The organism is Amycolatopsis sp. ATCC 39116 (assembly GCF_000231075.2).
Lineage (GTDB): Bacteria > Actinomycetota > Actinomycetes > Mycobacteriales > Pseudonocardiaceae > Amycolatopsis_E > Amycolatopsis_E tucumanensis.
Genome location: NZ_AFWY03000012.1, coordinates 56,549 through 114,219, shown reverse-complemented (window position 1 = coordinate 114,219; position 57,671 = coordinate 56,549). Strand labels below are relative to the sequence as shown.

Genomic DNA, 57,671 nt, shown 5'->3' with positions numbered 1-57,671 from the left:
ACACCGTCGGCGTTTGGGGCGGGCTTGCCGACGCCGACCGTCGAAAGGTGCACCGCTTCTGGCAGTGGCGACGTCACCCGCAGGGAGGCGCCCGATGAACGTCAACCTCACGACTTCCCAGATGGTCGTCGGTGCGGGTGGCATTCTGCTCCTCCTGATGGTCTGGCGCTCCGGCGCGCGCCGCGCCCGCAAGGCCGCCGAACGGGCACGGGACGGCGCCCGCGTTGTGTCACTGGCCGGTCGAGTGTTGTTGATGACCGCCGGCCTGGTCGGCATCCAGTGGCTGGTGTTCACGCACTCCACCGACACCACGCTGCGGCTGGTCGCGCTGGCGCTGCCGGACCTCATCGCCGCCTACGTCCTCACCCGCGCGTTGACCGTCACCGACCTCGGCACCAGGCGCTCGCGAGGTGATGGGCGATGAACCAGACGGACCATCAGAACCGGGTGGCCGCCCCGCGGCGGCCACCCGCCGACCTCACCCGCGCCCGGCGCCTCGCCCGAGACGCAGCGGAGGCTGCGGAGGTTCGCGCCTATCAGACGCACCCGGACGTCATCGCTCTGCAGGTCGAGCGGGTCCGCAAGCAGGTCGACCGGCTGTGCTGGACAGGCATCGCGCTGGGCCTCGCGTTCACGATGGCCAACGTTCAGCACTTCGCGGCCGCCGGGTCGGCCCCGTGGTCCACGCCGTGGCTGATCGCCTGGCTGCTCGACCCCACCGTGTCCCTGGTGCTGCTGGCGATCCTGCGCGCCGAGCAGGTCACCTCGCGATATCAGGTCCGGACCGGCCGCTGGGTCCGGTGCGCGAAGTGGCTCACGCTCGCCGCGACCTACGTCATGAACACCTGGTCGTCGTACGCGGCAGGATCGGTGTCCGCGGTGGTCCTGCATTCGGTGCCACCGCTGGTGGTGTTCGCCGCCGCCGAAGCAGTCACCGACCTACGCGACAAGCTCACTGAAGCCGCGTCAGTGGCGTTCACGGAGGCAAGCGAGCGGCGCCCCCGCACCGTTCACAAGCCGTCCTCCGCGCCGCGTCCGAAACGGACTTCGAGCAAGCACCGGAAGTCCTTTGACGACTATCTCGAGCAGGCCCGAGCAGCGTGGACACCGGACGTGACGATCAGTCCGGCATGGATCCGGGAGGTGACGGGCTGTTCGCGCGGCCTGTCGCCCCGGCTCGCCAACGCTCTGGCTCGTGAGGTGCGGCCATGAACGATCAGCAGCGTTCACAAGCGGTCGAGAAGGCCGAGCCCGTGTACGACGCCGAACTGGTCGACGACACGCTGCCCCAACCGCGGCCGCGTTCACGGTGGCATCGGCTCAGGCGCTGGTGGCTGATCTCGCGACGGGTCCCCGCGACACTCAAGTCCAAGGCGCAGGCCCGTCAAGCGCTGAAAGATCTGATCGTCGCACTGCTGAAGTCCCCTTGGCGCTACGTGGGCGCCGTCGTTCGAGGTGCCATCGCTGGCCTGCGGTGGTGGCGGCGGTGGGTCACGGTGCGCGAGTACCGGGATGCCGCTGAGCACCAGGAGAAGCTGGCGGACAAGTTCATCGAGATCCGCGCGCTGACTCTCTTCCGCTGGCGCGTGACCGGGGCGGTGATCGCCACCGCGATGCTGGCCGGCTTGGCGATCGCGCTGATCTGGGGTTCGCGTCCGCTCTGGCTCACGATGGCTGCCGGCTCTGTGGGGCTCGCGGTCCTCGGCCGGAGGAAGGAGGGCAGCCCTGGTCGCAAACCAGCGCTTGCCGGTCCGCGGACCCTGACCTGGACGATGGATCCGCAGGTTCTGGTCGACGCCTTCCGCGACGCCAAGCTGATCGGCAAGGATGAGATGCTGCGATTGGTCGAGCGGGTCACCCGGGTCGGCGACGGCTGGGCCGTCACGGTCGACCTTCCCGCCACTCGCAAGGCCGCCGACGTGATCAAGAATCGAGAGGCCCTGGCGTCGGCGCTGGCGGTGGACGAGGTCCAGCTGATCGTCGAACGTGTCCGCGGCAACGGCGGGCACGCGGGCCGGGTAGCGCTGTGGGTCGCCGACACGGACCCCTACGCCTCCCCTCCCCTGCGAACACCGCTGCTGCAAGCGGAGCGATGGGACGCCTGGCAGCCAGTCCCGTTCGGACGCGACGCCCGCAACCGGCGGATCGACCTGCCGCTGGTGTGGACCTCGCTGCTGGTCGGAGCCATCCCTCGCCAGGGCAAGACGTTCGCCGCCCGCCTCGCCGCCGCCGGTCTGATCCTCGACCCGTGGACGCGCCTGTACATCGCGGACTTCAAGGCCGGCAAGGACTGGGACGCCGCCGCGCAGGTCGCCCACCGCTTCATGTCCGGCGACGAACCCGAGCACGTCCTCGCGCTCAAGGACTGGCTGGTCGAACTGGTCGGCGAGGTCCAGGGTCGGTACCGGCGGATGCGGCAGCTCGACGACGAGATCTGCCCCGAATCCAAGATCACCCCGGCGATCTCCCGCGACCCCTCGCTCGACATGCCGGTCACCGCGATCTTCATCGACGAGGTTCAGGTCCCGCTGGAGGATCGCACCCCGGTTGACGTGCAGGGCAAGAAGCTCACCGCCGGCGAGTACGTCGGCGAACTGCTGACGTGGCTGGCGAAGAAGGGACCTGCCGCAGGCATCGTGCTAGTCCTGGCGACCCAACGGCCGGACTCGAAAACTATCCCGTCCGGGCTGCGTGCCGTCCTCGGCTCTCGCTTCGCGCTGCGGGTCATGGACTGGCGGGACAGCAACATCGTGCTCGGCGAACAAATGAACACCCGAGGCTACGACAGCAGCAGACTGCTCCCCTCGCACAAAGGTGTCGGGATCCTGCGACCCGACGGCGAAACGCAGTCCTCTGGCGACACCCTGGCCATGACAGTTCGCACCTACTACATGCCGAACGAGGACTGGCAGGCCATCTGCCGCCGGGGCAGGACGCTGCGCGAACAGGCCGGCACGTTGACCGGTCACGCTGCGGGACAGGACGCAATCCCGGACCTCGACCACGCGAGCGTAGCCCGCGCGATCGGAGGCGCGAAGCCCCGGCCGCAAGCCGAGTTGCCCGAGCCCCTCGCCGCCGTCGTCGAGTACCTCGGTCGCGATCTGGACGAGCGCGACTTCGTCCCGACGGCCGAACTGGTCGAGGCACTGGACGTGGAACCGACTGCGTTCGGGCGCCAGATGGGCGAGCTCGGGTGCCCGCCGGAACGAGGACGGGTCACGGATGACAGCGGGACCGTCCGGCAGGTCCGCGGCTACACCACTCGCGCGATCCGCGAGGCGATCGAGTCGTGGAACGAGGACACCTGACCCGTCTCACCCGTCCCGGCAACCCGTCACGGCGTCACACCGCTCGTGACGGGTTGCCATCTCCATTGACCTGCTCGAACTCTCCATGTGACGGCTGTGACGGCGCCTGCCCAACCTCGTCACCACGAACAGAATCCTGCCGACCCTCGCGGAGAACAGCCTCGCCCCGAGAACCCGTCACGAACGTCCCCTTCGACGGGACGGTCACGACCAGACCACGCTCGCGAAGCAGCTCGGTGGCATGCCGGGCGGTGCCCAGCGACACGCCGTACATCAGAGCGAACCGCCGCTCCGAGGGCAGCGGAGCCTCCGGAGGGAGCCGCCCGGCCTCGATCAACCGGGCGACGTAGTCCGCCAACTGCTGATACAGGTACCCGGGCGGACAAGCTGATGGGTCGAACGGCTCGAGCTCAGCCATCTCGGTTGTCCTCGTGGTCAGCCTTGCGATCCGGTGCGGCAACCAGCTCGAGGACGGAAGCGAGCTGGGTGGAGAACGACTCCAGTCGCGACTCGATCGCCGCCAGCCTCGCCAAGATCCCCGGGCCGAGCTGGTCCAACCCCGGGCTCTCGGCTCCTGGAGCCTTCACCAGGCACTCCTCGCAGGGCATGCCGGCGATCTGATCCAGCAACTCCAGCTCGCCCGGCCCGAAACGTGCTCCACAGCAGGCGCGCAAGTAGGCAGGACTCCCGGGTTCCTGCGGCATCGGAATCAAGTGCGCCACCCGCTCGCGTTCTCCCACGGAACCTGCGACCGGCCTCGCCAAGAACAACTCAGTGGGCATGTCCACCTCCCCTCCAGCAACTCCCTTTGAGCTGATCGGTTCGTCGAATCGGTATCGGCTCGATCAGGAGAAACAGCTGTGTCAAACTCGATATCAGCTTGCCATCAGCTGATCGGCGGCGAGGTGTCATCAGGAGGCCACTAGCGGGCCATATCGCGCCAAGGCGCGGCAAGGAGGACGAGATGAGAGCCAATCGAGAACCGGCTCGGACGGTGCTCGAACTGAAGATCCGAGAACGCGGCGAGACGCTGACAGAGTTCCTCGACTACGCGAGCCGGTTCGCGCGTCGAACAGGCGAGAGCGGCACCCTCAGCGAGCGCAATCTCAAGCGCCTGATCAGCGGTCGCAAAAGCGATGGATCGCCGATCGGCCTCCCCCGGCCGGCGACCGCCCGGCTGCTCGAACGGATCTTCGACCTGCCCATCGAACAGCTGCTGTCACCACCCGACGAGACCCAGCTTTCCCGCGCCGGCACCGAAGACGAACTTCGGCAACGCCTCCGATCGTCCAGCCGGGTCGACCCCCAGGTAATCGCCATCCTGAAACGGCAGCTCGACGAGATCCGCCGGCTCGACCGCCAACTCGGCGCGATCGTGGTCCGCGACGAGGTGAGTATCAAGGTCGGCCAGGTCTCTCAGCTGCTCTCCCACAGCCTGTCACCAAGCACACGACAGCAACTCGCCGGCCTGTTGGCAGAGCTCTGCACCCTGCTCGGCTGGCAGACGCTCGACGCCGGGAACCCCGACCAGGCCTGGCGACACTACGAACAGGCGAAAACAGCAGCCCTGGAATCGAACGATCCCCAGCGGCTCGCACACGCGTCTGCCGAGCAAGCCTTCGCGCTGCTGGACATCGGCGAGACCGACGCTGCCGTCGAAGCCCTCGCCGCTGCGCGACGCACAGCCGAGCAGACCGCGAGCCGCCACCTCCGCGCCTGGCTCGCAGCCGCACATGGCGAGGCCTTGGCTCACGGTTCCGATCGATCACGGACGCTTCGAGCGTTCGACCATGCCGCGGCACTTCTGCCGGCAGGAGACGCCGAACCCGCTGAGCCGTACCTCGCCCTCGATGACGTCCATCTCTCCCGGTGGCGCGGTCACGCTCTCGCGCAGGTCGGGGAACCCGAAGCAATCCAGGTGCTCACCTCGGCGCTCGACAGACTGGACCCAACGTTCACCCGAGCCGAAATCGGCCTGCGCGTCGACCTCGGCATCGCTCTGCTGAAGCACGATGAACGCGAAGAGGCCGCCAAGCACCTCGGAAGGGCCGCTTCCATGGCGACGAGCATTGGCTCACAACGTCAAATCAACCGAATCCTCATCATTCGAAGCATGGCTGAAATAACGGCAGCGTACGATTAGGCTGATCCCGCCCGAGAAAGAGTGACTTTTCGGGGTCAGCATAAGCGACTAAAAAGGCACTGAAGGAAAGTTCAGGAAGGTAGTCGACGCTACGAAAGCGTGGACTTACCAAGACTACTCCCCAGGTATCGGGATGCCCCACCGGCGCCCACCCGCAAGTCCACCCATCCGAAGTTTCCCCCCAGGCGATCAGGCCACCCTTCTCGGGATAAACTGGAGGTCTTCCACCCTTGCGGCGCCACTTTCTCGCGTCCTCCGATTTTTTAGCGAGGAAGGCCGCCAGATCCCCCGACGAAATGTCAGGAGCCATTATCTTAAGGTCGATAAAATTCCCTGGTCCGAACGTTTCCATAAACTCACGATAGTCGGCCGGGAACCATATGCCGATATTCTCTTGGGCTCGCGTCCAATTCACAGGAGACTGTGCGCGAAGCACCTCCGAGGGCAACAGCGATTCTAACGCCGGAATATTGGATTCGGGAGCCCCCCCAGGTCCGCGCATCCTTTCCCAGAAATCCATACCTGAAGACTGCGAGGTCGCCGGCAACGGCTTCTCATAAACGAATGTCGGACGACCACCTGCCACACCTAAGTCATGAACGTCGACGGCCTCTACTCTCCCCGTGACGAGCTCGATTAGAAAGTCACAAAGACCCTGATCTAGCTCTACCCATTTCTCAAAGGTCGGGTCAGCTACCACAACCGTCCATTTGTCCCAACTTCCAGTAGTTCTCCAGAATAACAACGCGGATCTCGAAGTCCACCCCCACGGCAACAGACCCCCCTCTTCCGGATAGATCGGAAACGGAAACCTGCCCGGATCGTCGTTGCGCCACTCGCGCATATCTTGCAGACGGTGAGCAAAATACCCAAGGTAGTCATCTTCGTCCCCGTCAACATCACCCGGCCGGATCAGCTTCACGGCACCTTGGAACTCACCGCGGGGGAACGTTTCAGCAATTTCCTTGTACTCCGCAGGGAGCTCGAGGCCCAATGAGCGCTCGATCGCGGGCCAGTTGAACCCGTGCCACGCCTGACGCTCCACGCCAAGCAGGCTGGCCAGATCATCTATACGGTTCACGCCAACTCGTTCCTTCTGCAACACACTCCCCTGGCGGGAGCCAAGCGGTGGACATGGCACCCGAGGCACCGCATCTAGGTTGTGCACCCGGGCGCACCTCGCAAGTCTAGGGCCTGTTCACGACGTACCGCGAACTGCTCCCACTTCCGCTACTGAGATACAATTGGACGCCGTCCGGCACATAATTGGCAGTTCCGCCGTAATCCGGAATTACTGTATAGAATACTCGCTCCCCGTTATTGAGTCGTCGGGCGACCTCATTTTCAAAGGCTCTCATGTCGATCTGGTTTGGGTCGGGATACAAGGGAACAAAGTTCTGGGGAAGCGTATTGCTTCCTCCGAACTGGTTACCAATGAGGTGCCCGCGATCCATCCCCTTTTTCCACCCCGGCGGCGTGAACCGTGGCTCATCATCACGGTCGGTAACGCGACCCTTGAAACAGCCCTGCGCTCCGGTCGCTCGACCCAGGCTGTCAGTGTTGTAATAGACGATCTCAGCCACGACTGAATTGGGGGAGCTGAAGCAATTTTGCTCCCTTACACCTCTAGCGACTTTCGTGATCGGTCCAGGGCTGGAGACATCGCCGATGACCCCCGGTTCGAAGCGCTCGTTTCCGCCATTAATTTCACTTGGGTCGAGAGTGCCAAGGTCGACATCTGTGACGGCGTTCAGAATGTCCAGAATGCTCTGCGCGATCGTTGTGGTGGCCCAACCATGAGGATGCGGATTCTTGGCGTCGTCGTCGACGCGCTGGTGAACGAGATCACGCATGATCTGGGCAAGAACACCGGCCGGTGTGGTAGCGCCGTTGGATTTCTTTTTCTTTCCGTAGACCGGCCACGGAACTGGAATCTTCGAGCAGCTTCTGCCCATGCAGGTAGTAGGAGGAGCGGGCGGACCTGGGGGCTTTGGACGACCTCTCAGACGGGCAACTTCGTTATAGGGGTGCTCGATAGTCGGGTACGGGATGTAAGGAATTGGCGCCGGCCGCGGCGCGGGCGCCGAGTCTCCTGCGAGGCCGGCGAGAGCCCCTACGAGAAGCCCTCCGAGGATCCAAAGTGTGGTTCCTGCCACGCAAGCTCCGCCGACGGCTGGCGCGGCAGGACCGGTGAGCACCGCGGCCGTACATTGGGCGTAGTTTCCGGTGCTGTCGGTCCTTGTGAGCGGGTTGCTAGCGCCGTACGCGTAGCGGTTCGCGTTGGTGAAATCACGTGGTTCGAGCGCGGCGGTGTCCCGGCTGGTGAAGCTCCCTGTGGTTGGGTCGTACCAGCGGGCTCCCATGTTTACGTTGCCCGTGCTGGGGTCGGTGTATTGGTGCTGGTAGCCGAGCGCGCTTTGCGTCCCGCTGCTGGCGGTGATCTCGCCGAAGGGGCTGTAATTGCGCGACCCTTCGACGCTGCCTGAGATCGGGTCGATCAGGGTGGTCAGGTCAGTGTGCAGGTCGGTAAGCGCCGCGGATGTTGTGCTGCCTTGCTGGACGCCGAGGAGCGCGCCCGTCGGGGTGTAGGTGTAGTCGTTTTCTCCTTCGCCGATGATATTTCGGCTCGTACCTGCGTAGGTGAGCGCTGTGCTGCCGGTGGTGGTGAGTCGGTTGAGGGCGTCGTAGGTGTTGGTGGTGGTGCCGTCGGTGGTGAGTTCGTCGTAGGCGTCGAAGGTCAGTTGGGTGGTGACGCCGTTGGTGGTGCGGGTGTTGAGGGTGCCGCGGGGGGTGTAGGTGTAGCTGGTGTTGCCCTTGGTTTGGAGTTGGTTGCGTTCGTTGTAGGTGGCGGTGTCGGGGCCGTCGCGGGTGAGGTTGCCGGCGCCGTCCCAGCCGTACTGGGTGGTGGTGTTTCCGACGGTCCAGGAGGTGAGGCGGCCGGCGTCGTCGTAGCCGTAGGTGTTGGTGGCCGCGCCGGCGGTGCCGGTGGTGGTTTTGGTGGTGAGGTGGTCTTCGAGGTCGTAGCCGTAGCTGACTGAGGCGGTCACGGCGCCGCCGGGGGCGGTGATGGTGTCGCTAGTGAGGCGGCCGAGCGGGTCGTAGCTGAATCCGCGGGTGGCGTTGCCGGTGCCGTAGCCGATGCTGGTGAGCTGGTCGGCGTTGTCGTAGCCGTAGCTGGCGACCGTGCCGGTGAGCGGGTCGGCGGCGGTGGCCAGGCGCCCGGCGGTGTCGTAGCCGTAGCTGGTGACCCCGGCGGTGCTGGTGGCGGTGGCGAGCCGGTTGTCGCCGTCGTAGGTGGCGCTGGAGTCGCCGGACGGGCCGGTGGCGGAGATGAGGTTGCCGCGGTCGTCGTAGGTGTAGGTGTTGGTGCCGCCCGGGGCGGAGACTGTGCGCAGGTCACCGCGGGCGGTGTAGGTGAAGGTGCGGTCCGGGGTGGCGACGGTGGCGCCGGTGCCGGTCTGCTTGGTGATGTTGCCGAGCGCGTCGTAGCTGTTGGTGATCACCACGCCGCCGGGCTTGGCCAGGCTGGCGAGCTGTCCGTTGCGGTCGTAGCTGGCGGTGTAGGTGCGGTCGACAGCATTCGGGTGCTGGGTGGTGGCCGGTTCGATGGTCGATTCGGCCAGGTTCCACGGGGTGACGGTGAAGACCGTGGTGTGGTTGTTGCCGTCGGTGGAGCGGGTGATGTTGCCGGCGGCGTCGTAGCCGTAACTGGTGGTGATCGACTCGGTGGCCGAGACCGGGCGGGTGACCGAGGTGAGCCGGTTGCCCGCGTCGAAGGTCTGGGTGGTGGTTTTGCCCAGGGCGTCGGTGGTGCTGGTCTGGTTGCCGGCGTTGTCGTAGCCGAAGCCGCGGGTGCGCAGCACCGTCCCCGCGCTGTCGAGGTCGGCGGTGCTAGTGAGGCGGCCGGCCCAGTCGTAGCTGGTGGTGGTCTTCTCCCCCAGCGGGTTGGTGACCGAGGTGATGCGCCCGGCGCCGTTGTAGGTGCTGGTGGTGGTCTTCCCGGCACCCGACACGGCGGTGAGCTGGTTACCCAGGTCGTCCCAGGTGGCCTTGGTGGTCACACCACTGGGTGTGGTGACCGAGGTCGGGTTGCCGAGGGTGTCGTAGGTGTAGCGGGTGGTCAGGTTCCGAGTGGGGGCGGGTTCGCGTTCGACGACGGTGCTGGTGATCTTGTTGCCGAGCTCGTCGTAGGTGGCGAAGGTCTGCGCCCCGGTGGGGTCGCTGGCGGAGAGTTGTTCGCCGAGCGGGTCGTAGGTGGCGATCCAGGTGCCGCCGGCCTGGCCGTAAAGGGCGGGTGGGTCGGTTTTGCGGCGCTGGTTGCCCAGTTCGTCGTAGCCGTAGGTGGTGGTGTTGCCGCGGCCGTCGGTGGTCGAGGTGACCTGGCCGGCGAGGTCGTAGCCGATGGAGCGGGTGGCGATGATCGGCTCGGTCGCACCCGGTGGCGTGTAGGGCGGCAGCGTGGTGGCCGTGGGGCGCCCGGCGAGGTCGTAGTCGGTGTGGGTGACGTTGCCGTTGGGGTCCCGGACGTCGACGACTTCGCCGAAGGTGTTGTAGCCGGTGGTGGTGACCGGGGCGACGGTGGTGGCCGGTTGCCCGCCGGTTTCGACCGGCACCGGGGGTGCGGTGGTGGTGACGGGGCGGTCGTATTCGTCGTAGGTGGTGCTGGTGGTGTAGGCGGCGGGGTCGCCGCCGGGCACCGTGCCGCGCGGGTCGACGGTGGAGGTGATGTTGCCGCGCGGGTCGAGGGTGATCCAGGTGGTCAGGGATTCGGTGGGGCTGGTGGCCACGGCGCGGCCGGTTTCGCGGCCGAAGGTGTCGTAGCCGTGGGTGATGTCGGCGACGGTGCTGCCGTCGGCGTTGCGGTGGATCTCCCGGGTCGGGTTCCCCAGCGCGTCCAGCGCGAGCGCGGTGGAGCGCAGCACGGTGGTGCCGTCGCGGTCGGTGGTGCCCACCACGAGCCCGGCGCGGTCGTAGTCGGTGGTGGTGGAGTAGCGGCCCTCGGCCTTGCTCGCGACGGCGACCTGTCCGGTGCCGGTGTAGGTGTAGCGGGCGAGCTGGACGTCGCGGGTCTGGTTGGTGGCCGGGTCGGTGTAGCCCAGCAGGGTTTCGGTCGCGAGGGTGTTGTCGTTGTAGTAGGTGTAGGCGGTGGTGCGGCCCATCGCGTCCGTCACGCTGGCCAGGCGGCCGGCGGGGTCGTAGGCGCGGGACTCGAGCACCACGTCGCGGGCGGCGCCGCCGTCGCCGGTGAAGCCCTTTACCGTGCGGGTGGCGAGCTGGTGGCGGGCGTCGGTGTAGGTCGCGGTGAACTCCACCCCCACCGGGTTCACTGTGCGTACGACGGCGCCGAAGGCGTCGTAGTTGGTAGTCGTGACGCCGCCAGCGGGGTCGGTGACGGTTTCGACGCGGGCGTGGGCGTCGTAGGTGTAGCTGGTGGTGCGGGCCGGGTCGTGGCCCGCCATGTCGTCGACCGTGGTCGAATCGAGGGTGCCGTCGGGGTTGTAGACCCAGGTGGTGCGGCGCTGGTGCGTGGTGCCGGTGACGGCGTTGGTGGTTTCCGGGTCGATCTGCCCGACCAGGCGGTTGAGGTCGTCGTAGCCGTAGATGGTGACGTCTTCGGTGGTCCCGCCGGCGACGCTGACCTTCTTCACGGTCTGGCGGCCGAGGTCGTCGTAGCCGTAGTTGGTGACCGCGCCGGCCGAGTCGACGACCTGGGCGACGTCGCCGCCGGAGGTGTAGCCGTACCAGGTGATCCCGCCCGCCGGGTTGGTGGTCGAGGCGAGCAGACCGGGCGGGGTGATGCCGCCGCCGATGGCGTCTTCGGTGCCGTCGGTGTAGGTGTTGCTGGTGATCCGGGTGGCGCCGTCGTTCGTGGGCGGCTGCGTGACCGTGGCGACCTCACCGGTCGGGGTGTAGGTGTAGCTGGTGAGGAAGCGGGTGTCGGCCGCGGAGTCGGAGCGTGCGTCGCGGTCCTCGGTCACCTTGTCGTTGCGCGGATCCAGCGGATCGGCGGTGTTGAGGTAGTAGGAGCGGTAGGAGCTGTAGCAGTCGCTCGGCCCGGCCGCCCGGCACACCGTCCGTGACAACACATTGCCACGCGCGTCGTTGGCAAACGTGGTGGCGTGGCCGTTCTCGTCGATGACGCGGTTGAGGTAGCCGCCGGTGTCGTAGCCCAGGACCTTGGTGCCGCCGGTGGGTGTGGTGGTGGTGACCAGCCGGCCGCTGCGAGTCGGGTCGTAGGTGTAGGTGGTGACCTTGGCGGCGGGGTCGGTGGCCTGGATGGTGTAGGCGGCGACCTTGGCCGAGTAGTGCGTGCTGACGCTGGCCGAGTCCAGCGGCCGGTGGTAGAAGGCCACCTCGCCGATGGAGCCGGTGAAGTAGCTCCACGTCCCGGCGGGTTTGGCGGGCCAGTTCTGGTCGTTGACCGCGCCGGCGCCGATCAGGTCGTAGCGGTCGATGTTGTCGATGTCCCCGACCGCGGTGCCGGCCACATTGCCGTCCAGGTAGAGGCGCTGGATGTCGCCGTCGCCGGAGAGCACGACGTGGTGCCACTTGCCGTCGTTGACAACCCCCGGGGTGACGATCCCGGCCACGTTGCCGTTCCAGAAGTGCCCGTACAGCTTGCCGTCCGTGCCCACGTACAGCACCGGCATCGCCCCGGACGGGTTCGCCGCGCCCGGCAGATTCGCCGCGCTGGTGGAGTACAGCACGCCCGGGCTGGTGGTCTGGAACCACATCTCGATCGCCAGGCGGGTGCGGCCCTGGGCCTGCCGGTCGGGGAGCCGGATGTAGGAGCTGGTGCCGTTGAAGGCGTAGCCGCTGGAGCCGCGCATCACCGGGCTCGCCGTCGGCGCGGTGCTCGTCGAGGTGCCGGTGACGGTGGCCGGGTCGTTGACCGCGGTGGGGCTGTTGTTGGCGTCCTCCAGGCCCCACCACCCCACCGGGCCGGTGCCGCGCACCGCGTTGAGGTAGCTGGTTTTGGAGGTGGTGGCGGTCCAGTGGGCCTGGACCTCGGCGGCGGGCAGGCTGCGCGAGTAGAGCGCGACCTGGGCCACGGCGCCGGGCAGATAGCCCCAGTCATTGGTCGGGCGGGCGGGCCAGGTCATGGTGTTGACCGCGCCGGCGCCGACGAAGGCGTAGGGGTCGATGTTGGAGATCTCGCCGGCCAGCGTGCCGACCGGTTGCCCGTCGAGGTAGAGGGTCTGGGTGTTGTGGTCGCCGGTGAGGGTGACGTGGTGCCAGGCGCCATTGTTCACCGGGTTCGGGGTGACGATGCCCGTGGTGGAGCCGTTCCAGAAGTGCCCGTACAGCTTGCCGTCCGTGCCGATGTACAGCACCGGCATGGCGCCGCCCGGATTGGCGGTGCCCGGGGTGTCGTTGCCCGTGGAGAACAGCACGCCACCCGAGGTTGTGGTGGTGCGGAACAGCAGCTCGACCGAGATCTGGTTGGTGCCGTTCACCGCGTCGTCCGGGAGCCGGATGTAGCTGCTGGTGCCATCCAGCCACTGGCTCTGGCTGCCGGTGAACGGCCCCGGGGTGGTGCCGCCCCCGCTGCCCCGCACATACGTCGCACGCGACAGCGTGGGGTCGCCGCCGACGGTGGTGCCGCTGGTCTCGCCCAGGCGCCAGTTCGCGTGCGGGTCCGAATCGACGACGCTGGTGGCGTAGCGGAACCCGTCACCGTCCACAGTGGGCTTGGTGTAGCTGGTGGTGCCGCCGTTGGCATCGCCGAACTCGGCCACGCGGTCGTTGGCGGCGTTGTAGGTCAGGTGAGCGGCGACGCTGCCGCCGGGGCGGGTGATCGTGGTCAGCTGGTTGCTCGCCGCCCGCGCCGCGTAGTGCTCGGCCACCGTCGTCGCCCCGAGAGGCTGGTGGTACAGCGCGACCTCGGCAACGCTGCCGTTGAAGTAGCTCCACGTCCCAGCCGGTTTCGCCGGCCAATCGCGGGTGGACACCGCGCCCACACCCACGAAGTTGTAGGGGTCGATGTTGGCCAGCTGCCCGGCCATCGAGCCGACCGCGGCCCCGTCCAAGTACAGGGTCTGAGTGTTCTGGGCACCGGAGAGCACGACGTGGTGCCACGCGCCATCAGTCACCGTGTTCGGGGTGACGATGCCGTTGACGCTGCCGTTCCACAGATGCCCGTACAGCTTGCCGTCCGTGCCCACGTACAGCACCGGCATCGACCCGCCCGGGTTGGCGGCGCCAGGCTGGTCGTTGCCGGTGGAGAACAGGACTCCGCCGGCGGTGGTGGTCTTGAACCACAGCTCGATGCCGATGTAGTGCGAGTTGCGCACCAGATCATCCGGCAGGCGTGCGAAGCTCGAGGTGCCGTTGAACCCGGCCGCGGTGGTGGGGCTGCCCGCCAGCGGGCCAGCCTGTCCCCAGGCCAGGTCGGTCGCGGTGGCGTCGGCGGTGCCCCAGAAACCGGGCTGGTCGCTGACCGCCGTCGTGCCGGTCGTTTCGGCCAGGCGCCAGTACCCGCGCGGATTGGCATCCATAGTGACCGTGCGGTAGTGCGAGCCGGTCGTGTAGTCGTAGGTGGTGCAGGCCTGCAGCGGGTCGCACACCTGCGTCAACCGGTCACCGTCATAGGTGTAGGACCAGGTCAGCTGCGGATCCGGATGCGTGGTCACCGACGTGACGTGTGCCCCGGTCCACACGAACGACAGGGACCGGCCGGAGGCGGCGTCGGTCGCCGTCGCCAGCTTCCCGGCCCCGTCATAGGTCAGCGTCTGGGCGCGGCCGGCCGCGTCCTTCATAGAGGTCAGTTTGCCGCTGGCGTCGAAGGTGTACTGGCTGCCGTCCTTCGTCCGCAGCGTCCACCCCCCACCCGTAACCGCGAGCAGGGTGGCGAACTGGCCCGGCGGCGCCGCGAAACTCCCGTCCGGGTTCTTCCCGAACCGTGACTGCTGACCGTTCATCCACGTCAGCACCACGTTGCCGCTGCCATCCGTATCCGGATCCAACCGGGTGTCCCAGCGGGAGGACCAGCCCTCACCGAACGCGCCGTCCTTGCGTGGGTCGAGACTGTTGTAGGTGCGCACCACCGACAGTGCGGGTCCCACCGCGGCCACCGTCGCATCCGTCACCGGCGTCGTGTAGTTCGCCACTCCCGGATCGACTCCGCCCTCGTCCAGAGAGGACAGGTGGCTGGTGATCGCGGGCTGCGGCACCCGGGTCGACAGGTAGGACCCGGCGCTCCACAAGCTTTCGGTCTGGTGGTCACCGACCTGGCCCTGCCAGATGTAGGTCTTCGACCATTTCATCCAGCCCGTCGGCACCGACCACACCGGAGAGTCGATCCACCCGCTGTCCTGGCAGTTGGTGGCGTTGTCCGCTTCGCAGATCTTGAAGTGGTAGTTCACACCCTGCCCGGGATAGACATCCCGGTCATGCCCACTCATCGCCAGCGTCGGCGTCAGCGTGGTCGAGTTGTAGTTACTCGGCGGCGCCATCGAATCGATGACCGGCGTCTGGTTCGGAACAGTGAACGTGACCCTGTCGGACATCGGCACGTTCTCCCAGGAGAACCGGCCGTACCCGACGTTGTCCATGTCCCAGCGCAGCTGGTAGGTGCCCGGCGGCAGCGACTTGATCTTCGCGTTGAGGGTGACGGTCTGCCCAGGCGCGACGTCGTAGGGCATCTTCGTCCACGCCGTCATCTCCGCCGGGAGCTCGTTGCCGTTGGCGTCCCACAACCGGTAGCCCAGGGCGTAATTGTTGTTCGGGCTCCACACATCCCGGCCACCGTTGGTGACGGTGACCGCCATCGCGCCATCGGTGGAGGTGGTGACGACCGGGTCCATCGCACCGAGGCTGTAGGTGGCCCAGTAGGCGGTGAAGGTGACATCCAAGTACGGCGCGTTAGGCGTAGCGGCGGAGGCGAACTTCTTCCACCCGTAGGTGTCCGTTTCCGAGGCCCGGACGGTCAGTCCGTTGTTGGGGGCGCCGTGGGTCCAACCGTGAAGCAGGTCGCGGCCGGCGTTACCGAGGTCGATGGAGACCCACGACGAGCCACAGGTGCCGGGATCATAGCCGTGCGCGAAGGAGGCTTCGGCGATTGCGGCGCCAAAGGCGGGACCGGGGTAGGTCTTGGCTCCTCCCACCGACCAACCTGCGGTCACTGGGTGGATCGTGACCGGACGGGCTTGGCACGAGTAGGCGTAGGTCTCGAACATCCACAGCTTGGCGCCGAGTATGTACATGCCGGCCAGATCCGAAGACACCGAGTCGAACTTCAGGTAGGCCGCGGCCTTGCTCGCCCCGCCGTTGTAGGTACCGACACTGAGATTCGGGTCACCCGAGTAGTCGGAGTTGTAGGGCGACTGCACGTAGGTGGTGCCGTTGCTGTACTTGAGGACGCTCGGGTCCACCTTGACCGGAAAGACCCGGCCGGGATCGGCCAGCCACGCCTGGTCCAAGGTGACTCGCAGCACCGGATGCGCGGGATCACCGACGAGCGCGTACGTGACGCCGGTCGAGCGAGCACCCTCGCCCGAGAGCGGGTTGATCGCGGAGTCCTCCATGAACCCGGGCGGGATGACGGCCTGAACAGTGCCGGCAGCGTCGGTGAGCTGAACCGCACCCGCAGTGTCCAGAGCGGCGGTCAGACCGTTGAGCTGAAGCGGGAACTCCCACACGGCCGGCGCGGTCGGGTCCTTGAGGACGATCGTTTCCTTGGCACCGGCGGGAACTGCTTGCAACTCCAGGTCAGCTCCCGGCCGGACCTCACGGTAGTTGACTACGTCACCGGTCACCTGCGCCTCCGCGGGCGCGGCATCCGCAACGCCGTACGCGAGTGAGGTGCCGCCATCGAGCTGAACGGACACCACCTGCGACTCGTCTGCCTGGTCGGCAAAGCGCTTGGTGCTGGAGTCCGCGCGCGTACGCCACACACCACGGTCGTCCACCAGGGTGGAGTCGATCCTGTCCCACGAACCGTCCGGCTTCTGGTAGAACTCCCGGCTCTGGTACTTGCGCAGGGTCATCGTGCCGTCGGCATTGCGGAAAAGCTGGCGGTCGGCCGACCGCTTGCTCACGTCCTCGCGACTCGTCGCCGCGTTGAACCCCTCAGCCGGTTCCTCCGCCTCGGGGGCTCCGACCTGCACGGTGGTGCGGCCGACCTCCGCATCGCTCAGCCCCGGAGAGGGGAACCGCTCGTCTGGCGCGAGACCAGGGGCCGGTTTCGCGTTGTGCCCGCCAGCGCCCGTGATCGCGCTGGTTGCCTCAGGCGGTGCGTCGTGGCTGCGGCCTTCTGCCGTGCCCCATTCCTGCTGGGGGACGCTGCCGCTCGCCGCCAAGGCCGCCGGGGTGCCCGGCAACACGGAGACCAAGCCTGCGGTGAGGACCACAACCATGATCCAGATCAGGCACCGATGACCCCACAGCACCGCAGCGCGCACCATCTCGTACACCCCTCACGCAGCCCAGAGCCACGGCAAACTGATTGCCAGGGGATAGGCGGAAACACCAACATTGCCGTTTCGAACAACGGTCGCCACGTAACTCTCGCGACGTCCGCCTCAAGCAGGCCCACGGACGATATATGGCGCACCCTTGCAAACGTTTCACCCGAGACCGAACCGTGATCAACGCACGGGCAGGCGGCATCGAACCGCCCTGGACTGTCGCTTACCGACAGTGCCACCTCAGTGTGATCTACTCCACCGGATCACCCCTGTAAGTACGACATTCGAGTGAGACCGCGAACACGACCACTCACAACCAGCGCCGTGCCGCCCGGAACAACCCGAACGACTGGGCCAACTTCGCGATTCCATCGCAGCGCGGCGCCCTACGGTCTGAAACTTTCCACCTTGCTACGACAAGAGGGGATGAGCCACCACCGTGTGCGACGTCACCTTTCGCACACGGAAGTAGCTTACTCGTCGTTATTGCTCCGTTCGGCGTAGTGTCAATTTCCACAACCGAGGAGTAACGGAACGCATCCCGACGCGATATAGGCAGCGCTTTTCGTTACGTCATAGGTGAGGGGTTGCGTCGTGTCCGTGTCTCTGCTCAATCGTGTTTCCCGCAAGGCCGCGGCCGCGTTGCCCGCCGGACTGGTGCAGCTGGCGGTGCGGGTACGCGAGGTGGTCGCGCCGCAGCCCTGGCCCTGGGATGAGGCCGCCGTGCGACTGCACCGCATGGAAAAACGCGGACGCGGCCCGCTGCCCTACCCGCATTACCTCTACGGCCTGATCGCCGCCGCCCGCACCGCCCGCGCCCTCCGCACCGAGGCGTTCACCGCGCTGGAGTTCGGCGTCGCCGGCGGCAACGGCCTGCGCGCCCTCGAGGACCACGCCGACCTCATCCAACATTGGTACGGCATCCGCGTCCGCGTGGTGGGCCTCGACTCCGGCGCCGGGCTCCTGCCCGCCACCGACCCGCGCGACTGCGGCTTCGCCCTGCACTCCGGCGCCTTCGCCATGGACGAAACCGCCCTGCGTGCCCGCCTACGCCACGCCGAGCTCGTCCTCGGCGACGTCACCCACACCACCGCACCGCTGATGCAGCGCATCGACAGCGGAGACCTTCCTCCGCTGGGATTCGTCGCCCATGACCTCGACGTCTACACGGGAACCCACGCCGCCCTCGACGCGATGACACTCCTCGCCCCGGACCGCACCCTCCCCCGCGTGCCCATGTACTTCGACGACCTCACCGGCTACCCCTACACCACCGAAACCGGCGAACGCGCCGCCATCTCCGCCTTCAACGCCAAGAACGACACTCGCCGCATCGGCCAGGTTGAAAACCTCGAGAAGACCCTCGGCGGCAGCTCCCGCTTCGCCACGTGGCCCCGTCACATCTTCGTCTTGCACACCTTCGACCACCCCCACTACAACGCGCCCGAACCCATCACCGGCCTCCCCGACCTCTCCCTGCGGGACAACCCCCGCGACTGGAGCTGATCACGCAACGGGCACCTGCAGAAGAGTGGGTCGACCTCAGTGGAACGGATCCTTCGAACGGTGTGGCAGATCCGTTCGGAAATCCTGCGTGACTACCCGCCGCGCCGTACACACCCTCGCCCGCATCGTCCCCGCATCGCCCACCTCGCAACCAAGTCACGGAAAGTACAGACTGCGTAGGAGAACTTCGACACCACGTACGATCATGGAGTGGCGGACTCAACACACGACTGGCTTCCTCAGCGCCATCTCGGCGTCGCCGCGACGCTGGCACATGCTGACGAGCTGATCGGAGAGATCAGCGACCTGCTTTTCGATTACCAGACACAGGCGGAAGGCGTGTTCGGTCTGCGCGAAGTTCCGGCGGGCTCAGTCAGCCGAACCGTCGTCGACCGCGTGGCTCCGATCCCACGCAGGGTGCCGTTGCTCGTGGCTGACGCCTTGGTGACGTTGCGGGCGGCCCTCGAACACGCGCTGTTCGCCGAGGTCGAGTTTCTGGACGGTGCGCCACTCGACGAAAAGGCCGCCAGACTCGTCGAAATGCCGGCGTCGGACACCTACGAGAAGTTCGAGGAGTGGAAGAGGAAACGAGCCCGCAACGCCCCTGTGTCTCTCCGAGAGGGCAGCGAACTACTTCGACGAATCGCCGGCCTGCAGCCCTTCCACCGGCAGGTAGAACCGCAGATGCACCCGCTGGCCCGACTGGTGCTCCATACGAACCATGCGAAGCACCGGACGCCTGCGATTACCGCGGTCCGCTTGGCTGCGATGTACAAGGACGATCAGAGACCTCGTTCGGCTCGCGACATGCAGCCACAGCCCGAGAAACCGCTGCGTATCGGTGACGTCATCGCAGAGACCCCGATCAGCACGAGGGTCCCCGTCACCCTGTTTCCGACAGTGGGGATCAACCGGCCTGGCACGGACCGGTGGCCTGTTCTGATGCGGGAGCTTGATGAGATCTCCCGGTGGGTTCGCCTCCAAGCGGTGCCGCGCCTGCTCACAGGTACGGAGCCGCCCGAGCCAACGCTTCCGGCACGCTACGAGATCGGAGTTGGTCACGAGGACGAACGCCGTGCGATAGCAGCAGGATCAGTTGTGTCAGCCGCCGATCGCCATGTACAGCGCCTGGGTGCTGCGTCCGCTAGGACCGATCTGATTGGTCTTCTCGGCCAGGCCGATGGATCCCCCAGCAACCAACAGGTGTCGGCGTGGCTGGCTCAACTGGCCGACGAGGAGGTGCTGAGCAAAGTCTCGATGCTCAAGATGACACACGACTACGACCCGCTTGTTATGCGTCACAATGCCGAAGTTCTGGCACGCATGCGCGAGGCAGTCTTGAACTTCGCCCGCGGCGACTAGCCTCCCGAAGAACGAAGGATGAGGTGTTCGCCGCCAGCGTCGACAGGTCATGGATCGCGGGTCCGGTGCTTACCCCCAGGAAAGATCGATCGCCAGGGCGCGTGATCGAGGATCACACCGGGGATCACTTGTCCGAGAGCGAGTGCGCTCGGACTCTCGTCCTGTCCATGAACTTGTCCATGAACCCAAGCCCACTCCTGCCACGGACGCGACCAAACGCGCACCTGGCGCCTGGCCTGCCTGCAGGTTCTCCTCCTGCCGGGTGATTTCGGACTCTCATAATCCCTTGGCCGCGGGTTCGAGCCCCGCCCGGCCCACCGGTTCTGACCAGCGAAAACAACTTCAGACGATCAACCGAAGTTGATCATGGGTGCGAGTATCCGAGGGTGATGGCTCGAACACGCCTTGAAGCCCGCCAGCGCGGCCGCATCGAGCAGCGCGGCGACAGCCTCCGAGTGGTGCTCTACGCCGGCATCGACCCAGTCACCGGCCGTCGTTCTTACCTGCGCGAGACGATCAAGGGCTCCGACGACGCCGCATGGCGCAAGGCCGCCGAGACGCACTTCAGGCCAGAGGTGCGACCACTACGGCACCATCGTCCCACGGCTCGACACCGAAGCGCGTGGCCCCACCGAACCGAACCCGAGGCAGACCTTCTTCAGACAGTTCCCTCGCACCCCGCCGACGGAGGATGCACCGACACCGTGCGCCGACCAAGTGATTGCCGCGAGCTCCATCGAACCGCGATCGGAGTCGGACGTGTGGGCTTCGCCATGGGGCAAGTGAGAACCAAGAGTGCACCCAGGCCCGGCAGCTACCACGCGGTCGCCGAGTGCACGAGCGCCAGGTACGCCTACGGAAGCTGGGAACGGCCGGAAGCTCCGGGCAGTCCACCATCAATTGCGGCAACGTGCGTCCGATCTCGGCAGCGTCGGCCTGGGCCAGTCACAGGCACGCAGCCCGGGTACCACTGGAATCCACCACTGCGGGATCAGGCCCGTGGTCGGCCTGTCAGCTCCACAGGAGATGGCCGCCGGCGAGCATTCCGGTCACGCTGGTGATCGCTGTGGCGATGAGCAGGGTCCGGGGCGCCACGGCGCGACGCGGGAACAGCCCGGCCCACCCCGCGATCGCCACCACCACCAGCGCACCCAATCCGGCCAGGAGCCCCAGCACGGACCGTTCGATCAGCCCGGCCCGCAGCAGCACGACGGCGGCCACCGCGGCGGACAGCGCCGTCCGCCGCCACGCCAGCGCCGTCCGCTCCGGCTGCAGCCCCGGGTCCCGCTCGCTCACGGCCGGTGCGTCAGCACGACGACCACGACGACGAGTCCGGTCAGGGCCGTGATCGTGCCCATCGCGGCGGGCAGCCAGTCCACCGGCAGCGGCCGCTGGTGCCGCATCGCCCGCTGCACGCGCGCCCACCGCCGATAGGCGAAGGCCGCCAGCACCGTGCCCGCCACCGCCAGCAAAACCGCCAGCCCGGTACGCAACCAGGCCACCGAAAACGACGGCACCAACTGCGCCAACGCGACCGCACCGGCGATCAACGCCAACGCCGTGCGCAGCCACGCCAGGAACGTTCGCTCGTTGGCGAGGGTGAACCGGTAGTCCGGCTCCTCCCCCTCCTCGTACCAGCGGGGCGTCACGATTCGGCCAGGAACGCCCGGTAGGTACCGAGCAACGGATCGCCGGTGGCGTCCAGCCAGGCGAGCAGCTCCCGCCGCGCCGCGGCCAGGTCCTCCCCGTACGCGGGGTCCGCGGCGAGGTTGGCCAGCGAATGCGGGTCGGCCCGCAGGTCGTAGAGCTCCTCCGGGGCGCGGTGCAGGTAGAAGCCGACCCGGTCACCACCCGCTTCGACCATCGCAGGCCAGGTCAGGCCCAGCATGTTCTCGGCGCGGTACTCGCGAACGCCGTCGGACCAGGCGTTCCAGATGTAGCCGAGCCGGGCGTCCTGGCGGCAGCGCATCTCGAACCGGCCTTTCGCGGCCGTCTCGTGGAACACCGTGTGCACCGCGTCGCGGCCTTCCTGCGGTTCACCGCGCAGCAGCGGAAGCAGGCTCTGTCCGTCCACTCCGGACGGTACGGGCACCTCGGCGGCCGCGCAGAAGGTCGGGAAGAGGTCCAGCGCCGACACGAACGCCGTGTCCTCGCTCGTGCCGGGCCGGGTGACGCCCGGCCAGCGCACGATCAACGGCGTCCGGCTGCTCTGCAGGTAGCAGTTGGCCTTGGCGAACGGGACCGCGATCCCGTTGTCGGAAAGGAAGACGACGAGCGTGTCCGTCGCGTCCACGGCCCCGAGGACGGCGGCCACCACGTCGTCGCAGCGCCGGGACGAGCTGAGGTACTCGCGGTACTCCTGCCGCACGGCGGGCAGGTCCGGCAGGAAACCGGGCACCCCGACGTCGTCCTCGGGCCCGAACACCCGCGACGGCGCCGGGTACGTCGCGCGGGCTTCGGCGGGAAACCGCTCCTGCTCGGCCTGGCTGCCGGAGTAGGGCCGGTGTGGATCGTGCGCGTTCGCCATCAGGAACCACGGCCTGCCCTGCTCGGCCGCCTCGGCGACGAAGGCCGCCGAAGCCTCGCCGTAGGCCGCGGGGCTGCGGCCCATGCCCAGCTCGCGCATGCCCCGCGTGAAGTCCCAGCCGAACCGCTCGACCGGTTGCAGGTGGTCGACCTTGCCGAGGACCCCGCAGAAGTAGCCGGCTTCGCGCAGCACCTCGGTCAGCACCGGGACGCCGTCGGCGATCGGTTCGAAGCCCTGCGCGCCGTTGCGGTGCGGCCAGCGGCCGGTCATGATCGCCGACCGGCTGGGCTGGCACACCGCGACAGCGACGTGCGCCCGCCCGAACGTCATGCCTTCGGAGGCGAGCCGATCGAGGGTGGGGGTGACGTCAGCCGGGCCGCCGAAGCAGCCCGGGGTGTCGCCGCCCATGTCGTCGGCGGTGATCAGCAGGATGTTCGGCGGCATCACGCACTCCCGATCCGCAGGGTGGCGCGGACGTCCCCGAGGCCGCGGGCGAGCAGCAGCTCCCCGTCCGGTGGCAGCTCCACCCAGTTCCCGCTCTCCCAGCGGCGCCGCAGCCGCGGATCCCCGGTCACTTCGACCCGCGCGCTCTGCCCGGGTTCGAGGGTCGCGGCGCCCCACCCGACGAGCCGCACGGGTTGCCGTTCGTCCGCCGGGCGGAAGTACACCTGGACGACCTCGCGGCTGGTGCGGCTGCCCGTGTTGGTGACGGTGACCGCGACCTGGTGGCCGTTGTCGTCCAGCACGGCGGCGTCCGAGTAGTCCCAGGTCGAGTAGCCGAGGCCGTGGCCGAACCAGAACGTCGGCGCAGGCGCTCGGCCTGCCTCGTGGCCGCGGTAGCCGATGAACGGGCCTTCGGCGTACTCGAGCCGGCCGTCCACCGGCGTCACCGACCACGCGGGAGACGCGCCGTCCGCCGCGGGGAAGGTCGTCACCAGGCGCCCGGCGGGTTCGAGGTCGCCGAGCAACGCGGCCGCGACGGCGTGGCCACCCTCCTGTCCCGGCAGACCGGCCCAGAGCACGGCGTCCACCTGCTCCAGCCACGGCATCAGCACCGGGGTGGCGGCGTTCACGACGACCACGGTCCGGCGGGCGGCGGCCGCGACCGCACGCACGAGGTCGTCCTGCGCGCCGGGCAGCCGCAACGTCGTCTTGTCCACCGCCTCGGTTTCCTGCTCCTCGGTCAGCCCGACGACGACCACGGCCACGTCGGCGGCGCGCGCGGCGGCCACCGCCCGGCCGACCGCCTCGGTCACGTCCTCCGGGGCCGGGCGCGCGACCAGCCCGTACCGGCCCCGGCCGCCGGACTCGAGGGTGACCTCGGCTTCGAGCAGCGCGCCCGGCTCGACATCGACGAGCAGGGTGTCACCCGGTGGCCGCAAGACCGCTTCGCCGACGTCGCCACTGGTGAGCCCCAGCTCGAACCGGCCGGTCCGGCCGCCGGCGCGCACTTCCCACCTACCGACGCCGATACCGCCGACCAGCATTCGCCCGCCTCGCGGCAGTCGCGCGGACAACCGGACGGCTCGCGGCGCCTCGGGCAGGTCGTCGTCGATCCCGATCATCGTGCTCGTCGCCGCGAGATCGCGTTCGCCGAGCAGCGAGCCGTCGGCCGCGTGCAGCGTCACGCGCATGCCGGGCTCGCCGGTCGACGGGTGGACGGCGAACTCCGGCCCGGCCGGGACCGGACGCTCCCGGACCTCCACGCCGTCGACGACGGTGACCGCATCGCCGAGCAGCTCGGTCAGCCCCTCGGCGACGCTCACCTGGTACGGCGGGTTCACCTGCGCCGAGCCGCCGCCCATGTCGACGGTGTCGACGGCGTGCCGGCCGACCAGCGCGACCGTCGTTTCGCGTCGTAGCGGCAGGACGCCGTCGTTCGTCAGCACCGTCATGCCTTCGGCCGCCAGCCGGGTCAGCTGCGCCCGCCGGGCCGGGCTGTCCGGCGCGGGAACTTCGCGGGCAGGCCGCGGGGTGCTGACGCGTTCGGCGAGCAGCAGCAGGCGGCCGAGGTGGTCGTCGATCACGGCCTCGTCGACTTCACCGGCCTTCACGGCGTCGACGAGCCGGTCTCCCCACGGCCCGACCGGACCGGGCATCACCAGGTCCAGTCCGGCGTTGGCCGACGGGGCCGTGCTCGTGGTGGCCCACCAGTCGGACACGACCAGCCCGCGGTAGCCCCACTCCCCCTTCACGATCTCGGTGAGCACGTGCCGCTGCTCCGTGGCGGGGGTGCCGTTGACCCGGTTGTAGGCCGCCATGATCGACCACGCGTCCGCGTCGGCGACCGCGATCTCGAACGGCAGCAGGTACACCTCGCGCAAGGTCGCTTCGTCGACGACGCTGTCGACGGTGTGCCGCTCGGTCTCGGACTCGTTGGCCACCAGGTGCTTCAGGCACGCACCGACCCCGTGGTCCTGCAGGCCCCGGACGTACGCGGCGGCGAGCGCCCCGGACAGCAGCGGGTCCTCGGAGTACGCCTCGAACAGGCGGCCGCCGAGCGGGCTGCGGTGCAGGTTGATCGTCGGCCCGAGCACGACGTGGACGCCCTGCGCCGAGGCCTCTTCGGCCAGCATACGCCCGACTTCGTAAGCAGTGCCGGTGTTCCACGCCGACGCCAGGAGCGTCGCGTTGGGGAACAACGTGACCGCCGGGCCGCCGGAGAACGTCAGGCCGCGGACCCCGGTGGGCCCGTCCGACAGGCGCAGCTCGGGCAGCCCGATCGCGGGCTCCGGGCGCAGGGTGAACATGCTCGCGCCGGTCAGGAGCGCGACCTTGGCCGGCAGGTCCAGCGCACTGTCCACAGTGGAAGTCATCGGAAACCTCTCGGTCAGGCGGGGTCGGCGGCCGCGATCATCTTGTCCCAGGCCGCGTGCCGCTCGGGCGTCCACGCGACGTCCGAAGCGTGCCAGGACACCGGAGTCGCTCCGGTCGCGGTCGAGAGCCGTTCGGCGAGGTCGTCGGCAAGGTGGCCACGCCCGGTTGCGCGCAGATGTTCCTGGTACCGCACAGGGTCGTTGTAGTAGACCGGCCCGACCTGCAGCGTCGTCTGCATCGGATCGGGCAGCGCGCCTGGACGCCCCGCGTAGGTGTGCAGCCACTCCGCCAGGTACGTCCGCATCCGCGCGGCCAGCTCCGGCTCCTTGTCGAGCAGGTCGGTGGTGAGGTGCGGATCGGCGGTGACGTCGAACAGCTGCTCCCACTCCGCGCGGAACGCCCCGGGGTGGTAGGTGCGGATGTAGAGGTGGTCGCGGGTGCGGACCGACCGCTGGTAGGTGTGGGCGCCGTGGCCCAGCACGAGATACGGCCGCGACGGGATCTCGGCGCCGCGGACGGCGTCGGCGAACGAGGTTCCCTGCCAGCCACGGGGAATCGGAACGCCGAGCAGGTCACAGATCGTGGGTGCGAAGTCGATGTTGTAGAGCAACGCGTCGCAGTGGCGCGCGTCGTCGGGCAGCTGATCGGTGACGCCGGGCCAGTAGACGACCAGGGGCAACCGGTGGACCGGCTCGTTGGCCAGCCCGTGCTCGGCGTAGGAACCGTTCTCACCGAAGGATTCGCCGTGGTCGGCGCTGACGATGATCGCCGTCTCCCCGGCGATGCCGAGTTCGTCCAAGGTGGCCAGAAGCTCGCCGAAGAGGCTGTCCCAGTACATGATCGTGCCGTCGAATCCGTTGATCAGGTGCTCGAAGTCGGCGCGGGTGCGGATCGCCTCGGGCATGGTGTCCGGGTACGGCGACTTGCGCGGGCCCACCGAATAGTGCAGGTCCAGCGCGCTGCGGGGCCCATAGACCTCGGCGTGCCCGTCGATCGCCTCCTGATCCGGCCAGGCCGGCGCCGGACCGGACGCGGCGGCCCGCTCGGTCCACTCCTTTCCGGTGAGGTACGGGGTGTGCGGCTCCCAGTAGGTCAGGTGCAGGTACCAGTCGTCCTCGTGCGCGTGCCGGCGGATCCAGTCCAGCCCCACGCGGTTGATCTCCCGGCCGTCCTCGTCGTTGATCTCGTCGGTGGCCCGGATCGACTCGCGGAAGTTGCCCAGGAAGTGGTAGGCGCGGTGCCGTTCGGCGAACATCGAGACGGCGGCGGTGTAGTGGCCGTGCTGCCCGAGGCGCTGGCCGAGCAGCGGCCGGTCCGGGTGCGGGGCGTGGCCGGAGTCGAGCCGGAACCGGGCGGCTTCGCCGAAGTGGCCGATGACGCCGTTCGTGATGCCGAACTGCCCGCTGGTCATGGCGGTGCGGGAGGGCAGGCATGGCGAGTCGGAGCAGTAGTAGCGGTCGAACACCACTCCCTTGTCGGCCAGTGCCTGCAGGTTCGGCGTGGTGGGCCGGTGGTAGCCGTACGGCTGCGTGTGGTCGGCGCGGAGCGTGTCGACGTCGACGTAGATGACGCGCATGGGAACCCTTCTCGTGGCGGCGGTCAGCCGGGATCGCGGGCGCAGCGGAACCCGGTGTTGCCACCGGAGCTGTCGGGGGTGTTGTGCGAGCGGGCGGCGACGCGGTAGCGGTTGCAGTAGGAGACGTGGCAGAGGTAGGAACCACCGCGCGTCACGCGGTCGGTCCCCGTCGACGGCCCGATCGGGTCTCGCGCCCGGGGCGGGTGGTCGGTGCCCCAGCGGTCGGCGCACCACTCCCAGACGTTGCCGGCCATGTTGTGCAGGCCGAAGTCGTTGGGCGGGAACGCGTCCACCGGCGCGGTGCCGGCGTAGCCGTCTTCGGCCGTGTCGGTGATCGGGAAGCGGCCCTGCCAGATGTTGGCCAGGTGGCGGCCGCCCGGGTTCAGTTCGTCGCCCCAGGGGTAGCGGCGCTGGTCGTGCCCGCCGCGGGCGGCGTACTCCCACTCCGCCTCGGTCGGCAGCCGCTTGCCGGCCCACGCGGCGTACGCGCCGGCGTCGTGCCACGACACGTGGACCACCGGGTGGTCGCCGCGACCGCTCAGGTCGCTGCCGGGGCCTTCGGGCCGCCGCCAGTCGGCGCCGGTCACCGCGGCCCACCACGGCGTGACATCCGGGCGGGGTGAGATCCGGCGCAGCTCCCGGTCCAGGAACCGGACGAACACGTAGGACCAGCCGATGCGCTCGGCCTCCGTGACGTATCCCGTGTCCGCGACGAAGGCGGCGAAGTCGTCGTTCGACACCGCGTACCGGTCGATCAGGAACGGGGACAGCTCGACGGTCCGGACCGGGCCCTCGCCGTCGGCTGGGAAGCCTTCGGCGTCGTCGGTGCCCATGCGGAACTCCCCGCCCGGCAAGGCCACCATCCCGTCGGTGGACCCCGGCCGAGTCGGCAGCGGCGCCACCGGGGTCTCGTGCGAGCCGGGCGACCGGCCCGGGGTGCAGCAGCTCATGCGACCGCTCCGGTGCGGGCGAGTTCCCCGGCGAAGTGGCAGGCGGCCAGCTGCCCGCCTTCGGTCGGGGTGAGTTCGGGGTCCTTCTCGGCGCAGACCGTCCGGTCCGGACGGTGCAGCGGGCCGATCGGGCAGCGGGTGCGGAACCGGCACCCGCTCGGCGGGTCCTTGGGGCTGGGCAGGTCACCGCCGAGGACGATCCGCTCGCGGGTCCGCCCGCCCGTGTCCGGCACGGGCGATGACGCCAGCAATGCGGCGGTGTACGGGTGCTGCGGCGACGAGTAGACGGCTTCGGCGTCTCCGATTTCGACGAACCGGCCGAGGTACATGACCGCGACCCGGTCCGACAGGTGCCGCACCACCGACAGGTCGTGGGCGATGAACAGGTAGCCGAGGTCGAACTCGTCGCGCAGCGATTCCAGCAGGTTGATGATCTGGGCCTGGATCGAGACGTCCAACGCGGACACCGGTTCGTCGAGGACCAGCAGCTTCGGCCGGGCCGCCAGGGCCCGGGCGATCCCGACGCGCTGGCGCTGCCCGCCGGAGAACGCGTGCGGGTACCGGTCGAGGTGCCGTTCGTCGAGCCCGACCCGCTCGACCAGCCGCACCACTTCCGCCGCCCGCTCCGCCGCCGGCATGCCGCGGACGGCGAGGGCCTCGTCGAGCGACTGGCGGATCGTGCGACGGGGGTTCAGCGACGCGTAGGGGTCCTGGAACACGTACTGGACGGTGTCGCGCAGGTGCGGCGAACCCGCGGGTTCCTTGGGGCCGAGGGTGTGTTCTCCGACCCGGATGGTGCCGGCCGCGGCGGTGTTGATGCCGACGATCGTCCGCGCCAGCGTCGACTTCCCGCACCCGGACTCGCCGACCAGTCCGACCGTCTCGCCGCTGGACACGGTCAGCCCGACACCATCGACCGCGTACACCGGGCGGTGCCGGCGGAACAGGCCGGTGCGCTCGCCGTTGACGTCCACCTTCAGGTCGGTGATGTCCAGCAGTGGCACCGGAATCCGCTCGCGGCGGACGGCGGCCGCGGCGGGCGGGCGCATCGGCGGGATCGCCGAACCTGCCTGCGTGACGTGGCAGGCGGCCAGGTGCCCGTCGCCCCGCGACACGAGCGCGGGCACCTCGCGGGTGCAGACGTCTTCCTTCAGGCGGCAGCGCGGGTGGAAGGCGCAGCCGCTCGGCAGGCGCGCGGGGTCGGGCGGGGCGCCCGGGATCGACGGCAGCCGGCGGCCGGTGGACACCTCGTCGACCCGGGGCATCGCCGCGAGCAGGTCCGCGGTGTAGGGCAGCTCGGGCCGCTCGAAGATCGCCGCGACCGGGCCGCGTTCCATCACCCGGCCGCCGTACATGACGACGACCTCGTCACACATCTCGGCGACCACACCCATGTCGTGGGTGATCATCAGGACGGCGATGCCCAGTTCGTCGCGCAGCTTGCCCAGCAGCCGCAGGATCTGCGCCTGGACGGTGACGTCGAGCGCCGTGGTCGGCTCGTCCGCGATCAGCAGCGACGGCGAGCTCGCCAGTGCCACCGCGATCACGACGCGCTGGCGCATGCCGCCGGAGAACTGGTGCGGGTAGTCGTCGATCCGCCGGTCGGCGTCCGGGATGCCGACCTGGTGCAGCAGCTCGCGGGCACGTTCCCGCGCGGGCCGCTTGGCGGTGCCGTGCACGATCAGTGCTTCGGCGATCTGGTCGCCGACGGTCATCGCCGGGTTCAGCGCCGACTGCGGGTCCTGGAACACCATCGCGATCTCGCGGCCGCGCAGCTCGCGCATCCGCTTCTCCGGCAGGGCGAGCAGATCCGCGCCCCGGTACCGGACTTCGCCGCCGGCGATCCGCCCGGGCGGGCGGACCATCCGCAGGATCGAGCGAGCCGTGACGGACTTGCCGGACCCGGATTCGCCGACGATGCCGACGACCTGGCCGGGCCGGACCGAGAACGTCACGTCGTTGACGGCGTGCACGACCCCGGCCGGGGTGTCGAAGTGGGTGCGCAGGCCGCGCACGTCCAGCAGGGTCTCAGTGGTCATCGCCGGGTCGCCGCCTCGTTGAGCGCGTCGGACAGGAGGGTGAAGGCGAGCGCGAGCAGCAGGAGCACGAGCCCCGGCCCGAGCACGTAGGTCGGCAGCGTGCTGACGTACCGCGCGCCGACGTTGAGCATCGCGCCGAGCGACGGGTTCGGCGGGTTGATCCCGAGCCCGACGATGCTCAGCCCGGCCTCGATGAAGATGGCCACCACCATGAACACCGTGGCCTGCACGAGGATCGGGTCGGTCACGTTCGGCAGGATGTGGCGCACCAGCACCTTCGGCCGAGACACGCCGAGCACCCGGGCCGCGAGCACGTATTCCCGCTGCTGCTGGGCGAGCAGGCCCGCCCGGGCGAGCCTGCCGAAGCCGGGCAGCCCGGCGATCACGATGGCGACGAACAGCGACGTCCAACCTGCCCCGATCATCAACACGATCATGATGCCGAGGATCAGACCGGGGAAACCGAGGATGAGGTCGAGCAGCCGCTGTGTCGCCGAGCCGAGCAGTTTCGACAGGTAGCCGGAGAGGCCGAGCAGCGTGCCGAGCACCATGCTCACCGGCACCGCGGTGAGGATCAGGCTCAGGTCCGTGCGCAGCCCGTAGATCGTCCGGACCAGGATGTCCCGGCCGAACTCGTCGGTGCCCAGCAGGTGGGCCGCGGACGGGCCGGTGAGGGCGTCGCGGGCCTGCTGGTCGTAGCCGCCGGGCGCGAGGACCGGGGCGAGCACGGCGACGGCGACGAGCAGCGCGAGCAGCACCGCGGCCGCGATCCCCTTCGGAGTGCGGAACGCCTTCGCGTACCGGACGAACGTACCGCCCCGCTCGGGTTTGCGCGCGGTCTTTGGTGCGGCGACGGCGGCCGCCGCGACGGGCCCGGTGAGTGTCCTTTTCGGAATGTCCATGGTCACTGCCCCAATCGGATGCGGGGGTCGAGCGCCGCGAGGGCGATTTCGGTGAGCAGCTGGGCCAGGACCGCGATGAACACCGTGCCGACGATGAGCACCTGGACGACCGCGTAGTCGGCGTTCTGCGCGCCGGACACGGCCAGCTGGCCCAGCCCGTTGCGGGCGAAGATCGCCTCGATGACCACGGCGCCGGCGAGCAGGTCACCGAACCGGATGCCGATCGCCACCACGGCCGGGCCGAGGCTGTTGCGCAGGACGTGCCGGACGCTGATCCGCCGCGACGGCACGCCCTTCGCGACCGCCAGGTCGACGAAGTCCTCCTGGCGCACGCCGACCATCGACGTCTGGACCAGCCGCGCCACGCCGGCCGACATGGGCAACGCGAGCGCCAGCGCGGGCAGCAGCAGGTACTGCAACCCGATGGACGGATTGTCCAGCACCGGCGTCTCGCCGCTGATCGGCAGCAGCCGCACGGCCACCCCGAAGACGAGGATCAGCAGCAGGCCGACCAGGAACGGCGGGGCGGCCAGCAGACCGGTGTTCGCGCCGCCGATGAGGGTGCGCGCCCAGCGGCTGCGGGCCGAACCGGCGAGGACGCCAAGGCCGATGCCGAACACGACGAGGAACACCCCGGCCAGCACGGCCAGCTCGACCGTGCTTTCGAGCCGGTCGCCGATCAGCTCGGCGACCGGCCTGCCGTACTGGAAGGACTGCCCGAGGTCGCCGGTGAACAGGCCGCCGAGCCAGTGCAGGTACTGCGTCACCCACGGCTGGTCGAGGCCGAGCTGGGCGCGGATCGCGGCGATCGTCTGCGCGGACGCGTCCGGGCCCGCGATCACCGCGGCGGGGTCGCCCGGTGCCAGGCGCGGCAGCAGGAAGGCGATCACGCTCGTGGCCAGCAGCACCAGCACGATCGACGGGAGGCGGCGGAGGAGGAAGCGGCTCATCGGACCAGGCACGTTTCCCGGGACAGCAGCCCGCCGGAGGTGAAGGTGGTACCGCCGACCGCCGTGGAGCGGACCATGATGCCCGGCGTCGTGACGACCACGTGCTGGACGGCCTGGTCGAGCATGTAGGCGGTCAGCTCGTGCACGGCCTTGGCCGCGTCCGGGCCGCTGCCGGCCTCGACGAGACCCTGCACCAGTGCGGTGTACTCGGGGCTGCCGAACTGCCGGTGGGCGCCCTGCAGCCGCACGTCCGGGTTGGTCTGCGCGATCAGCGACGGGGTGTCGGCGACCCCGCGGAAGGACAGGTAGTTCCCGCCCTTCTGCGCCGCCAGCCGCGCCTGGTAGTCCGGCGCCGCCAGCGCGACGAGGTTCGGTTTGAGGCCGACATCGGTCAGGTTGTTCGCGATGATCTGGTATTCGGCCTGCAGCTGCGGGTTGTTGATGATGGTGATCGGCACCGCGGCGCCGGTCGCCCCGGCCTGCTGGATCAGCTGGCGGGCCTTGGCCGGGTCGTACCGGTAGGTGTTCTCGAGGTCCTTCGGGTAGGTGTCGCCCGGCGGCCAGATGAGGCCCGCGGTGGTGCCCAGCCCGCCGAAGACCTGCTGCTTGATCCGGTCCCGGTCGATCGCGTAGCCCACGGCCTGCCGGACGGTCTTGTCCGCGAAGACGCCGCTGGTCGTGTCGAGGACGAGCGAGTACGCCGCCTGCAGGGTGTTCTGAAGCTGGAACTGGTCGCCTTGGCGGGTCACGGTCTGCGCGTCCTGCGTGGTGAGGCCCCCGGCGAGCTGGGCCCGCGAGGAGCGCAGTGCGGCCAGCTGCGCGGTCGAGTCCGGGATGACGACGTTCTCGATCCGGTCCAGGTGCGGCAGGCCCTGCTGCCAGTACTTGTCGTTGCGCACCAGCACGATCTGGGAGCCCGGCTGGTACTCCTCGACCTTGAACGGGCCGGTCCCGATGATCTTGCTGCCGTCGGCGAGGCCCGCGTAGGTCTCCGAATCGACGATCGGGGTGTCGTCGAGGACGCTCGCGAGCACCGGCGACAAGGCCGTCTTCGAGCGGATCGTCACCTCGTGGTCACCGGTAGCCTCGATCTGCCAGCCACCGATGATCTGCTTGTCGATCGAGGGGCTGGCCGGGGTGAGGGCCTGCTCGAAGGTGTACAGCACGTCCGCCGCGGTGAAGGGACGTCCACTGTGGAAGGTGACGCCCTGGCGCAGCGTCAGCACGGCGCTGCGGTCGTCGGCTCCCAGCTTCCACGCGGAGGCCAGCAGTGGTTCCGGGTTCTTGACGTCGCCGTTCTTCACCGCGAGCAGCGTTTCGAAGACACCACGGACCCAGAACAGGTTCGCCGCGCCCTGGGCGAGGATGCGGCCGGGGATCGGGGGTTGGGCGTTCGCCACGACGAGGGTGCCGCCGGGGCGGCAGGCGGCCGTCGACGAACCGGACGCCGCCTGCTGCTGCAGGTCCACAGCGGACTGGCAGCCGGCCACCAGGACGGCCGACAAGGTCAGCAGGAGGGCACCACGGATTCTGGATACGCCTGAGCGCATGGAAGGACTCCTCGTTGAGTCAGGATTCGCCGGCGCGTGTTTCGCACACGCGGCGACCGGACCGTCAGCGGCCGGTGCGGGGTCGGGAAAGCCGGGCTGCCGCCGGGGCGGCGGCGCTTCGCGGGAGCGTGGTCAGTGCTTTTCGAGGCGGCGCATGCTCGTCTCGAAGATGCCGCACATGTCGACCGACGGGTCGCGAAGCCATTGCAACTGCAGGCCGTTCATCAGCGAGACCAGTTCGGCGGCGGTGTCCGCCGGGTCGAGCGAGGCGGGCAGCCTGCCCGTCTCCTGGTCGCGTTCGATCAGCCGGACGATGTGGCCGCGGACGCGGCGGTTGCGTTCGCGGAAGAACTCGTGGGCCGGGTGTGCAGGGTCGAGGCTTTCGGCCGATTGAACGGTGAACAGCCGCACGAGACCGGGTTGCGTCTCGTTGCGGCGGCAGTGCGCCACCAGCCACTCGCGCGTGGAGGCGTCGACACCGGCGAACTCGGCCGCCAGGGCCTGCTCGTCCTGGAGGTCACGCTGCTGCAGCAAGGCGAGGATGAGCGCGTCCTTGCTCGGGAAGTGGTGCAGCAGCCCGGGTTGCGAAACCCCGACCTTCGCCGCCACCTCGGCGATGCTGGTGCCGTGGAAGCCGGCGACGGCGAACGCGTCCGCGGCGACGGCGAGGATCTGCTCCCGCCGCTCGGCGGCCGGGAAGCGGACCCGGCCGGACTCTGCTCGTGTCATGCGGCTCCTTCCATTCGATACGCCTAACTTACCGAGTACTCGGTAAGTTAGGAAGGTGTACTGCCGAGTAACTTCTGGTCGTCGCTGATCAGGGCGTCGCTGATGGCCTGGAGCTTCGCCCGGGGCAGCAGACCGACGGCCATCGCGGCGATCTCGACCAGGCTCAATCCCCCGGCCACGGCGGCGAGCGGACCGGTGAGCAGTCCCGGCACCCGCTCCTGGAGCACCGCACGGGCCCCGGGATCGGCGAGCAGCTCGCGCAGCGGGGTGTGCGCGCTCAGCGGACCCCGCGGGTAGTCCTCGCGGCGGATCGGTTCCCGGGCCGCTTCGACCTGAGCCCAGTGGCGCCGCACCTGCAGGTGCTCGCGGCCGGGATCGCCGTGCTCCGGCAGGCCGAGCCGCGCGTACTGTTCGGGTGGCGCGTCGGTGTCGCGCATGCTCCGGGTCAGCAGCCCGATCATCCGCAGCTCCAGCTCGTCGTCGACCAGCGGCCGTTCCTGGCCCGGATCCTCGTGGAGGTCGTACAGGAGCGTGCCGAACGCGTACGGGTTGGACATCGCCTGGCCCCGCGTCCGCAGGACCGGGACGCCCTTGGTGAACGCGAACGGGGGCACGAGTTCGGCGTCGCGCAGCTCCTCGGGCGCGAAGCGGGCCATCATGTGCGTCGGCATGAGCGTGTACTCCGCCAGGGGCGCGTTCGCTTCGGTCGCGGGGGCTCGCATGTAGACGTACCGGCCGTCGGTCACGCTCACGTGCCCGCCGAACCCGCCGAACAACGCCGCTTCCCGGACCGGTTCGTCGGCGGCGACGACGTCCCGCAGCGGCCGGCCCTGCATGTCCGGCGGCCGGGGCACGCCGAACCACTCGAGCAGCGTCGGCCCGAAGTCGATTGTCTGTACCAGAGCCGATCTCCGCTCGCCGGCGGCACCCGCCCGCGGGTCCCAGACGAACAGGGGCGTGTGGATCGTTTCGTCGTACCACGGCGGCACGTTCTTGCCCCACCAGCCGTGCTCCCCCAGCAGGTACCCGTGGTCGGTCACGACCATCAGCAGAGTGTCCCGCCAGAGGTCGAACTCGTCCATGCGGTCGAGCACCCGGCCCAGCGAGTGGTCGCACATCGACAGCAGCGCGGCGTACCGGTTGCGCACGTGGGCGGCCTGCTCCGGGGTTTCGAGCACCTGGGCGTAGTCGGGCCAGTCGAGTTCCGGGCCGTCGTAGTCCTCGGGGTAGAGGTCGTGGTAGCGCGGGTAGCTGAAGAACGGCTCGTGCGGGTCGAACGTCTCGATCTGCAGGAACCAGCCGTCCTCGGCGTGGTTGACGTCCAGGAAGCGCAGGCCCGCGTCGAAGGTCCGCGTCTGCGGGTGGTCGGCCTCGTCGGCGAGGTGCTGCCGGTTCACCCGGTCCTGGCGGTAGGCGGGGCGCCGGAGCCGTTTGAGGTCCGGGGCCGGCTCTGGATCGGCGACCTGCCCGTGCCAGAAGTCGCCTTCCTGGCCGCGGAAGAACTCGTAGGTGCGGAACCGGTTGTGGTAGGTGGCGCCGCCGTCTTCCCAGTAGTGCGCGTGGTCGGTGGCCAGGTGGGTGTGCACGCCGGCGTCGGTGAGCAGTTGCGGGGCCGAGTCGTCGAACGGCTCCAGTGGACCCCAGCCGCGGTGGAGGAAGTTGTAGCGGCCGGTGTGCATCTCCCGGCGGGCCGGCATGCACGGCATGCTGCCCGCGTAGCAGTTGTCGAACACGGTGGTCCGCCTGGCGAGCCGCGCGAAGTTGGGCGCGTGCACGTCCTGGCCGCCGTAGACGGGCAGGTGGCGGCGGTTGAGGCTGTCGAACATCACGACGATCGCCTTCACGGGACCTCCTTTACTTACCGAGTACTCGGTAGGTAGCGTGACCACATCCAACCCCGGACCCCGGCACCCAGGCAACCCCGGAGGCATCGTGGCCCCACCCGACTTCGTCGTGATCGTCGCCGACCAGCTGCGCGCCGACGCGCTCGGCGCATTCGGCGCCGAGCACGCCCGCACCCCGAACCTGGACGCGCTCGCCGCCGCGGGGATGACGTTCACCAACGCCTTCGTTCAGCACCCGGTGTGTTCGCCGAGCCGGGCGTCGTTCCTCACCGGCTGGTACCCGCACACCGCGGGGCACCGCACCCTGGACGGACTGCTGCGGCCGGACGAGCCGAACTTCTTGCGGACCTTCCGCGACCACGGCTACCACGTCGTGTGGGCGGGCGACCGCGGCGACACGTTCGCCCCCGGAGCGACCGAGCTCAGCGTGCACGAGCACGGATTCACCGAGGTCCCGGCCGGGGCGCGCTGGGGCGGTGCGCCCGCCGAGCGGCGGCGCCGCCGTCCCGCTCTTTCCGGCATTGAAGACTCCTTGTGGGACAGGCTTTTCTACGGCGGCGAAGTCTTGGACGACGCCCTCGACTTCGACGAGGCCGCGGTCCGCACCGCTGAATCGTGGCTCGCCGATCCGCCGGACCGGCCTTGGGTGCTCTTCGTGCCCTTGATCGCACCGCACTGCCCGTTCGAGGCCGCCGAGCCGTGGTTTTCCCTGCACGACCGCAACGCCCAGCCCGCGCCCGTTCCCCCGGGGACCGGTCCCGCCTACCTCGCCGCCATCCGCGAGAAGTATGGCCTCGACCGCGCGACACTGCCGGTGTGGCAAGAAGTCGCCGCCGTCTACCACGGCATGGTGTCCCGGTTGGACGCCCACGTCGGCCGGATCGTCGCCGCGCTCGGCCCGGACACCGTCGTCGCCTTCTTCGCCGACCACGGCGAATACCTCGGCGACTTCGGCGTGATCGAGAAGTGGCCGTCGGCGATGCACGCGTGCGTCACCCGCGACCCGCTCATCCTCAGCGGCGGCCCGGTGCCCGCCGGGACGACCGACGCGCTCGTCGAACTCATCGACGTCTTCCCCACGTTGCTCGACCTCGCGGGCATCGAGTCCGACCACGTCCACTATGGACGAAGTCTGCGGCACCTGTTCGACGACGCGGACGGCGAGCACCGGGCGTACGCGTTCAGCGAGGGCGGCTTCCTGGCCGAAGAGGAGCCCCGGCTCGAGCGCGGTGCGTTCCCCTACGACCTCAAGGGTGAACTCCAGCACGAAGACCCCCGGCTCGTCGGCAAGGCGTTCGCGGCCCGCGATCGCGACTGGACCTACGTCTGGCGGCTCTACGAACCACCCGAGCTGTACGACCGCCGGACCGACCCGGCCGAGACGCGCAACCTCGCCGGACGAGCGGAATTCGCGGCCGCCGAGGAGCGGATGCGCGAGGCCGTCCTCACGTGGCTGGCCACCACGGCCGACGTCCTCCCGGCCGGCCGCGACCCCCGGCGGCCCGCGGTCGACCTGCCCGCACCGAGGTGCACTCCCTAGGTGCGGGCGCGCAGTTCGCGCAGCAGGGCGTCCCGGATTTCCTCGTGCGCCGTGCTTTCCGCGAGGTTCCGGAGCTCGCGGGGGTCGGCGAGCGAGTCCGCCAGGAACACGTCTTCCTCGCCGGGTGCGGCGGGGCGTCCGTCGATGCGGACGGTGGCGTCCAGCCGGTGGCGCCGGGTCCGGATGCAGCTGCGCCGTGGCCAGCCCCTCCCGTCGTCCCAGGTGCCCTCGTCGCGGTTGGGGAACGCGCGGCTCGCCGGGTCACCGTAGCCGATGGTCGCCAGGACGTGGTCCGGCTCCGGCTCGCCGAACAGATCACGCCCCGCCATCGGCGCGGCGGCCGGGATGCCCGCTGCCCCGAGGAGCGTCCGGGCGAGGTCGAGCGACTGGACCAGATCGTCGCGGCGCTCCCCACCTGACCGGCCCGGCCGCCGGACGATCAGCGGAACCCGGTGGCTCTGCGGGGCGAAGGTGTGCTTGCCGAAGGCGCCCCCTTCGCCGAGGTGCACGCCGTGGTCGGAGGTGAGCACGACGATCGTGTTCCCAGCCAGGCCGCGGTTCTCCAGTTCCCGGAGGATGAGCCCGATCTGCTCGTCCACCCAGGCGACCAGCGCCAGGTAGTCGGCCTGGGCTTGCCGCAGCTCGGCTTCGGGCATCTCGCGCCCGCCGTTGAGCTCGGCGAAGCGGCGGTCGAAGCGGCTGCCGTCCGGATCGCCGTCGAGGGCGTGTCCGGGCTGGGCGTCCGGCGGGAACAGCCGGGCCCAGCGTTCGGGCGCCACGACCGGCGTGTGCGGCTGCAGGAACGACGCGCGCAGCAGGAACGGGCCGTCCACCGCGCGCAGCCAGGCGATCGCCCGCCGCGCCACCTCCTCGGGGACGAACTCCTCCCCGGAATGCCGTCCGCCGACGACGAAACGCATGCCCGGCGTCCGCACCAGTGAGCCTTCGTCGGCCCCGGAGAGCGGATCGCGCATCCCGGCCCCGGTGTGGTCGTCCACCTGCCACGGCTTCAGTTCGGGCGGGAGGTGCTCCTTGCCGAAGCTGGCGGTCGCGTACCCGGCGTCGGCGAACAACTCGGGGAAGGTGACCAGCCCGGCGGGGAGCGGCCAGCCACCGGCGGCGGCCTCGTTGTGGAAGACACCGGTCCGCTCCGGCGGCAGCCCGGTCAGCGTCGAGGTGCGGCTCGGCACGCACACCGGTGAGTTGGTGTAGCAGCGGTCGAACACCACGGCGTCCGCGGCCAGCGCGTCGATGTGGGGGGTGCGTGGCGAGAGTCCCCCGGCTTCCGCGTAGCAGCCGAGCGCGTCCGCACGCAGCTCGTCGCAGTACAGCCACAGGATGTTGGGACGATCGTGCACGTGGAAACCTCCGGACTCTTACCTACCGAGTACTCGGTAGGTAACGTGGCACACGGTAACCCTGGCGGACCCGCGAGGGCAACCACGGCCGGGTGCTCAGATGTCGGTGACGGTCCGGAAGCCCAGGTTCCCGCTCGAGCCGTCCGGCATGTTCGCGGTGCGGGCGGCGACGCGGTAGCGATTGCAATAGGAGTCGTGGCACAGGTAAGACCCGCCGCGCATCGCGCGGTTCGCGTGGGCGTCGTCGAACCAGTCGGCGCACCACTCCCACACGTTGCCCGACACGTTGTACAGCCCGAAACCGTTGGGCGGGAACGCGTCCACCGGCGCTGTTCCGACCTGACCGTCCTCTTCGGTGTTGTGCACCGGGAAGCGGCCCTGCCAGATGTTGCAGCGGTGTTCCCCACCCGGCGTCAGCTCGTCACCCCACGGGTAGCGGGCCTGGTCGAGACCGCGCCGCGCCGCGTACTCCCATTCCGCTTCGGCCGCAGGCGCCGGCCCTCCCACTCGCAGTAGGCCACCGCGTCGTGCCAGGACACGTGCCCCCAGTGCGGCGGACACAAGACACTGACCTGCGGAAACCGAGAATCACCTGGCCAGGATCGGGAAGTTGGAGCGCGTTGAGGGCCGTTCAAGGCAACAGTGGAATGAACCCCGCTCCAGATTCGCTCCTGCTTCGCCTGTACCTCCGCTTGCCCTCGAGCGGGGCCGCGACCACGACAGTCCGGTTCTCTGCGGCGACGTCCCCCAACTCGAGACGCTGCTGTTCGAAATGAACGTCGGTCAGGTCGGGATGACTCTTCCGGCCTCGCCGCGTGCATCCATCGGTGGAATGTTCGTCGCGCTGCCGGTGGCCACGTGGTGTGCGAGGTCCGCCCGCACTGAACGGAGTGCTTCGGACAGCCGGACCCGTTCCTCGCGGGGTGCGTGGACGCGGCGGCGCCGGATGGACGTACGGGAATTCCTGCGTTCAGCGAGCTTTGACGGCAGGTCTCCAAGTGTGCCATTGCACGACCATCCTGGCGCGTACCGCCTGCGCAATCTCCAGAGAACAGGCGCCCTCCCAAACCCCTGCTCAGCTGTTCACGTCGACGACGATCCGGCCTCTGATCCGGCCGTCGAGCAGTTTCGATGCTGTCGGGATCGCCTCGCTCAACCCGATCTCCTGGCTGATGTCCTCCAAGTGCGCCAGGTGAAGCTCGCGGCTCAGCCGCTCCCACGCGGTCTTGCGGCGGGTGTAGGGCTGAGTGACGCTGTTGACGCCCAGCAGGCGCACTCCCCGCAGGATGAAGGGCGCGACCGACGCGGGGAAATCCAAACCCTGCGCCATTCCGCAAGCCGCAACTAGGCCCTCCGAGCGGGTCGCGGCACAGACGTTGGCGAGGGTGTGGCTGCCTACCGAATCGATCGCCGCGGCCCATCGCTCCTTGGCGAGCGGGCGTCCTGGCTCGGACAGCTCGGTCCGGTCGATGATCGTGCCGGCTCCCAACCGCTGCAGGTAACCCGCCTCGGATGGCCGTCCGGTCGCGGCGACCACCGAATAGCCGCGTCGAGCCAGCAATGAGACCGCGAAGCTACCGACTCCACCGCTGGCGCCGGTGACGAGAACCTCCCCATCTTCCGGCGTCAGGCCATTGCTCTCCAGCACCATGAGGCACAGCATCGCCGTGTATCCCGCGGTCCCGACGGCCATGGCTTGCCGTTCGTCGAGTCCAGCAGGCAGCGGGATGAGCCACTCTCCTCGCACACGGGCGCGCTGAGCGAGCCCACCCCAGTGGGTCTCTCCGATGCCCCAGCCGTTGAGCAGGACGTGGTCGCCTGGCGCATAGGCCGGGTCGCCGCTGGACTCGACGACGCCGGCCAGATCGATGCCAGGCACCATCGGAAAGCTGCGAACGACGGGCCCCTTACCGGTGATGGCGAGTGCGTCCTTGTAGTTGAGGCTGCTGTGGACGATCCGCACGGTCACATCGCCGTCGGGCAACTCCTCTTCCTCGAGGTTCCGCACCTCGGCCTGGTAGTCGGTGTTGCTTCGGTCGATGAGGATCGCTTTGAACATGATTCTCCTCCGGTGACGATCGCTTCCAGATCGATCAGAGCAGGCTGCTCCCCGCGTCGATGGCGAGCGCCGCGCCAGTGATGTACCGGGCCTCGTCACTTGCCAGGAAGAGAAGTGCGTTGGAAATGTCGACCGGCTCCACCCACGGGACAGGCAACATCTGCAGCCGGCTCGACGCCGCCGCGAACTCCTCCTTCGTGGCGCCCTGCTTACCCGCGAACAGGTCGTAGATGGGCTGGTTGTGGATCATGTCGGTGTTGACTTGCGTGGGATGCAGGCTGTTGACCCGGATACTGTCGGGTGCCAATTCCATCGCGAGTGTGCGGGTCAATCCGACAACCCCGTGTTTGGCCGACACGTAGTGCGCCATGTTGGCGTCTGAAGCGCGGAAGCGCCGCCGCATCGAGCAGCGCGGTCGCCGTCGGACTAAGGGCCGGCCAGTACACGACGCGCTGTAATCCGCGGCGTTATTCTGCTGAACGGCGTGGCGAGGTCGTCCACTGACGTCCTGCCTTCAGCAACCATTGCCACGTGGCGGCGTCGTAAGTCTCACGACGCGATCAACAATCCACCAGTGAGCCGGCAACCCTCTGATGCCGATTCACGGAAGTACCGGCTCAGTACCACCTCGGCATCATGCCATCCTTCACGGTCACCAGATTCAACTCGAGCACTTCGCGGGGAGACGAGCCCGACAATGCCCGGCGAGGTAGTCATAGTCGTTGGCGGAGCCGCCCTCGACACCACATCATCGTCACTTCGACGGCACGCGACGTCCCGCTGCGCCGCGCGAACCAGGCTTCCGGTGGTGGCCACACCAACGGGTCAGCCGAGCACGCGTAGCGCCTGGTCGACCGCCGCGCGCAGCCGTTGCGGGTCGTGGCCCGCGCGGTGGCGTACCCGCAGCCCGGCGAGGGTGGTGAACAGCAGGTCGGCGGTGGCCTCGGCGTCGAGGTCGGCCGCCAGTTCACCGGCGGCGATCCCGCGCCGCAACAACGCGGCGATCGCGACGAACGTGCCTTCGAATGCCGCATCCACCCGCCGGCTGGTTTCCGGGTCGTCCGTGCCCAGCTCGGTGGCGGTGTGGATGACCAGGCAGCCCGGCACGTCGGCGGGCTCGACCATCGAGTAGAGCCAGTCGCGCAACACGAGGCGGACTGGCCGGTCGTCCTCCAGTGCGGCGGTGCAGCGCGCGGACTCCGACGCCTGGTAATGATCCAGAGCGCGCAGGAACAGCGCGTGCTTGTCCCCGAAGGTCCGGTAGAGACTGCTCGGGTTGAGGGCGAGCGCCTCCCCGAGGTCGCGGGTGGACGTGGCGTGGTAGCCGCGCCGATGGAACAGCTCCGTCGCGCGCGCGAGCACTTCCCCCTCGTCGAACTGCCGAGACCGTGCCACGCACCCAGACTACCCCAGGTTGTGGAGCGACTGCTCCCGTTGTACTGTCCAGACCATACGGGAGCGATCGCTCCCAAAAAGGAGGCAGTGATGGACAACAAAGTGGCCGTCGTCAGCGGTGGCACGAAGGGCATCGGCGCCGCGGTCGTCGAGCGCCTGCGCAAGGACGGCTACTGGGTCGTCACGGGTTCGCGCTCGGCTACACCGGAGCAGGGTGACGACCTGACCGTCGTCCGCGCGGATCTCGCGACCGCCGAGGGGGTCGAGGCGCTCGCTGCTGCCGCACTGCGGCTCGGCCGGGTCGACGCGCTGGTCAACAACGTCGGGCAGTTCGAGGCCCGGAGTTCGTTCCTCGACGTCACCGACGCGCAGTGGCAGCAGGGCTTCAACGCGAACGTCCTGTCGGCCGTGCGCCTCACGCGCGCACTGCTGCCGGCGCTGCTGGAGCGCGGCGGAGCGATCGTCAACGTGTCGTCGATCAACGCACGGTTGCCGTTCCCGATGGTGGTGGACTACTCCGCGCACAAAGCGGCGCTGACCAACCTCACCACGGCGCTGTCGGAGGAGTTCGCACCGCGAGGGGTCCGGGTGAACACCGTGTCGCCCGGGCCTGTCCGCACGCCGGGCTGGACCGATGACGGCCGTCTCGGCGACAGCATGGCCAGCGCGTCCGGCACCACCCGCGATCAGGTACTGGACGAGGGCGTGCCCGCGAGCATGGGCATCGCACTCGGCCGGATGGGCGAAGCCGGTGAAATCGCCGACGCGGTCGCGTTCCTCCTCGGGCCCCAGGCCCGGTGGATCACCGGCACCGACCTCGTGATCGACGGCGGGACCATCAAGGCGGCGTGACACTCCCCGGGGCTTCGGGCCTCGGGGTGCGCCCCGAAGCCCGAAACCCGCGGAAAGCCTGCTCTCGCCGAACCTTCGGCGTGATGGACAAGCCCGCGCCCGGCCGCCGTCAGCTCGCCTGGGCAGCCGGCATCCCGTCCCCGGTCCCCGTCATGGCGTCGAGCGCGGCGTCGTCGGTCCTCCGGGCCGTCAGCCGCGCGGGCGGCACACACTGACCGTCCGGCGTGACGAACGCCAGTTGCGCGGCCGTGCCCGTGTCTTCCAGGGTGAACCGTGGCGAGGTGCCGCCGGGACGCGGCCGGTGAGCGCGGCCCCAGCTCGCCAGCGCCGCCATGACCACGTTCAAGCTGCGGCCGGCTTCGGTGAGTACGTACTCCTCCCTGGCCCGCAGCCCCGGCTCCCGGTAGGTCCGCCGCTCCATGAGGCCTTCGTCCACCAGCTGCGCGAGCCGTTTGGCCAAGATGTTCGGCGCGATCCCCAGCTCCTCCCGGAACTCCTGGAACCGTGTCGAGCCCGCCAGCATCGCCTCCCGGACGATCAGCAGCGTCCAGCTGTCGCCGAGCACCTGCAGCGTCCGGGCGATGGAGCAAGTCGAGTCCTTGCCGAGCGTCTTGGGCACGCCACGATCGTACCCACTTGAGTAGCCCCCAGCTAGCCAGCCCGGCCGCCCGGCTGGGTTGCACGAAGAAATCCAGCGATGCTAGCTTGCTGAAAGCAAGTCAGCAGCCTTGCAGCACCCCAGCGCGCCACGGGCGCGCGAACCGTCCGCACTTCGCATCAAGGAGGCCCATCGTGCCGTCGACCCCAGCCCAGCGCCGTGCGGCGTTCGCCGAGCTCGTCCGGTCCCCCGCGCCACTCATACTCCCGGGCGCCTATGACGCCTTCACCGCGAAGCTCGTCGAACGCGCCGGTTTCCCCGCGACCTACCTCGGCAGTTTCGCCGCCGCCGCGAGCACGTTCGGCGAGCCGGACGTCGGACTGATCACGATGACCGAAATGGTGGACGCGGCGCGCCGGATCGTCGAGGCGACCGAGCTGCCCGTGCTCGTGGACGGCGAGAACGGCTTCTACGAGCCCGAGAACATCTGGCGGACGGTACGGGCCTTCGAGTCCGCCGGCGTGGTGGGCATCCACATCGAGGACAACCTCGGCGGCAAGCACACGTCGCGACCGGCGGGACTGATGTCTCCCGAGCGGATGGCGAAGCGCATCCGGGCGGCGCTGGACGCCCGCACGGATCCGACCTTCCAGATCATCGCGCGGTCGGACGCGGCCTGGGTACACCGGGACATCGACGACGCCGTCAACCGCCTGCAGAGCTATGTCGCCGCCGGGGCCGACGCGGTTTTCGCTCCCGCGATTCCCGCGGCCAAGCTGAAGGAGGTCCGCTCGCGCATCGACGCCCCCGTCATGGTGGCCGCGGACCTGTTCGACGCTCCGGGCGGCGACCGCCCGGGCAGCACGCTCGCGGAGTACGCCGACGCGGGAGCGGACATCCTCCTGCTGTGGTACAGCCTCATCGGCGCGGCGGCCAAGAGCGTCACAGCGGTTCTCGACGCGCTCGAGGAGGGCCGGGAGGTCGCCGACATCCGCGGCCTGATGCTCGGGCAGCACACGTTCGAGTCCCTTATGGACTACGCCGCCTACGAGCGACGCGCCGCCCGGTACCAGTGACGCCCCCAGCTCCGCAATCCCGGTCCGTTCTGACGAAAGACGGTAACCCCATGAACAACGACAATCCCACCGGCACTACCGCGTTCACCGACGCGCGGGTGATCGTAGGCGACGGCACCACGGTTCTCGACGACGCCGTGATCACAGTCCAGGATGGACGCATCACCGGCCTCAGCCAGGCCCCGGCCGGGGACCTCACCGGCGCGAGCGTGGTCTCGTTGCGGGGCAAAACGGTCATGCCCGCGCTGGTCAACCCGCACGGGCACATCGGCTACATGCGAGGTGCCGCCTGCGATCCGGGCTTCTATTCGCGCGAGAACATCCTCGACCACCTCCGCCGGTTCGTCTACTACGGAATCAGCACGTTCCAGTGCCTCGGGACCGACCGGAACGGCATCGAGATCGCCATCCGCGACGAGCAACGCTCGGGAATCCTTGACGACCCGGACCTGGCGACCTTCTTCACCGCGGGCTCCGGCCTGGTCGCGGCGCCCGGCCCCGGGCAGGCCAGCGGCGCGCCGTTCTTCGCCGTCGACGCGGTGCACCAGGTGACCGACCCGGCGGACGGGCGGGCCTTCGTGCGCGAGCTCGCGGGGCGGAAGGTCGACGCGGTCAAGTTCTGGATCGACGACCGGGGCGGCACCGCGGCCAAGCTGTCGCCGGAGGCGTGCCGGGAGATCGTCGACGAAGCCCACGAGCACGGCATCCCGGCCGCGGCGCACATCTACACCGTCGAGGACGCGAAGGTCGCGCTCGACGCCGGTGCCGACATCCTCGCCCACATGCCCCGCAGCCCGGGTCCCGACCAGGAGCTGATCGAACGGCTCGTCGAGCGCGACACCGCGGTCTTCACCTCGATGAGCGTGCAGGGCCCGACGCGCACCGAATGGCTGGACGATCCGGCGGTGCGGGAGACGCTGCCGGCCACCGCCATCGAGGAGCTGCGCGGCCGGATGCGGGCGCGAGGCGGGGAACCACTGTTCGACACCGGCGAGACCTACCGCCGCCTGCAGGAGAACTTCGCCACCCTGCACCAAGCCGGCGTCCGGCTCGTCTACTCGGCCGACACGGGCCTGCTCGCGCAGCTCCCCGGGCTCGCCGAGCACCGGGAGCTCGAAGCGCTGGTCGAAGCGGGCCTGTCCCCGATCGAGGCGATCGAGTTCGCCACCCGGCGCTCGTCCCACCTGCTGGGGCTGACCGACCGGGGGACCATCGAGGTCGGCAAGCGGGCCGACCTGCTGGTCCTCGACGCCGACCCGCGCGCGGACATCACCAACACCCGCCGCATCGCCGATGTCGTGCTCGAGGGGCGGGTCGTGGACCGCGAACGCCTGCGGCGGCAGTGGCGAACCGACGGCGAGTGACCCGTTGCCCGATCGGCGCCCCTGCGCGGTAACCCGCGGTGCCAGCCGCTCGTAAGTGCGACCAGCCGAGTACGGCTCCCTGCCGGGCCATCACACCACTCGGACCCCGCCGTGACGCCGGGACCGCCTCGTCGCGGACATCAGGCCGCCACCGTCACACCGCGGCCGAAATGCACGGGCAACCTTTCCTCCAGCGTCTTGTACCGACCGGTCAATATGCATATAGTTCAGGCAACGTCGCGCACCACTGCTCCCCTGGATCGTGGGCGCGTCGTCCGCCTCCTGCCCCAGCTCTTGTGCGGGGCAGGCGGCATCCACCCGGCCGACCCCACCGCTAGGAACGGGTCAGATCGACCGGTACAAAGCGCCGCGTGGTGAAGCGAATCTCCCCCGAAGTCGTTGGAGGTAATGATGGTGGTCGAGCAACAACAGGCGGCGCGGGTCAATCCCGCGCGCGTGGCCTTCGCCAGCTTCGTCGGCACGGCGATCGAGTGGTACGACTTCTTCCTGTTCGGTTCGGCGGCGACCCTGGTGTTCAACACCCAGTTCTTCCCCACCCTGAGCCCGTTGGCCGGGACTCTCGCGGCCTTCGCGACGTTCGGCGTCGCCTTCGTCGCGCGCCCGCTGGGCGGTATCGTGTTCGGGCACTTCGGCGACCGGCTCGGCCGGAAGCGGATGCTGATCCTGTCCCTGCTGTTGATGGGCGGCGGGACGGTCGCCATCGGCGTGTTGCCCACCTACGCCCAGATCGGCCTCGCCGCGCCTCTCCTGCTGGTTCTCGTCCGGCTGGTCCAGGGCTTCGCGGTGGGCGGCGAATGGGGTGGCGCCGTGCTGATGGCGGTGGAGCACGCCCCGCCGCGGCGGCGGGCCTTCTACGGCAGCTGGCCGCAGGCCGGCGTCCCGGCCGGGCTCGTGCTGTCGGCCGCGGCGTTCCTCGCGGTGCAGCAGCTGCCGAAGGACCAACTGTTGTCGTGGGGCTGGCGCCTGCCGTTCCTGGCCAGCGCGGTGCTCATCGCGGTCGGCTTCTACGTGCGTTCCCGCCTCAGCGAGTCGCCCGAGTTCGAGCAGGTGTCGCAGGCCCGGGAGGTGTCGAAGTTCCCGCTGAAGGACACCCTGCGACGTTCCCCCCGCTCCGTTCTCGTCGGTCTGTTCGCCCAAGCCGCGTCCAACATCCCCTTCTACGTGGTGACCGTGTTCGTGCTGTCGTACGGCCCCGGCGAGGTCGGCATCTCCCGCAGCACGGTGCTGACCTGCTTGATCGTCGCCTCGTTGCTGGACATCGCCGCGGTGCCGCTGGTGGCCGTCCTCGCCGACCGCATCGGCAGGCGGAACGTCCTGCTGGCCGGGGCGGTCTACTCGGCCCTCGCCGCGTTCCCGTTCTTCTGGCTGATCGACAGCGGCGCCCCCGCCGCGGTGCTCATCGCGATGTTCCTGTTCGCCTGCCTCGGCCACGCGCTGAGCTACAGCGCCATGGCCGGCTTCCTGGCCGAGCTGTTCGACGCCGAGCACCGCTACACCGGCGTCTCGGTCGCGTACCAGGTGGGCGGGCTGATCACCAGCGGTCCGGCGCCGTTCATCGCCGCGGCCCTGTTCGCCGGCTTCGGTGGCTCCTGGGTGATCTCCCTGTACATCGTCCTGGCGTGCGCGATCACGTTCACCGCGCTCCTGTTCACGCCGCGCCGGCACTGAGCGGCGGGAAAACCGGGACACCGCGCTGATCCAGAGCCGGGCCCCGCGGCCGGAACCGCGGGGCTACCGGCCCACGAGCGTGGTGACCAGTGTTTCGGCGATGGCGCGGAGCTCGTCAGGCGTGTGGTCCACCCGTTCCAGCACGGCGATGCCGCGGGTGGTGGTGACGACCAGGCGCGCGACCGCCCTGATGTCGACGGCCAGTTCCACGCCGTCGTCGATGGCGACGAGCGCGTCGTGGACGAGGTCTTCCAGCTTGTCCAGCATCGCGCGGACCGCGGTTTCCACCCGGGGAGAGTCCGTCGCGGCCTCGACGGCCGTGCGGGTGGACAGGCAGCCGCGGGACGGGGAGCCGGCCGAGAACATGGCGATGCAGTAGTCGAAGAAGGACAGCAGGGCGGTCCGCTTGTCGGGGCCGTTCAGCGCGTCACGGGCGCCTGCGAGGAAGCGATCGGTGTATTCGCCGAAGGCACGAAGGAAGATCTCCTCCTTGCCCCCGTAGGCGTGGTACAGCGAGCCACGCTGGACTCCGGTGCCCGCGGCGAGGTCGAGCATCGACGTCGCGCGGAACCCCCGCTCGGCGAAGACGTCGAGCGCGCGCTCGAGCGCCACTCGCTCGTCGAACTGCCGAACCCCGGCCATGAAACTCCTTCCTGTCCCGCGCCCGACGACTCTACCGGGATCGAAGATGCTGCCTCCGGACAGCGGCAGTGCCACGGCCCAGCCGATCACCCCAGCGGGCCCGAGTGACGACAGCAGGCCCGGCCCGCTCAGCTCGGTCGCCAGTACGACCGCCGTGGCCGGAGCGCGGGCCCCGGCCGCGAGGCAGGCGGCCATCCCCACGACGGCCGCCCCCGGTACCGGGAACGCGGCGCCTACGGCCGCGCCGACGAACAGCGCCGGACCGATGGTGCCACCCACCCCGCCGACGCCGAGGGTGACGCTCGTCGCGAGGATCTTGGCGGCTGCCAACAGGAGCAGGGCGCCGGTGCTTCCGGATCCCGTGGCAGTGTGGGTGATGACGTCCTGCCCGATCCCGCCGACCTGGGGCACCGCGAGTACCGCCGCGCCCATCAGCACCCCGCCGACGGCCGGGCGCGCCCACTCGGGCCACCGCCACACCAGATCGGCCGCCCGCCGCACCAGGTGCAGGCTCCAGATCAGCGAGACCCCGGCGAACCCGGCGAGCAGCGCCACCGGCACGGTGGCCAGGTGCGGGCCGAACCCGGCGATGTCCGGCGCGGGCAGCCGCAGCGGTTCCCCCGGCAGGGCCCAGGCGACCGTGGTTCCGGAGACGGCCCCGGCCACCGTCGCGGCCAGCTCGAGCGGGCTCACGCCGGTCAGCAGGACTTCCACGACCAGGACGACGCCGGCCATCGGCGCCTGGAAGGACCCGGCGACCCCGCCCGCCACGGCGGACGCCACCGTCGATCGCACCAGCGTGACCGGTACTCGCGGCAGCCGCACCAGCGCCGAGCCGAGTGCCGCGGAGATGTGGATGATCGGGCCCTCGCTCCCGGCCGATCCCCCGGAACCGAGAGTGAGACCGGCGGCAATCCCCTTGACGCCCGCGACGCGGGGACGGAGTGGCTCCGCCGTCGCGAGCGCTCGCCGGACCTGCGGAACCCCGCCGCCCCCGGCCTCCGGCGCGCACACCGCCAGCAACGGCCCGTAAGCCAGCGCTGCCACTGCCGGGGCGAGAAGAACCACCGGCGCCGGCGCACCGTGCAGCAGCCATCGGCACGCCGCCACGGTCTGGATGAGAGCGACACCGGAAGCGCCGGCCAGGGCACCCGCGAGCACCGCGAGCACCAAGGCCGCGGGCCATCTTCGCGTCATCGTTGAAAGGCCCGTGCCGAAGGCGCCGGCACCCGGCCATCCGGGCCGCCCGCAGTCAGCTCGGATGCGGCCGCCGTGTGTCCGAAAGCGACAGTGGTGGCAGCGCCGAGGTCTAAAACTGACGGAGGTTGTTGGCAGTCTGGGCTCCTGATCAAGGGAGGCCCCATGGCTGAGCGAGTGTGGAGTGAGAAGGACCTGGTCAGGCGCGCGAACCGGCGCCTGGCCGTTCTTCGTCACGCGGAGGAGATCAGTGGCAATGTCGCGGCGACCTGCCGGTATGACGGCATCAGCCGCACCGTGTTCTACCGGTGGAAACACCGCTACGAAGACGAGGGCATCGACGGTCTGAAGGACCGGTCCAGCGCACCGCTGCACTGCCCGACCATCACCCACCCGCAGGTGGTCGAGAAGATCATCCACCTGCGGCAGCATTACCACTTCGGCCCGCTGAAGATCAGCATGTACCTGCGTCGCTACCACGACCAGGAGATCAGCGCCTCCACGATCTATCGCATCCTGAAACGCCTGGGCCTGAGCCGGCTGCCGGCCTCTCAGCGCTACAAGCGCCATCAGCAGCGCTGGAAGCGTTACGAGAAGCAGCGCCCAGGCCACCAGTTGCAGATCGACGTCATGTCCGTCGAACCGATCACCACCGACGCCGGCCGAAAGAAGCGGTACTACCTCCTACACCGCGATCGATGACTGCACCCGGCTGCGGATCCTGAAGATTTACCCGCGGTCTGACCAGAAGACCGCGATCCAGTTCCTGGACCATGTGCTGTCCAGACTGCCGGTTCAGGTTGAGAAGATCCAGACCGACAACGGGGCGGAGTTCCAGTCGGCGTTTCACTGGCACCTGCTCGACCAGGGCATCGGTCACGTCTACATCCGCCCCGCCACCCGACGTCTCAACGGCAAGGTCGAGCGCTCACACCGCATCGACGCTGAGGAGTTCTACCGCCTACTCAACGGCATCGTCCTCGGCGACACCGCGGTGTTCAACGAGAAGCTCAAGGAAAGGGAGGACTACTACAACTATCACCGCCCCCACGGCGGCCTCGGCGGGCCCGCGGCGCACGATCAGGCCGACTGCGGGGTCAGACGCTGGAAGAGTTCCCACGCAGCCCGCTCGACGTGGTTGTGCAGCAGCTTGCCGTCTTCGCGCACCTCCCACACCGCGGTTCCGCTGAACGAGATCGGCCGTCCGTCCGGCTCGGTGCCGAACATTCCCTTGTTGCGGCCGTGCACCCGCCAGCGCGAGGCGACACGGCTGCCGTCGTGGTTCTGGAACGTTTCGACGACCTCCAGCCTGAAGTCGTCGATCTTCTCCCGGAACGCCCGGATCCACGCCTTGAAGTTCTCGCGCCCTTCGATGCGCTCGCCCGCGTTCGTGATGACGAAGTCCTCGACGACGTAGCGGTCCGCGGCGTCCGGGTTGCCCGCGTTCCACACGTCGCGCCAGAACGACTCGACCACTTCCACCGAGTTCACCGGCGACATCGGCAACCTCCTCGACCTATGTTTGACAACACTGTCAAACATAGGCGGTCCCGCCTTCGCAGCCCAGCTTTTGCGAGCACCGCCACACGACAACGGCCGGGCACCCGAAGTGCCCGGCCGAATCCGTCGTACGTCGGTCAGCTCGCGACCGTGAAGGCGTCCTCGAACGTGTAGCCGCCGAGCAGTTCCCGGGCGGCCACCATGTACTGGATGGTGGGCGTACCCTCCTCCAGCCAGTTCAGGCGCGCGTCGCGGTAGAGGCGTTCGATCGGGTACTTCCGCGTGTAGCCGATCCCGCCGTGCACCAGCAGCGCGCGGTCGGTGACCCGGCCGACGGCCTCCAGTCCGAACTGCTTGACCAGTGACGACTCGGCCGGGATCCGCTTGCCGCTGTCCCATTTGGACGCCGCGTCCGCCAGCATGCCGCGCAACGCGTACACGTCGGCGGCCATCTCGGCCAGGTAGCGCTGGATCGCCTGGCGCTGCGCGATCGGCTTGCCGAACGTGACCCGCTCCTGCGCGTACTTCAGCGACAGCTCCAGCGCCCGCGACGCCGTGCCCAGCGAAGAGGCGGCGATGAACACCCGGCTGATCTCCAGCGCCCGCTCCAGGTGCGCGCCGCCCTCGCCCTCGGCGCCGACCAGAGCCGACACCGGCACCCGCACATCCTCGAACGTCAGCTCGCCGTGCTCGGCACCCTTGCAGCCCATCGTCTCCGGCAGCGGCGCGATGGAGAACCCGGGGGTGTCGCGCGGCACGATGAGCGCCGAGACGTCCTGGTCGGACGTCTTGGCGAACACCAGGAAGTGCGAGGCGATGTCGGAGTTGGTGATGAGCCACTTGCGCCCGTTGAGCACGTACTCGTCACCCTCGCGCCGCGCGGTGGTCGACAGGTCGGCGCCGGTCCCGTTGCCCGGCTCGGTAAGCGCGAAGGCCAGCGACTTCTCGCCGGTCGCCGCGCCCGGGAGGATCTCCTTCTTCTGAGCGTCGTTCCCGATCTCAGACAGGGCGTGCGCGAAGGAGTTGTGCACGTGCACGATGGCCCGGATGCCACCCTGGATCTTCGCGAACTCGGCCAGGATCGGCAGGTACTGCGCCATCGACAGCCCGGCGCCGCCGTACTCCTGTGGCACGATCAGCCCGAACGCGCCACACGAACGCAGCGCGGGCAGGACGATGTCGTACGGAATGGTTTCGGTGTCCTCGATCTGGTGTTCCAGCGGGTCGAGCTCGTCCCAGATCGTGGCGAGCACACTGTCGCGCAGCTTCCGGTACTCGTCGACGGGCAGACCTGTGTTCATCGTTTCCTCCTTGGGATCTAAAGCGTCCAGCCGCCGTCGGCGGCGAGCACCGCACCGGTGCAGAACGTCGCGTCCTCGGCCAGGAAGACCGCGGCGCGGGCGATTTCCTCGACCGTGCCGAATCGCCCGAGCAGCGTGGCATCGGCGATCCTGGCGCGTGCCACGTCCGGGATCGCCGACGTCATGTCGGTGTCGACGAAACCCGGGGCGAGCACGTTGACCCGCACCCCCTTGGGCGCGAGTTCCTTCGCCAGGGAGCGGGCGAAGCCCACGGCCGCCGCCTTGGCGCTCGCGTAGGCCGTGTCGCCGGGGAAACCCACGGAACCGACCGCGGAGCCGACCAGCACGACGCCGGGGCTCGCCCCCTGGGCCAGCCACGGGATCGCGGCCTGGACGAGCGCGGCGGTGCTTCTCAGGTTCGCCTCGACGACCTGCCACCAGTCGTCGAGATCGATCTTGGCGAGTTTGCCGCCCTGCCACACCGCCGCGTTGAGCACGAGCGTGTCCAGCCGGCCCCACTGGCCGGTGACCTGCTCGATCACCGCCCGGGCACCCTCGGGCGCGGCGAGGTCGAAGGGCACCGGCAGAACTCGGTCCGGGTGGACCGCGGCGAGCTTCTCGACGAGCTCACCGCCGGTCCGGTAGGTACCGGCGACCCGCAGGCCCCGGTCGAGGAGCTGCTGCGCGATGCCGGCTCCGATACCGCGGGAGGCGCCGGTGACCAGGGCCACCCGCTCGCCGGTCATGCTGTCGTCTGCATCCATCACAGTATTGTACCGATCGGTCTATACGAATAGGTATGTGACATTTATCGAAAAAGAAGGGTCAGATCCGCTCGACGATCGTGGCGTTGGCCATGCCGCCCCACTCGCACATCGTCTGGAGCCCGAAGCGGGCCCCGCGACGCTCCAGCGCGCCGACGAGCGTCGTCATGATCCGGGCGCCGCTGGCGCCCAGCGGGTGGCCGAGCGCGATGGCACCGCCGTGCACGTTGAGCCGGTCGTGCTCCACCTTGAGATCGTTCATCCAGGCCAGCGGAACCGGCGCGAACGCCTCGTTCACCTCGAACAGGTCGATGTCGTCGGCGGTCAGCCCGGCACGCTCGAGCACCGCGCGGGTGGCCGGCACGACGCCCATGAGCATGACGATCGGGTCGTCCCCGACGACGGCCATCGAGTGCACCCGCGCCCGCGGGGTCAGGCCCAGCTGCTCGGCCTTCTCCGCGCTCATCAGCAGGACGCCCGCCGCACCGTCGGTCAGCGGCGAGGAGTTGCCCGGCGTGATCTTCCAGTCGATCTCGGGGAACCGCCGCGCAGCCGCTTCGTCCACGAAGGACGGCCGGAGCCCGGCGAGCGCCTGCACCGTGGTCCCCGGCCGGACGGTCTCGTCGACGGTGACCTCGGGCGCGTCGGTGACGGTGATCAGATCGGGCGCGAAGGCATCCCGCGCGGCTGCGGCGCGGTGGTGCGAGGCCGCGGAGAACTCGTCCAGCTCGTCGCGGTCCAGCTGCCAGCGGGCGCAGATCAGCTCGGCGGACAGCCCCTGGCCGATGAGCCCGCCACCGGGAAACCGCTCCGCGATCCGCGAGCCGAGGTGGTCGGCACCCTGGGCATCGGAGTGCATCGGCACCCGCGACATCGATTCGACACCGCACGCGATGACGATGTCGGCCGCGCCGGCCTGGATCGCCTGTGCCGCGAAGTGCACGGCCTGCTGGCTCGAACCGCACTGCCGGTCGATCGTGGTCGCCGGCACCGAGAGCGGGAAGCCCGCGGCCAGCACGGCGCTGCGGGTGGGGTTGATCGCCTGCTCCCCCGCTTTGGTGACGCAACCGCCGATCACGTCGTCGACCAGGGCCGGATCGAGATCGGCGCGCCGGACGAGTGCGGCGAGGACGTCGGCGAGCAGGTGCACGGGGTGGACGTGCGAGAGCGCACCGCCCTTCTTCCCCTTGCCGACGGGCGTGCGCACAACGTCGACGATGACCGCGTCGCGCACTGGTGTCATGGTTCCTCCCTGGGGCGGGTTCACACCGACCGGCGGGTGCCGATCGGCAGCCGGGACGGCAGAGCGGGCATCGGGCCGCCCGTGCGGCCGCCGGGCACGCCGGCGAACCGATAGGGCACGGGTTCCCGGCCGGGCTGGACGACGACAACCTCGCTCGGGTCGTCGCCGACGGCGCACGAGACCAGCGCACGTGCCACGTCGGGCACGGTGACCAGCGGGAAGCCGAGCCGGTCGAGCTCGGGACGGGCGGCGCCCAGCATCGGCGTGTCGACCAGGCCGGGGCAGACCGCGTGCAGCCCGACCCCCTTGGCGGCGAGCGTGGGCGCGTAGCTCCGGACCAAGCCGATCACCGCGTGCTTCGTCATCGCATACACCGGATCGAACGGCACCGCGGTCATGCCCGCGAGTGACGCGGTCACGACCGCGCGCCCGCGCGCGGCCAGCAGCCGCGGCACGAGGGCCTGCAAGCCGTGGACCACGCCGTCGACGTTGACCGACCACGCGCGGCGGTAGGCCACGGGATCGACGTCGAGGAGCTCCGCTTCGCCGAGCGCGACGCCCGCGTTCAGCACCAGCGCGGTGAGGGGGAGACCGGCGGCCCCGACGGCTTCGACCGCCACTTCCCAGGCTCCGGGGTCACCCACGTCGAAGGCCACCGCGGAGGCGGCTCCGGCTTCGTCCGCCGCGCGGCCGGCCGCGTCGATGTCGAGGTCGGCGACGATGACGTGCAGTCCGCGTTCGGCGAGTTGCCGGACGACCTCGCGGCCGATTCCGCCCGCCCCGCCGGTGACGAGGGCACACCCCGCGCTGCTGGTCACGATTCCTCCCGGGATCCGACGCTGGACTGGCTCGAACAATACCTGTATAGACCGGTCGGTACAAGACTTCGAGCAGAGTTTCGCCCGTCTTCGCCGCGCGGATTCCCTATCGCGGCGCCATCCGGATCGCTCCGTCCATCCGGATGACTTCGCCGTTGAGGTAATCGTGTTCGACGATGGTGGCGACGAGCCGCGCGTACTCGTCGGGCCGCCCGAACCGCGGCGGGAACGGGACGCCGGCCGCGAGCCCGGCTCGGTACCCCTCGGCGACGGTGGCCATCATCGGGGTGTCGACGATGCCAGGCGCGATGGTCATCACCCGGATGCCCGAGGACGCCAGATCCCGGGCCGCGGGCAAGGTCAGCCCGATGACGCCGCCCTTCGACGCGGCGTAGGCGGCCTGCCCGATCTGCCCGTCGAACGCGGCGGCCGACGCGGTGTTGACCACCACCCCGCGCGCGCCGTCCGCCAGCGGCTCGGTCGTGGCGATCGCCTCGGCGGCGACGGTCAGCACGATGAAGGTGCCGGTGAGGTTGATGTCGAGGACCTTCCGGAAGAGGGCCACGTCGTGCCTGCCCGAGCGGGACACGATGCGGGCCGACGGGGCGATCCCCGCGCAGTTCACCGCGATCCGCAGCGGCGCGCCCGCGTCGGCGGCCGTGCCGACGGCCGCCTGCACCTGGTCGGCATCGGTGACGTCGGCCTCAACATAGGTCACCCCCTCGACCGGGGTGGCCGCCGCGACCGCCGCGGGCAGGTCGAGCGCGAAGACCCGCGCCCCCTTCTCGGCCAGCAGGCGGGCCGTCGCCTGGCCGAGCCCGGACGCACCGCCGGTGACCAGGGCAGCGCTGTCGTCGATTCGCATGTCGTTTCCTTCCACGTCGGCGACACCGGCGCAGGGAAGCCACGGAAGGGCAAGGAGAACGAGCCGGCCGCGAGGGCCCGGCGAGGGAGACCCGGTCCACAAAACCCGTTGGCGGGCAGCCGATGTCCCCTGTTTGTAGCAGAGCAGGCGAAACAACGACAAGCAGTTTCGTACCGAACGGTACACGTCACATTTTTCGCAAGGCAGGTGGCGCGGAATCGTGGGGGCCGCTCGATCCGCGTCAGGCCCGGATGCCGTCGATCAGCGCGTCGAGGAACATGTCCGCGACCTCGTCGGGTTTCAGCTCGCCGTCGGGCTCCATCCACAGGTACGTGTAGTTGAGCATGCCCAGGATCCCTTTCACCAGCAGGCGCGGGGTCTGGCGCAGCACCCCCGCACGCACGCCGTTGTCCAGCGCCTGCCGCCAGTAGCTTTCGTACCGTTCACGGGCCGCGATGACGTGGTCCCGGCGCTCACCGGTCAGTGCGGTGTACTCGCGGAAGAACACGGCCCACTCGGAGCGGTGCTCGGCGATGTTGGCCAGCAGCCCGTGGGCCATCCGCCGGAGCAGCTCCTCCGGAGAGAGATCCTGGTCGAGCAGCGCCTCGGCGTAGCTGTTCATCTTGTCGACCTGCTCCTTGCTGATCGCGTAGAGCACGGCCTCCTTGCTGCCGATGTAGTGGTAGAGCGCGCCCCGGCCGAGCCCGACCGCCTGCCCCAGCTCGGCCATCCCGGTGCCGTGGTAGCCGTTCCGGGCGAACAGATCCGCCGCGATGCCGATCACGCGCGCCCTGTTCGCCTCGAAACTCGTGACCGTCATAGCCGACGCCGCCCTCACTCCCGATCGTGGACCGAACGATCCACATGATATCGCCCGGAGGCGCGCTACCGGCGTTCAGGCGTGGTCAGCGCAGACCCAGGAGGTTCCGCACCCGGAACTTCTGCACCTTCCCCGAGGTCGTGCGCGGCAGCGACGTGCCGGTGAAGGTGAACCGGCGCGGGATCTTGTAGGTCGCCAGCTCGCTCTTCAGGTACCGCGTCAGCTCCTCCTCGCCGAGCTCGCACCCGGGCCGCAGGACCACCATGGCCGCGCCGACCTCGCCCCACTCCGGGTCCGGGACACCCACCACCGCGGCCTCGAGGACCGCCGGGTGCTGCGCGACCACGCGTTCCACCTCGGCCGGGTACACGTTCAGCCCGCCGGTGATGATCATGTCCTTCGACCGGCCGGAGATGTAGAGGTAGCCGTCCTCATCGACGTGGGCCAGGTCACCGGTGTGCAGCCAGCCGCCCTCGAGGGTGGCGGCCGTCGCGTCCGGCTTGCCGTAGTAGCCGATCATCGTGGCCGGCGAGCGGCAGATGATCTCGCCGACCTCGCCCGGCGCGGTGTCCTGCCCGCGCTCGTCCACCACCCGCACCTCGGCCGCGCTGCAGGCGCGCCCGGCGGAGCCCGCCTTGCCCACGGCCTCGTCAGGTCGTACGTAGGTCATCATCGTGGGGAACTCGCTCATCCCGTACACCTGCAGCACCGCACAGGACGGGAGCAGGCGGCGGGCGTCGGCGAGCGCGGTCAGCGGCACCGGTTCGCCGCCGCTGCAGATCAGCCGCAGCGAGCTGACGTCGTGGTCGCCGAGGCCGGGATGCCCGAGCACACGCTTGAGCACCGTGGGAACGAGCAGCACGGACGTCACCCGGTGCCGTTCCACCATGGCGAGGAACCGCTCGGGGGTGAAGCCGGTACTGGGCGAGAGCACCACCCGCCCGCCCCGCCACAACGTCGCGAGGGCGAGGTCGTGGAA

41 protein-coding genes and 3 pseudogenes (2 of these 44 running past the window's edge) are annotated in these 57,671 nt (G+C 69.4%); 13 read left to right on the top strand and 31 right to left on the bottom strand.

The genetic code is table 11. The features are described from left to right. The 4 genes in view from AMY39116_RS0316185 to AMY39116_RS0316170 are tightly spaced (each overlapping or abutting the next) and all read left to right on the top strand, a layout consistent with a single transcriptional unit that may run on beyond the window. Window positions 1-98 carry the end of a WhiB family transcriptional regulator gene (locus tag AMY39116_RS0316185; RefSeq protein ID WP_020418684.1) on the top strand. Its footprint begins 241 nt before the window's first position, so only the last 98 of its 339 coding nucleotides appear in the window; the start codon falls outside the window, past its left edge; its stop codon occupies window positions 96-98. After that, window positions 95-424 (top strand): hypothetical protein, encoded by a 330-nt coding sequence (locus tag AMY39116_RS0316180; RefSeq protein WP_020418683.1) that lies wholly within the window; start codon window positions 95-97, stop codon window positions 422-424. The genes AMY39116_RS0316185 and AMY39116_RS0316180 overlap by 4 nt, the downstream gene beginning before the upstream one ends. Further along, entirely contained in the window at window positions 421-1,212 is a 792-nt protein-coding gene (locus AMY39116_RS0316175; protein ID WP_020418682.1) for a hypothetical protein, read from the top strand. The genes AMY39116_RS0316180 and AMY39116_RS0316175 overlap by 4 nt, the downstream gene beginning before the upstream one ends. After that, entirely contained in the window at window positions 1,209-3,308 is a 2,100-nt protein-coding gene (locus AMY39116_RS0316170) for a cell division protein FtsK (protein ID WP_020418681.1), read from the top strand. The genes AMY39116_RS0316175 and AMY39116_RS0316170 overlap by 4 nt, the downstream gene beginning before the upstream one ends. A 34-nt stretch (window positions 3,309-3,342) precedes the next feature. Here AMY39116_RS0316170 and AMY39116_RS45025 read toward each other — a convergent pair whose 3' ends face one another. Both AMY39116_RS45025 and AMY39116_RS48120 read right to left on the bottom strand, forming a co-directional pair. Then, window positions 3,343-3,726, bottom strand: a complete 384-nt coding sequence (locus tag AMY39116_RS45025) for a GntR family transcriptional regulator (protein WP_020418680.1) — start codon at window positions 3,724-3,726, stop codon at window positions 3,343-3,345. After that, a complete protein-coding gene (locus AMY39116_RS48120) occupies window positions 3,719-4,090 on the bottom strand; it encodes a hypothetical protein (protein WP_369794314.1) in 372 nt (123 codons plus the stop codon). Before AMY39116_RS48120 ends, AMY39116_RS45025 begins: the two co-directional genes overlap by 8 nt. A gap of 212 nt (window positions 4,091-4,302) precedes the next feature. On the opposite strand from AMY39116_RS48120, the gene AMY39116_RS0316155 reads away from it, so the two are divergent. After that, complete coding sequence (locus tag AMY39116_RS0316155; RefSeq protein WP_020418678.1) at window positions 4,303-5,451, top strand: hypothetical protein; 1,149 nt, start codon at window positions 4,303-4,305, stop codon at window positions 5,449-5,451. Here AMY39116_RS0316155 and AMY39116_RS46135 read toward each other — a convergent pair. Together AMY39116_RS46135 and AMY39116_RS42990 are read right to left on the bottom strand one after the other, a co-directional pair. After that, window positions 5,411-6,532 carry a hypothetical protein gene (locus tag AMY39116_RS46135; protein WP_157358570.1) on the bottom strand — a complete coding sequence of 374 codons (1,122 nt, stop codon included), beginning with the start codon at window positions 6,530-6,532 and terminating at the stop codon, window positions 5,411-5,413. The genes AMY39116_RS0316155 and AMY39116_RS46135 overlap by 41 nt on opposite strands. Before the next feature lie 106 nt (window positions 6,533-6,638). After that, window positions 6,639-16,856 carry a LamG-like jellyroll fold domain-containing protein gene (locus AMY39116_RS42990; RefSeq protein ID WP_235716146.1) on the bottom strand — a complete coding sequence of 3,406 codons (10,218 nt, stop codon included), beginning with the start codon at window positions 16,854-16,856 and terminating at the stop codon, window positions 6,639-6,641. Between the two features lie 660 nt (window positions 16,857-17,516). Here AMY39116_RS42990 and AMY39116_RS44715 point away from each other — a divergent pair. Next, window positions 17,517-18,365, top strand: a complete 849-nt coding sequence (locus AMY39116_RS44715; protein WP_157358568.1) for a hypothetical protein — start codon at window positions 17,517-17,519, stop codon at window positions 18,363-18,365. A 210-nt stretch (window positions 18,366-18,575) separates the two neighbouring features. Continuing rightward, window positions 18,576-19,727: a hypothetical protein gene (locus tag AMY39116_RS0316140; protein ID WP_020418674.1), complete on the top strand. Its 1,152-nt coding sequence runs from the start codon at window positions 18,576-18,578 to the stop codon at window positions 19,725-19,727. Window positions 19,728-20,738: 1,011 nt separating this feature from the next. On the opposite strand, the gene AMY39116_RS0316135 is transcribed toward AMY39116_RS0316140, so the two are convergent. The 12 genes from AMY39116_RS0316135 to AMY39116_RS0316080 all read right to left on the bottom strand — a co-directional run bounded on the left by AMY39116_RS0316135 (window position 20,739) and on the right by AMY39116_RS0316080 (window position 35,611). Continuing rightward, entirely contained in the window at window positions 20,739-21,023 is a 285-nt protein-coding gene (locus AMY39116_RS0316135; protein ID WP_020418673.1) for a DUF202 domain-containing protein, read from the bottom strand. Continuing rightward, the gene (locus AMY39116_RS0316130) at window positions 21,020-21,376 is read right to left on the bottom strand and encodes a YidH family protein (protein WP_020418672.1); all 357 of its coding nucleotides are present in this window, start codon (window positions 21,374-21,376) and stop codon (window positions 21,020-21,022) included. Before AMY39116_RS0316130 ends, AMY39116_RS0316135 begins: the two co-directional genes overlap by 4 nt. After that, on the bottom strand, window positions 21,373-22,698 hold the full coding sequence (locus tag AMY39116_RS0316125) for a sulfatase (protein ID WP_020418671.1): 1,326 nt from the start codon (window positions 22,696-22,698) through the stop codon (window positions 21,373-21,375). The genes AMY39116_RS0316130 and AMY39116_RS0316125 overlap by 4 nt, the downstream gene beginning before the upstream one ends. Beyond that, window positions 22,698-25,070, bottom strand: coding sequence for a glycoside hydrolase family 3 protein (locus AMY39116_RS0316120; RefSeq protein ID WP_027935965.1), 2,373 nt, complete (start codon window positions 25,068-25,070; stop codon window positions 22,698-22,700). The genes AMY39116_RS0316125 and AMY39116_RS0316120 overlap by 1 nt, the downstream gene beginning before the upstream one ends. Window positions 25,071-25,084: 14 nt before the next feature. After that, complete coding sequence (locus tag AMY39116_RS42980) at window positions 25,085-26,647, bottom strand: sulfatase (RefSeq protein WP_020418669.1); 1,563 nt, start codon at window positions 26,645-26,647, stop codon at window positions 25,085-25,087. Between the two features lie 23 nt (window positions 26,648-26,670). Beyond that, window positions 26,671-27,597, bottom strand: a complete 927-nt coding sequence (locus tag AMY39116_RS0316110) for a formylglycine-generating enzyme family protein (RefSeq protein WP_020418668.1) — start codon at window positions 27,595-27,597, stop codon at window positions 26,671-26,673. After that, window positions 27,594-29,636 (bottom strand): ABC transporter ATP-binding protein, encoded by a 2,043-nt coding sequence (locus AMY39116_RS0316105; protein ID WP_020418667.1) that lies wholly within the window; start codon window positions 29,634-29,636, stop codon window positions 27,594-27,596. Before AMY39116_RS0316105 ends, AMY39116_RS0316110 begins: the two co-directional genes overlap by 4 nt. Beyond that, window positions 29,633-30,538: an ABC transporter permease gene (locus tag AMY39116_RS42975; protein ID WP_063710160.1), complete on the bottom strand. Its 906-nt coding sequence runs from the start codon at window positions 30,536-30,538 to the stop codon at window positions 29,633-29,635. Before AMY39116_RS42975 ends, AMY39116_RS0316105 begins: the two co-directional genes overlap by 4 nt. Window positions 30,539-30,540: 2 nt before the next feature. Next, entirely contained in the window at window positions 30,541-31,488 is a 948-nt protein-coding gene (locus tag AMY39116_RS0316095) for an ABC transporter permease (RefSeq protein ID WP_020418665.1), read from the bottom strand. Next, window positions 31,485-33,038, bottom strand: a complete 1,554-nt coding sequence (locus AMY39116_RS0316090; protein WP_084506103.1) for an ABC transporter substrate-binding protein — start codon at window positions 33,036-33,038, stop codon at window positions 31,485-31,487. The genes AMY39116_RS0316095 and AMY39116_RS0316090 overlap by 4 nt, the downstream gene beginning before the upstream one ends. 132 nt (window positions 33,039-33,170) lie before the next feature. Beyond that, entirely contained in the window at window positions 33,171-33,767 is a 597-nt protein-coding gene (locus AMY39116_RS0316085) for a TetR/AcrR family transcriptional regulator (RefSeq protein ID WP_020418663.1), read from the bottom strand. Window positions 33,768-33,814: 47 nt separating this feature from the next. Beyond that, window positions 33,815-35,611, bottom strand: a complete 1,797-nt coding sequence (locus AMY39116_RS0316080; protein ID WP_020418662.1) for a sulfatase — start codon at window positions 35,609-35,611, stop codon at window positions 33,815-33,817. Window positions 35,612-35,699: 88 nt separating this feature from the next. Here AMY39116_RS0316080 and AMY39116_RS0316075 point away from each other — a divergent pair, with 88 nt between their 5' ends. Next, a complete protein-coding gene (locus AMY39116_RS0316075; protein WP_020418661.1) occupies window positions 35,700-37,151 on the top strand; it encodes a sulfatase-like hydrolase/transferase in 1,452 nt (483 codons plus the stop codon). On the opposite strand, the gene AMY39116_RS0316070 is transcribed toward AMY39116_RS0316075, so the two are convergent. From AMY39116_RS0316070 to AMY39116_RS0316050, 5 genes and pseudogenes are all read right to left on the bottom strand, one after another. Then, entirely contained in the window at window positions 37,148-38,509 is a 1,362-nt protein-coding gene (locus tag AMY39116_RS0316070) for a sulfatase (protein ID WP_020418660.1), read from the bottom strand. The two genes, AMY39116_RS0316075 and AMY39116_RS0316070, sit on opposite strands and share 4 nt — an antisense overlap. 96 nt (window positions 38,510-38,605) lie before the next feature. Further along, a pseudogene (locus AMY39116_RS42970) lies at window positions 38,606-39,051 on the bottom strand (formylglycine-generating enzyme family protein); the annotation flags it as partial. Between the two features lie 533 nt (window positions 39,052-39,584). Next, window positions 39,585-40,568, bottom strand: coding sequence for an MDR family oxidoreductase (locus AMY39116_RS0316060; RefSeq protein ID WP_020418658.1), 984 nt, complete (start codon window positions 40,566-40,568; stop codon window positions 39,585-39,587). 34 nt (window positions 40,569-40,602) lie between these two features. Continuing rightward, a pseudogene (locus AMY39116_RS42965) lies at window positions 40,603-40,941 on the bottom strand (SDR family oxidoreductase); the annotation flags it as partial. A 452-nt stretch (window positions 40,942-41,393) separates the two neighbouring features. Further along, window positions 41,394-41,963 (bottom strand): TetR/AcrR family transcriptional regulator, encoded by a 570-nt coding sequence (locus tag AMY39116_RS0316050; protein ID WP_027935964.1) that lies wholly within the window; start codon window positions 41,961-41,963, stop codon window positions 41,394-41,396. Window positions 41,964-42,053: 90 nt separating this feature from the next. On the opposite strand from AMY39116_RS0316050, the gene AMY39116_RS0316045 reads away from it, so the two are divergent. Further along, complete coding sequence (locus tag AMY39116_RS0316045; protein ID WP_020418655.1) at window positions 42,054-42,815, top strand: oxidoreductase; 762 nt, start codon at window positions 42,054-42,056, stop codon at window positions 42,813-42,815. Between the two features lie 109 nt (window positions 42,816-42,924). Here AMY39116_RS0316045 and AMY39116_RS42960 read toward each other — a convergent pair whose 3' ends face one another. Next, window positions 42,925-43,434 carry a helix-turn-helix domain-containing protein gene (locus tag AMY39116_RS42960; protein ID WP_020418654.1) on the bottom strand — a complete coding sequence of 170 codons (510 nt, stop codon included), beginning with the start codon at window positions 43,432-43,434 and terminating at the stop codon, window positions 42,925-42,927. A 173-nt stretch (window positions 43,435-43,607) separates the two neighbouring features. On the opposite strand from AMY39116_RS42960, the gene AMY39116_RS0316035 reads away from it, so the two are divergent. From AMY39116_RS0316035 to AMY39116_RS0316025, 3 genes are all read left to right on the top strand, one after another. Beyond that, window positions 43,608-44,489 carry an oxaloacetate decarboxylase gene (locus AMY39116_RS0316035; protein ID WP_020418653.1) on the top strand — a complete coding sequence of 294 codons (882 nt, stop codon included), beginning with the start codon at window positions 43,608-43,610 and terminating at the stop codon, window positions 44,487-44,489. Between the two features lie 50 nt (window positions 44,490-44,539). After that, window positions 44,540-45,853: an amidohydrolase family protein gene (locus tag AMY39116_RS0316030; protein ID WP_020418652.1), complete on the top strand. Its 1,314-nt coding sequence runs from the start codon at window positions 44,540-44,542 to the stop codon at window positions 45,851-45,853. Between the two features lie 408 nt (window positions 45,854-46,261). Next, window positions 46,262-47,542 carry an MFS transporter gene (locus tag AMY39116_RS0316025; RefSeq protein WP_039791550.1) on the top strand — a complete coding sequence of 427 codons (1,281 nt, stop codon included), beginning with the start codon at window positions 46,262-46,264 and terminating at the stop codon, window positions 47,540-47,542. A gap of 63 nt (window positions 47,543-47,605) precedes the next feature. On the opposite strand, the gene AMY39116_RS44710 is transcribed toward AMY39116_RS0316025, so the two are convergent. After that, window positions 47,606-49,381, bottom strand: a complete 1,776-nt coding sequence (locus AMY39116_RS44710) for a chloride channel protein (RefSeq protein WP_084506102.1) — start codon at window positions 49,379-49,381, stop codon at window positions 47,606-47,608. A 165-nt stretch (window positions 49,382-49,546) separates the two neighbouring features. On the opposite strand from AMY39116_RS44710, the pseudogene AMY39116_RS48115 reads away from it, so the two are divergent. Continuing rightward, window positions 49,547-50,435, top strand: a pseudogene (locus tag AMY39116_RS48115) (IS481 family transposase); the annotation flags it as partial. Between the two features lie 26 nt (window positions 50,436-50,461). Here the strand turns inward: AMY39116_RS48115 and AMY39116_RS0316010 are convergent. The 8 genes from AMY39116_RS0316010 to AMY39116_RS0315975 all read right to left on the bottom strand — a co-directional run. Beyond that, complete coding sequence (locus AMY39116_RS0316010; protein WP_020418649.1) at window positions 50,462-50,881, bottom strand: ester cyclase; 420 nt, start codon at window positions 50,879-50,881, stop codon at window positions 50,462-50,464. Window positions 50,882-51,018: 137 nt separating this feature from the next. After that, window positions 51,019-52,182 (bottom strand): acyl-CoA dehydrogenase family protein, encoded by a 1,164-nt coding sequence (locus tag AMY39116_RS0316005; protein ID WP_020418648.1) that lies wholly within the window; start codon window positions 52,180-52,182, stop codon window positions 51,019-51,021. Between the two features lie 17 nt (window positions 52,183-52,199). Next, window positions 52,200-52,946 carry an SDR family NAD(P)-dependent oxidoreductase gene (locus AMY39116_RS0316000; protein WP_027935963.1) on the bottom strand — a complete coding sequence of 249 codons (747 nt, stop codon included), beginning with the start codon at window positions 52,944-52,946 and terminating at the stop codon, window positions 52,200-52,202. Between the two features lie 61 nt (window positions 52,947-53,007). After that, window positions 53,008-54,180, bottom strand: coding sequence for a thiolase family protein (locus tag AMY39116_RS0315995; protein ID WP_020418646.1), 1,173 nt, complete (start codon window positions 54,178-54,180; stop codon window positions 53,008-53,010). A gap of 29 nt (window positions 54,181-54,209) precedes the next feature. Next, window positions 54,210-55,007: an SDR family oxidoreductase gene (locus AMY39116_RS0315990; protein WP_020418645.1), complete on the bottom strand. Its 798-nt coding sequence runs from the start codon at window positions 55,005-55,007 to the stop codon at window positions 54,210-54,212. Window positions 55,008-55,113: 106 nt separating this feature from the next. Then, window positions 55,114-55,872, bottom strand: coding sequence for an SDR family NAD(P)-dependent oxidoreductase (locus tag AMY39116_RS0315985; protein WP_020418644.1), 759 nt, complete (start codon window positions 55,870-55,872; stop codon window positions 55,114-55,116). Between the two features lie 241 nt (window positions 55,873-56,113). Continuing rightward, on the bottom strand, window positions 56,114-56,692 hold the full coding sequence (locus AMY39116_RS0315980) for a TetR/AcrR family transcriptional regulator (RefSeq protein ID WP_020418643.1): 579 nt from the start codon (window positions 56,690-56,692) through the stop codon (window positions 56,114-56,116). Between the two features lie 85 nt (window positions 56,693-56,777). Further along, window positions 56,778-57,671 carry the 3' portion of a class I adenylate-forming enzyme family protein gene (locus tag AMY39116_RS0315975; RefSeq protein WP_020418642.1) on the bottom strand. Its footprint extends 645 nt past the window's final position, so 894 of the gene's 1,539 nt are visible here — the last part of the coding sequence; the start codon falls outside the window, past its right edge; the stop codon is at window positions 56,778-56,780.

What these genes read in the sequence shown, in the direction of transcription:
- AMY39116_RS0316180 (WP_020418683.1), top strand. Translation starts at nt 95, where the DNA reads ATGAACGTCAACCTCACGACTTCCCAGATGGTCGTCGGTGCGGGTGGC.
- AMY39116_RS0316175 (WP_020418682.1), top strand. Translation starts at nt 421, where the DNA reads ATGAACCAGACGGACCATCAGAACCGGGTGGCCGCCCCGCGGCGGCCA.
- AMY39116_RS0316170 (WP_020418681.1), top strand. Translation starts at nt 1,209, where the DNA reads ATGAACGATCAGCAGCGTTCACAAGCGGTCGAGAAGGCCGAGCCCGTG.
- AMY39116_RS45025 (WP_020418680.1), bottom strand. Translation starts at nt 3,726, where the DNA reads ATGGCTGAGCTCGAGCCGTTCGACCCATCAGCTTGTCCGCCCGGGTAC.
- AMY39116_RS48120 (WP_369794314.1), bottom strand. Translation starts at nt 4,090, where the DNA reads ATGCCCACTGAGTTGTTCTTGGCGAGGCCGGTCGCAGGTTCCGTGGGA.
- AMY39116_RS42990 (WP_235716146.1), bottom strand. Translation starts at nt 16,856, where the DNA reads ATGGTGCGCGCTGCGGTGCTGTGGGGTCATCGGTGCCTGATCTGGATC.
- AMY39116_RS0316125 (WP_020418671.1), bottom strand. Translation starts at nt 22,698, where the DNA reads ATGCCGCCGAACATCCTGCTGATCACCGCCGACGACATGGGCGGCGAC.
- AMY39116_RS0316120 (WP_027935965.1), bottom strand. Translation starts at nt 25,070, where the DNA reads ATGACTTCCACTGTGGACAGTGCGCTGGACCTGCCGGCCAAGGTCGCG.
- AMY39116_RS42980 (WP_020418669.1), bottom strand. Translation starts at nt 26,647, where the DNA reads ATGCGCGTCATCTACGTCGACGTCGACACGCTCCGCGCCGACCACACG.
- AMY39116_RS0316110 (WP_020418668.1), bottom strand. Translation starts at nt 27,597, where the DNA reads ATGAGCTGCTGCACCCCGGGCCGGTCGCCCGGCTCGCACGAGACCCCG.
- AMY39116_RS0316105 (WP_020418667.1), bottom strand. Translation starts at nt 29,636, where the DNA reads ATGACCACTGAGACCCTGCTGGACGTGCGCGGCCTGCGCACCCACTTC.
- AMY39116_RS42975 (WP_063710160.1), bottom strand. Translation starts at nt 30,538, where the DNA reads ATGGACATTCCGAAAAGGACACTCACCGGGCCCGTCGCGGCGGCCGCC.
- AMY39116_RS0316095 (WP_020418665.1), bottom strand. Translation starts at nt 31,488, where the DNA reads ATGAGCCGCTTCCTCCTCCGCCGCCTCCCGTCGATCGTGCTGGTGCTG.
- AMY39116_RS0316090 (WP_084506103.1), bottom strand. Translation starts at nt 33,038, where the DNA reads ATGCGCTCAGGCGTATCCAGAATCCGTGGTGCCCTCCTGCTGACCTTG.
- AMY39116_RS0316085 (WP_020418663.1), bottom strand. Translation starts at nt 33,767, where the DNA reads ATGACACGAGCAGAGTCCGGCCGGGTCCGCTTCCCGGCCGCCGAGCGG.
- AMY39116_RS0316060 (WP_020418658.1), bottom strand. Translation starts at nt 40,568, where the DNA reads ATGTTCAAAGCGATCCTCATCGACCGAAGCAACACCGACTACCAGGCC.
- AMY39116_RS0316045 (WP_020418655.1), top strand. Translation starts at nt 42,054, where the DNA reads ATGGACAACAAAGTGGCCGTCGTCAGCGGTGGCACGAAGGGCATCGGC.
- AMY39116_RS0316030 (WP_020418652.1), top strand. Translation starts at nt 44,540, where the DNA reads ATGAACAACGACAATCCCACCGGCACTACCGCGTTCACCGACGCGCGG.
- AMY39116_RS0316025 (WP_039791550.1), top strand. Translation starts at nt 46,262, where the DNA reads ATGATGGTGGTCGAGCAACAACAGGCGGCGCGGGTCAATCCCGCGCGC.
- AMY39116_RS44710 (WP_084506102.1), bottom strand. Translation starts at nt 49,381, where the DNA reads ATGACGCGAAGATGGCCCGCGGCCTTGGTGCTCGCGGTGCTCGCGGGT.
- AMY39116_RS0316010 (WP_020418649.1), bottom strand. Translation starts at nt 50,881, where the DNA reads ATGTCGCCGGTGAACTCGGTGGAAGTGGTCGAGTCGTTCTGGCGCGAC.
- AMY39116_RS0316005 (WP_020418648.1), bottom strand. Translation starts at nt 52,182, where the DNA reads ATGAACACAGGTCTGCCCGTCGACGAGTACCGGAAGCTGCGCGACAGT.
- AMY39116_RS0316000 (WP_027935963.1), bottom strand. Translation starts at nt 52,946, where the DNA reads ATGGATGCAGACGACAGCATGACCGGCGAGCGGGTGGCCCTGGTCACC.
- AMY39116_RS0315985 (WP_020418644.1), bottom strand. Translation starts at nt 55,872, where the DNA reads ATGCGAATCGACGACAGCGCTGCCCTGGTCACCGGCGGTGCGTCCGGG.
- AMY39116_RS0315980 (WP_020418643.1), bottom strand. Translation starts at nt 56,692, where the DNA reads ATGACGGTCACGAGTTTCGAGGCGAACAGGGCGCGCGTGATCGGCATC.